This is a genomic window from Curtobacterium sp. MMLR14_002 (assembly GCF_001864975.1).
Classification (GTDB): Bacteria; Actinomycetota; Actinomycetes; order Actinomycetales; family Microbacteriaceae; genus Curtobacterium; species Curtobacterium flaccumfaciens.
The window spans coordinates 25,312-81,067 of sequence record NZ_MJGT01000105.1 but is presented as its reverse complement, the minus strand read 5'-3'; the positions used below and the strand labels follow the sequence as shown (position 1 = coordinate 81,067).

Annotated in this window: 57 protein-coding genes and 4 tRNA genes (1 of these 61 cut by a window edge); 17 read left to right on the top strand and 44 right to left on the bottom strand. The window is 70.9% G+C overall.

Annotation, left to right across the window (positions count from 1 at the left end; translation table 11 throughout):
- The 3 genes in view from BIU91_RS18640 to BIU91_RS16575 are tightly spaced (each overlapping or abutting the next) and all read left to right on the top strand, a layout consistent with a single transcriptional unit that may run on beyond the window.
- Positions 1-6, top strand: the 3' portion of a protein-coding gene (locus tag BIU91_RS18640) for an acyl-CoA dehydrogenase family protein (protein WP_071406335.1). It extends 1,029 nt beyond the left edge of the window; only the last 6 of its 1,035 coding nucleotides appear in the window; the start codon falls outside the window, past its left edge; the stop codon is at positions 4-6.
- On the top strand, positions 3-1,358 hold the full coding sequence (locus tag BIU91_RS16580) for a bifunctional PIG-L family deacetylase/class I SAM-dependent methyltransferase (protein WP_253183789.1): 1,356 nt from the start codon (positions 3-5) through the stop codon (positions 1,356-1,358). Before BIU91_RS18640 ends, BIU91_RS16580 begins: the two co-directional genes overlap by 4 nt.
- On the top strand, positions 1,355-2,065 hold the full coding sequence (locus tag BIU91_RS16575) for a glycosyltransferase (RefSeq protein WP_171907865.1): 711 nt from the start codon (positions 1,355-1,357) through the stop codon (positions 2,063-2,065). The genes BIU91_RS16580 and BIU91_RS16575 overlap by 4 nt, the downstream gene beginning before the upstream one ends.
- Before the next feature lie 5 nt (positions 2,066-2,070).
- On the opposite strand, the gene BIU91_RS16570 is transcribed toward BIU91_RS16575, so the two are convergent.
- Genes BIU91_RS16570 through BIU91_RS16545 form a run of 6 tightly spaced genes read right to left on the bottom strand, consistent with a single transcriptional unit; the run spans position 2,071 to position 7,407 of the window.
- Positions 2,071-2,949, bottom strand: a complete 879-nt coding sequence (locus BIU91_RS16570; RefSeq protein ID WP_071406333.1) for a glycosyltransferase — start codon at positions 2,947-2,949, stop codon at positions 2,071-2,073.
- Complete coding sequence (locus BIU91_RS16565) at positions 2,946-3,539, bottom strand: HAD-IIIA family hydrolase (protein ID WP_071406332.1); 594 nt, start codon at positions 3,537-3,539, stop codon at positions 2,946-2,948. The genes BIU91_RS16570 and BIU91_RS16565 overlap by 4 nt, the downstream gene beginning before the upstream one ends.
- Entirely contained in the window at positions 3,523-4,497 is a 975-nt protein-coding gene (locus tag BIU91_RS16560; RefSeq protein WP_071406331.1) for a hypothetical protein, read from the bottom strand. The genes BIU91_RS16565 and BIU91_RS16560 overlap by 17 nt, the downstream gene beginning before the upstream one ends.
- Positions 4,494-5,129 carry an SIS domain-containing protein gene (locus BIU91_RS16555; RefSeq protein ID WP_071406330.1) on the bottom strand — a complete coding sequence of 212 codons (636 nt, stop codon included), beginning with the start codon at positions 5,127-5,129 and terminating at the stop codon, positions 4,494-4,496. Before BIU91_RS16555 ends, BIU91_RS16560 begins: the two co-directional genes overlap by 4 nt.
- Before the next feature lie 54 nt (positions 5,130-5,183).
- On the bottom strand, positions 5,184-5,969 hold the full coding sequence (locus tag BIU91_RS19050; RefSeq protein ID WP_071406329.1) for a sugar phosphate nucleotidyltransferase: 786 nt from the start codon (positions 5,967-5,969) through the stop codon (positions 5,184-5,186).
- Positions 5,953-7,407: an oligosaccharide flippase family protein gene (locus BIU91_RS16545; protein WP_084741384.1), complete on the bottom strand. Its 1,455-nt coding sequence runs from the start codon at positions 7,405-7,407 to the stop codon at positions 5,953-5,955. Before BIU91_RS16545 ends, BIU91_RS19050 begins: the two co-directional genes overlap by 17 nt.
- 163 nt (positions 7,408-7,570) lie before the next feature.
- On the opposite strand from BIU91_RS16545, the gene BIU91_RS16540 reads away from it, so the two are divergent.
- Together BIU91_RS16540 and BIU91_RS16535 are read left to right on the top strand one after the other, a co-directional pair.
- Positions 7,571-9,118: an ABC transporter permease gene (locus tag BIU91_RS16540; RefSeq protein ID WP_071406327.1), complete on the top strand. Its 1,548-nt coding sequence runs from the start codon at positions 7,571-7,573 to the stop codon at positions 9,116-9,118.
- Between the two features lie 101 nt (positions 9,119-9,219).
- Positions 9,220-9,897 (top strand): ABC transporter ATP-binding protein, encoded by a 678-nt coding sequence (locus tag BIU91_RS16535; RefSeq protein WP_071406345.1) that lies wholly within the window; start codon positions 9,220-9,222, stop codon positions 9,895-9,897.
- 134 nt (positions 9,898-10,031) lie between these two features.
- Here BIU91_RS16535 and BIU91_RS16530 read toward each other — a convergent pair whose 3' ends face one another.
- From BIU91_RS16530 to BIU91_RS16505, 6 genes are all read right to left on the bottom strand, one after another.
- Positions 10,032-10,979 (bottom strand): hypothetical protein, encoded by a 948-nt coding sequence (locus BIU91_RS16530; RefSeq protein WP_071406326.1) that lies wholly within the window; start codon positions 10,977-10,979, stop codon positions 10,032-10,034.
- Positions 10,980-11,149: 170 nt separating this feature from the next.
- Positions 11,150-11,989, bottom strand: coding sequence for a carbohydrate ABC transporter permease (locus BIU91_RS16525; protein ID WP_071406325.1), 840 nt, complete (start codon positions 11,987-11,989; stop codon positions 11,150-11,152).
- Positions 11,982-12,977 (bottom strand): sugar ABC transporter permease, encoded by a 996-nt coding sequence (locus tag BIU91_RS16520; RefSeq protein WP_017888646.1) that lies wholly within the window; start codon positions 12,975-12,977, stop codon positions 11,982-11,984. Before BIU91_RS16520 ends, BIU91_RS16525 begins: the two co-directional genes overlap by 8 nt.
- Positions 12,978-13,193: 216 nt before the next feature.
- Entirely contained in the window at positions 13,194-14,495 is a 1,302-nt protein-coding gene (locus tag BIU91_RS16515) for a sugar ABC transporter substrate-binding protein (protein WP_071406324.1), read from the bottom strand.
- A gap of 114 nt (positions 14,496-14,609) precedes the next feature.
- On the bottom strand, positions 14,610-15,761 hold the full coding sequence (locus BIU91_RS16510) for a Gfo/Idh/MocA family oxidoreductase (protein ID WP_071406323.1): 1,152 nt from the start codon (positions 15,759-15,761) through the stop codon (positions 14,610-14,612).
- Positions 15,758-16,504, bottom strand: coding sequence for a sugar phosphate isomerase/epimerase (locus BIU91_RS16505; RefSeq protein ID WP_071406322.1), 747 nt, complete (start codon positions 16,502-16,504; stop codon positions 15,758-15,760). The genes BIU91_RS16510 and BIU91_RS16505 overlap by 4 nt, the downstream gene beginning before the upstream one ends.
- Positions 16,505-16,648: 144 nt before the next feature.
- Between BIU91_RS16505 and BIU91_RS16500 the strand changes: the two genes are divergently transcribed.
- Positions 16,649-17,860 carry an ROK family protein gene (locus tag BIU91_RS16500; protein WP_027466368.1) on the top strand — a complete coding sequence of 404 codons (1,212 nt, stop codon included), beginning with the start codon at positions 16,649-16,651 and terminating at the stop codon, positions 17,858-17,860.
- 172 nt (positions 17,861-18,032) lie between these two features.
- The gene (locus BIU91_RS16495; RefSeq protein ID WP_027466367.1) at positions 18,033-18,611 is read left to right on the top strand and encodes a YqaJ viral recombinase family protein; all 579 of its coding nucleotides are present in this window, start codon (positions 18,033-18,035) and stop codon (positions 18,609-18,611) included.
- Between the two features lie 23 nt (positions 18,612-18,634).
- On the opposite strand, the gene BIU91_RS16490 is transcribed toward BIU91_RS16495, so the two are convergent.
- From BIU91_RS16490 to BIU91_RS16465, 6 genes are all read right to left on the bottom strand, one after another.
- Positions 18,635-19,243: a Pr6Pr family membrane protein gene (locus BIU91_RS16490; RefSeq protein ID WP_071406320.1), complete on the bottom strand. Its 609-nt coding sequence runs from the start codon at positions 19,241-19,243 to the stop codon at positions 18,635-18,637.
- A gap of 101 nt (positions 19,244-19,344) precedes the next feature.
- Positions 19,345-20,034, bottom strand: coding sequence for a 50S ribosomal protein L1 (gene rplA, locus BIU91_RS16485; RefSeq protein ID WP_017888639.1), 690 nt, complete (start codon positions 20,032-20,034; stop codon positions 19,345-19,347).
- Between the two features lie 90 nt (positions 20,035-20,124).
- A complete protein-coding gene (gene rplK / locus BIU91_RS16480; RefSeq protein WP_017888638.1) occupies positions 20,125-20,556 on the bottom strand; it encodes a 50S ribosomal protein L11 in 432 nt (143 codons plus the stop codon).
- Positions 20,557-20,714: 158 nt separating this feature from the next.
- Positions 20,715-21,764, bottom strand: coding sequence for a transcription termination/antitermination protein NusG (gene nusG, locus BIU91_RS16475; protein ID WP_071406319.1), 1,050 nt, complete (start codon positions 21,762-21,764; stop codon positions 20,715-20,717).
- Positions 21,765-21,898: 134 nt separating this feature from the next.
- A complete protein-coding gene (gene secE, locus BIU91_RS16470; RefSeq protein WP_027466364.1) occupies positions 21,899-22,177 on the bottom strand; it encodes a preprotein translocase subunit SecE in 279 nt (92 codons plus the stop codon).
- 20 nt (positions 22,178-22,197) lie between these two features.
- A tRNA-Trp gene (locus BIU91_RS16465) sits at positions 22,198-22,270 on the bottom strand.
- A 151-nt stretch (positions 22,271-22,421) separates the two neighbouring features.
- Between BIU91_RS16465 and BIU91_RS16460 the strand changes: the two genes are divergently transcribed.
- Entirely contained in the window at positions 22,422-23,648 is a 1,227-nt protein-coding gene (locus tag BIU91_RS16460; protein WP_071406318.1) for a pyridoxal phosphate-dependent aminotransferase, read from the top strand.
- 100 nt (positions 23,649-23,748) lie between these two features.
- On the opposite strand, the gene BIU91_RS16455 is transcribed toward BIU91_RS16460, so the two are convergent.
- The 3 genes from BIU91_RS16455 to BIU91_RS16445 are packed head-to-tail and all read right to left on the bottom strand — an operon-like array spanning position 23,749 to position 25,651.
- Positions 23,749-24,777, bottom strand: a complete 1,029-nt coding sequence (locus tag BIU91_RS16455) for a UDP-N-acetylmuramate dehydrogenase (RefSeq protein ID WP_084741383.1) — start codon at positions 24,775-24,777, stop codon at positions 23,749-23,751.
- 2 nt (positions 24,778-24,779) lie between these two features.
- Positions 24,780-25,205, bottom strand: coding sequence for a MaoC/PaaZ C-terminal domain-containing protein (locus BIU91_RS16450; RefSeq protein WP_027466539.1), 426 nt, complete (start codon positions 25,203-25,205; stop codon positions 24,780-24,782).
- Complete coding sequence (locus tag BIU91_RS16445; protein WP_084741396.1) at positions 25,202-25,651, bottom strand: MaoC family dehydratase N-terminal domain-containing protein; 450 nt, start codon at positions 25,649-25,651, stop codon at positions 25,202-25,204. The genes BIU91_RS16450 and BIU91_RS16445 overlap by 4 nt, the downstream gene beginning before the upstream one ends.
- A 131-nt stretch (positions 25,652-25,782) precedes the next feature.
- Between BIU91_RS16445 and BIU91_RS16440 the strand changes: the two genes are divergently transcribed.
- Positions 25,783-26,181: a hypothetical protein gene (locus BIU91_RS16440; protein WP_071406316.1), complete on the top strand. Its 399-nt coding sequence runs from the start codon at positions 25,783-25,785 to the stop codon at positions 26,179-26,181.
- A 111-nt stretch (positions 26,182-26,292) separates the two neighbouring features.
- Positions 26,293-28,188 carry an ABC transporter ATP-binding protein gene (locus BIU91_RS16435; protein ID WP_071406315.1) on the top strand — a complete coding sequence of 632 codons (1,896 nt, stop codon included), beginning with the start codon at positions 26,293-26,295 and terminating at the stop codon, positions 28,186-28,188.
- 93 nt (positions 28,189-28,281) lie between these two features.
- Here the strand turns inward: BIU91_RS16435 and BIU91_RS16430 are convergent.
- The 5 genes from BIU91_RS16430 to BIU91_RS16410 all read right to left on the bottom strand — a co-directional run bounded on the left by BIU91_RS16430 (position 28,282) and on the right by BIU91_RS16410 (position 30,832).
- Positions 28,282-28,355: transfer RNA gene (locus tag BIU91_RS16430), tRNA-Met, on the bottom strand.
- A 32-nt stretch (positions 28,356-28,387) separates the two neighbouring features.
- Positions 28,388-28,459: transfer RNA gene (locus BIU91_RS16425), tRNA-Thr, on the bottom strand.
- A 93-nt stretch (positions 28,460-28,552) separates the two neighbouring features.
- The gene (locus tag BIU91_RS16420) at positions 28,553-29,710 is read right to left on the bottom strand and encodes a M23 family metallopeptidase (protein ID WP_084741382.1); all 1,158 of its coding nucleotides are present in this window, start codon (positions 29,708-29,710) and stop codon (positions 28,553-28,555) included.
- Between the two features lie 148 nt (positions 29,711-29,858).
- Positions 29,859-30,689, bottom strand: coding sequence for an inositol monophosphatase family protein (locus tag BIU91_RS16415; RefSeq protein WP_071406313.1), 831 nt, complete (start codon positions 30,687-30,689; stop codon positions 29,859-29,861).
- Between the two features lie 58 nt (positions 30,690-30,747).
- Positions 30,748-30,832 (bottom strand) — tRNA-Tyr (locus BIU91_RS16410).
- 137 nt (positions 30,833-30,969) lie between these two features.
- On the opposite strand from BIU91_RS16410, the gene BIU91_RS16405 reads away from it, so the two are divergent.
- Both BIU91_RS16405 and cls read left to right on the top strand, forming a co-directional pair.
- Positions 30,970-31,458: a YajQ family cyclic di-GMP-binding protein gene (locus tag BIU91_RS16405; protein ID WP_017888627.1), complete on the top strand. Its 489-nt coding sequence runs from the start codon at positions 30,970-30,972 to the stop codon at positions 31,456-31,458.
- Between the two features lie 33 nt (positions 31,459-31,491).
- Complete coding sequence (gene cls / locus BIU91_RS16400; RefSeq protein ID WP_071406312.1) at positions 31,492-32,952, top strand: cardiolipin synthase; 1,461 nt, start codon at positions 31,492-31,494, stop codon at positions 32,950-32,952.
- A 385-nt stretch (positions 32,953-33,337) separates the two neighbouring features.
- Here cls and BIU91_RS16395 read toward each other — a convergent pair whose 3' ends face one another.
- The 4 genes from BIU91_RS16395 to BIU91_RS16380 form a co-directional block, all read right to left on the bottom strand.
- Positions 33,338-34,453: a heparan-alpha-glucosaminide N-acetyltransferase domain-containing protein gene (locus BIU91_RS16395; protein WP_071406311.1), complete on the bottom strand. Its 1,116-nt coding sequence runs from the start codon at positions 34,451-34,453 to the stop codon at positions 33,338-33,340.
- A gap of 7 nt (positions 34,454-34,460) precedes the next feature.
- A complete protein-coding gene (locus BIU91_RS16390) occupies positions 34,461-35,834 on the bottom strand; it encodes an FAD-dependent oxidoreductase (protein ID WP_071406310.1) in 1,374 nt (457 codons plus the stop codon).
- Between the two features lie 83 nt (positions 35,835-35,917).
- A complete protein-coding gene (locus BIU91_RS16385) occupies positions 35,918-36,994 on the bottom strand; it encodes a polyprenyl synthetase family protein (RefSeq protein WP_027466355.1) in 1,077 nt (358 codons plus the stop codon).
- Between the two features lie 31 nt (positions 36,995-37,025).
- A complete protein-coding gene (locus tag BIU91_RS16380; RefSeq protein ID WP_071406309.1) occupies positions 37,026-37,817 on the bottom strand; it encodes a demethylmenaquinone methyltransferase in 792 nt (263 codons plus the stop codon).
- Between the two features lie 86 nt (positions 37,818-37,903).
- On the opposite strand from BIU91_RS16380, the gene BIU91_RS16375 reads away from it, so the two are divergent.
- Complete coding sequence (locus tag BIU91_RS16375) at positions 37,904-39,163, top strand: isochorismate synthase (protein WP_071406308.1); 1,260 nt, start codon at positions 37,904-37,906, stop codon at positions 39,161-39,163.
- 102 nt (positions 39,164-39,265) lie between these two features.
- On the opposite strand, the gene menD is transcribed toward BIU91_RS16375, so the two are convergent.
- The gene (menD, locus tag BIU91_RS16370; protein ID WP_071406343.1) at positions 39,266-40,957 is read right to left on the bottom strand and encodes a 2-succinyl-5-enolpyruvyl-6-hydroxy-3-cyclohexene-1-carboxylic-acid synthase; all 1,692 of its coding nucleotides are present in this window, start codon (positions 40,955-40,957) and stop codon (positions 39,266-39,268) included.
- Positions 40,958-41,006: 49 nt separating this feature from the next.
- On the bottom strand, positions 41,007-41,366 hold the full coding sequence (locus tag BIU91_RS19400; RefSeq protein WP_071406307.1) for a PLDc N-terminal domain-containing protein: 360 nt from the start codon (positions 41,364-41,366) through the stop codon (positions 41,007-41,009).
- Between the two features lie 64 nt (positions 41,367-41,430).
- Here BIU91_RS19400 and BIU91_RS16360 point away from each other — a divergent pair, with 64 nt between their 5' ends.
- Entirely contained in the window at positions 41,431-41,766 is a 336-nt protein-coding gene (locus BIU91_RS16360; protein WP_071406306.1) for a DUF4229 domain-containing protein, read from the top strand.
- A 45-nt stretch (positions 41,767-41,811) separates the two neighbouring features.
- Here the strand turns inward: BIU91_RS16360 and BIU91_RS16355 are convergent, their stop codons facing one another.
- From BIU91_RS16355 to BIU91_RS18635, 4 genes are read right to left on the bottom strand one after another with little or no spacing between them, the layout of a single operon-like run.
- The gene (locus tag BIU91_RS16355; RefSeq protein ID WP_071406305.1) at positions 41,812-42,813 is read right to left on the bottom strand and encodes a 1,4-dihydroxy-2-naphthoate polyprenyltransferase; all 1,002 of its coding nucleotides are present in this window, start codon (positions 42,811-42,813) and stop codon (positions 41,812-41,814) included.
- Between the two features lie 41 nt (positions 42,814-42,854).
- Entirely contained in the window at positions 42,855-43,994 is a 1,140-nt protein-coding gene (locus BIU91_RS16350) for an AMP-binding protein (protein ID WP_071406304.1), read from the bottom strand.
- A complete protein-coding gene (locus BIU91_RS16345) occupies positions 43,994-44,923 on the bottom strand; it encodes a 1,4-dihydroxy-2-naphthoyl-CoA synthase (RefSeq protein ID WP_071406303.1) in 930 nt (309 codons plus the stop codon). Before BIU91_RS16345 ends, BIU91_RS16350 begins: the two co-directional genes overlap by 1 nt.
- Positions 44,924-44,954: 31 nt before the next feature.
- Positions 44,955-45,500 carry a hypothetical protein gene (locus BIU91_RS18635; RefSeq protein ID WP_139196600.1) on the bottom strand — a complete coding sequence of 182 codons (546 nt, stop codon included), beginning with the start codon at positions 45,498-45,500 and terminating at the stop codon, positions 44,955-44,957.
- A gap of 118 nt (positions 45,501-45,618) precedes the next feature.
- On the opposite strand from BIU91_RS18635, the gene BIU91_RS16335 reads away from it, so the two are divergent.
- Entirely contained in the window at positions 45,619-46,611 is a 993-nt protein-coding gene (locus BIU91_RS16335; protein ID WP_071406301.1) for an o-succinylbenzoate synthase, read from the top strand.
- Positions 46,612-46,881: 270 nt separating this feature from the next.
- Here BIU91_RS16335 and ccsB read toward each other — a convergent pair whose 3' ends face one another.
- The 6 genes from ccsB to BIU91_RS16305 all read right to left on the bottom strand — a co-directional run bounded on the left by ccsB (position 46,882) and on the right by BIU91_RS16305 (position 53,211).
- The gene (gene ccsB / locus BIU91_RS16330) at positions 46,882-47,901 is read right to left on the bottom strand and encodes a c-type cytochrome biogenesis protein CcsB (RefSeq protein ID WP_071406342.1); all 1,020 of its coding nucleotides are present in this window, start codon (positions 47,899-47,901) and stop codon (positions 46,882-46,884) included.
- A 5-nt stretch (positions 47,902-47,906) separates the two neighbouring features.
- A complete protein-coding gene (locus BIU91_RS16325; protein ID WP_253183787.1) occupies positions 47,907-49,631 on the bottom strand; it encodes a cytochrome c biogenesis protein ResB in 1,725 nt (574 codons plus the stop codon).
- Complete coding sequence (locus BIU91_RS16320) at positions 49,615-50,313, bottom strand: cytochrome c biogenesis protein CcdA (RefSeq protein WP_071247888.1); 699 nt, start codon at positions 50,311-50,313, stop codon at positions 49,615-49,617. Before BIU91_RS16320 ends, BIU91_RS16325 begins: the two co-directional genes overlap by 17 nt.
- A 45-nt stretch (positions 50,314-50,358) precedes the next feature.
- Positions 50,359-50,997, bottom strand: coding sequence for a TlpA disulfide reductase family protein (locus BIU91_RS16315; protein WP_071406300.1), 639 nt, complete (start codon positions 50,995-50,997; stop codon positions 50,359-50,361).
- Positions 50,994-51,650: a histidine phosphatase family protein gene (locus BIU91_RS16310; RefSeq protein ID WP_071406299.1), complete on the bottom strand. Its 657-nt coding sequence runs from the start codon at positions 51,648-51,650 to the stop codon at positions 50,994-50,996. Before BIU91_RS16310 ends, BIU91_RS16315 begins: the two co-directional genes overlap by 4 nt.
- Before the next feature lie 67 nt (positions 51,651-51,717).
- A complete protein-coding gene (locus BIU91_RS16305) occupies positions 51,718-53,211 on the bottom strand; it encodes a SulP family inorganic anion transporter (protein ID WP_071406298.1) in 1,494 nt (497 codons plus the stop codon).
- A 69-nt stretch (positions 53,212-53,280) separates the two neighbouring features.
- Here BIU91_RS16305 and BIU91_RS16300 point away from each other — a divergent pair, with 69 nt between their 5' ends.
- A complete protein-coding gene (locus BIU91_RS16300; protein ID WP_071406340.1) occupies positions 53,281-53,655 on the top strand; it encodes a MerR family transcriptional regulator in 375 nt (124 codons plus the stop codon).
- On the opposite strand, the gene BIU91_RS16295 is transcribed toward BIU91_RS16300, so the two are convergent.
- Together BIU91_RS16295 and BIU91_RS16290 are read right to left on the bottom strand one after the other, a co-directional pair.
- A complete protein-coding gene (locus BIU91_RS16295) occupies positions 53,632-53,877 on the bottom strand; it encodes a hypothetical protein (RefSeq protein ID WP_111233288.1) in 246 nt (81 codons plus the stop codon). The two genes, BIU91_RS16300 and BIU91_RS16295, sit on opposite strands and share 24 nt — an antisense overlap.
- On the bottom strand, positions 53,877-54,215 hold the full coding sequence (locus tag BIU91_RS16290) for a hypothetical protein (RefSeq protein WP_071406296.1): 339 nt from the start codon (positions 54,213-54,215) through the stop codon (positions 53,877-53,879). Before BIU91_RS16290 ends, BIU91_RS16295 begins: the two co-directional genes overlap by 1 nt.
- Before the next feature lie 171 nt (positions 54,216-54,386).
- On the opposite strand from BIU91_RS16290, the gene aspS reads away from it, so the two are divergent.
- Positions 54,387-55,727 (top strand): aspartate--tRNA(Asn) ligase, encoded by a 1,341-nt coding sequence (gene aspS, locus BIU91_RS16285; protein ID WP_071406295.1) that lies wholly within the window; start codon positions 54,387-54,389, stop codon positions 55,725-55,727.
- The last annotated feature ends 29 nt before the right edge of the window (positions 55,728-55,756 follow it).

Here is a 55,756-nt window from a genome sequence, read left to right as displayed (position 1 = left end):
TGGTGAGCTTCGACCACCGCGAGCCGGGCACCGACCCGGCGGCGTGGACGGGGTTCTTCGACGGCCTCGACGCACCGGCGATCGAACTGTCCGGCACCGGGTCGGTGGTGGTCGTCGCGCCCCACCCCGACGACGAGACCCTCGGCGCCGGTGGGCTGATCGCGGCCGCTGCAGCGGTCGGCGTCCCCGTGCACGTGCTGCTCCTCACCCGCGGCGAGCGCTCCCACCCGGACTCCCCCACGACGACCCCGGAGGCACTCGCCGCCGCCCGGGACGACGAGTTCGTGGTGGCCCTGCGCACCCTGCACCCCGACGTGACGTCGACCTCGGTGGGGATCCCGGACGGCGCGACCCGTGAACACCGAGACCGTGTCGTCGAGAGCCTCGACACCGTGCTCGCCGGCGCCGCCCGCCCCGTGCTGCTCGTCGCGCCGTGGCGTGGGGACGGGCACCGCGACCACCGCATCGCCGGCGAGGTCGCCCAGGTCACTGCGGCGAGCTCCCCCGACGTCGACCTGCTCGCGTACCCGATCTGGGCCTGGCACTGGGACGACCCGGACCACTCCCTCGCCCCGTGGGACGACGTCCGAGCCCTCGCGCTGCCCGACGACCTCGTCGCCCGGAAGCGTGCCGCCCTCGATGCCTACCCGTCGCAGACGCGGCCCCTGTCGCCTGCACCGGGAGACGAGGCGATCGTCGACGACCGGCACGCCGCCCACCATCTGCGGACGACGGAGTGGTTCTTCGCGCCGGGGTCCGCCGCGTCGCGGTCGCGCGAGTCGTTCGACGCCCACTACGACCGGAAGCCCGAGGGGTGGGACTTCGACGGGTCCTGGTACGAGCAGCGCAAGCGTGCCGTGACGCTGGCGGCGCTCCCCCGCCCGCGCTACCGGTCGGCGCTCGAGCTCGGCTGCGCGACAGGGGTCCTGACCGCTGCCCTCGCCGACCGCGCGGACGACGTCCTCGGCACCGACATCTCGGCGGCGCCGCTGGAGCGCGCTGCCCGCCGCGCCCCGACGGCGCGGTTCGTGCAGGCTGCCTTGCCGGCGGAGTGGCCGGACGGGCGCTGGGACCTGGTGGTGATGTCCGAGGTCGGGTACTACCTGTCACCAGCCGACCTCGACGCGACGATCGACCGTGTGCTCGGGTCACTCGACGACGACGGCGTGCTCGTTGCCTGCCACTGGCTGCACCCCGACGACGAGGCCGTGTCGAGCGGCGACGCGGTGGACGCACGGCTGACCGAACGGTGGCCGCGTCCCGCCCTGCTCCGGCACGTGGAGGAGGACTTCGTCCTGAGCGTCCTGCCCGGCCCGGCGGTCACCTCGGTGGCCCGGGCCGAGGGGATCATCCGGTGACCCGACCGGAACCGCGTGCACGCATCGACGTCGTCGTCCCCGCGCACGACGAGGCGGACCGGATCGCCGCGTGCCTCGACGCGCTCCTGGTGGCCGTCGACCGGCTCGGAACGGAGCGACCCGGATTCGACGCCGCCGTCACGGTGGTGCTCGACGGCTGCACGGACGGCACCGCTTCGGTGGTCGATCGGTACCCGATCGACGTCCTGACCACGGACCGTGTCGGGGTCGGTCGGGCACGGACCATCGGGGCGACGCACGCGCTCCGTGTGCACGACGGCGATCCGGCGACCCGGTGGCTCGCCCACACCGACGCCGATTCGCGCGTGCACGAGCGGTGGCTCGTCCAGCAGTCCGACGCCCTCACCGCTGGTGCGCACGTACTCGTCGGCGCCGTCGTCCCCGACCCGGACGACCTTGCGCCCGCGGTGCTCGACCGCTGGACGCTGGCGCACCCGCCCGGTGCTGCCCTCGGCCACGTGCACGGCGCGAACCTCGGCGTGCTCGCCGCGGCGTACGTCAGCCTCGGCGGGTTCGACCCCGTGCCGGAGCACGAGGACGCGCGGCTGGTGGCCCGGGCGCGGGCGCTCGGCTTCCGGGTGGACGCCACCGTCGACCTGCCGGTGGTGACGAGCGGGCGCTTCGCCGGCCGGACCCCCGGCGGCTACGCGGAGCACCTGCGCCAGCGGTACGGCGACGTGGGCTGACCGCCCTAGGTGGAGGTCGGTCGCCGACCGGTCCAACGCTCCGCCCAGCCGGCGACCGTCCCGAGGCGGATCGCCGCAGCACGTCGTCGCCGCCGGCCGAACGGAGCCCGGACGAGCGCCCACCCGGTGGCGACGAGGTGACGGAGCACCTCGCGCGGGCGCCAGGCGGCACCGTGCGCTCGGTGCTTGTCGACGAGGACGCGGTCCCAGCGCGCGTAGTGCCGGTTGTTCCGGAACAGCTCCCGGGTGCCTCGGCGGAGCCGGTACTGCACCGACGCGGACGGCTCGAAGTGCGTCGGGAACCCGAGGTACGTCGCACGCCATGCCAGGTCGATGTCCTCGGCTGCACCGAGCGACGTGTCGAACCCACCGGTGGCCTCGAGGACGGTGCGCCGCATGCCGAGGTTGGCCGCGGACGTGTGCGGGAGGTGTCCGAACCGCACGATCGGCCACGCCTGCTCGGGCGCTTCCCACATCCACGGCTCGTTCAGTGCATCGTGCAGCAGCGGCCCCGTGCAGACACCGGCGTCAGCCAACCCCCGGACCATTCCCTCGACCCAGGAGTCAGCGACGACGTCGTCAGCGTCGCAGAACAGCACGAGGTCGGCACGGAGCGCCCGCCAGCCGGCGTTCCGTGCCGGGGCAGCGCCTCGGATCGCGGACGAGTCGATGGAACGGACCGTCCAGCCGCTCGGCCACGTCACGGCCGCGATGCGCGCGTCGACCAGGTGGCGGGGTTCACCGTTGCAGCTGACCACGATCTCGACGGGTCCGGTCCACGTCTGCCGGGCGAGTGCCGCGAACTGCGGGCCGAGCTCGATGGTGGTGCGCTGCCCGACCGGGATGACGACGCCGACCGTGGGCTGCGGTGCGACGCCGCTCATCGTGCGGGGTCCCGTTGACCGGCCGTCGCGCCGATCATCGTGGCCGCCGTGGTGATCCCGGCGGCGGGGGTCACGCCCGTGGCGTGGAGGTCACCGACGAGGACACCGCCGGCGAGCCCGGCGGTCCGACCACAGACGAGGTCGGACGGCCGGTCGCCGACGATCCACGACCCGGCGAGCCGGATGCCGAACGCTGCTGCCGCCGCCAGGACCATCCCGGGTCCGGGCTTCCGCCAGGGGTCCGGGTCGCCGGGCAGTCGAGCACTCCCGACGATCACGTCGACGTCCGCGCCGTGGGACTGCATGGCTCGGCGGATGTGCGCGTTCACGGTGTCGAAACCGGACCAGTCGTACCAGCCTCGGGCGATGCCGCTCTGGTTCGTCACGACGACCACCGGGACACCGTCGCGCCAGGCCGTCGCGGCCGCTTCGATCGCGTCGGGGACGAGCTCGGTGCGATCGAGCGACCCGACGTGCCCGTGGTCGACGACGAGCACGCCGTCCCGGTCGAGGAAGAGTGCGCCGACGCCGTCGAGCGGCCGTTCGGAGTGCCGTTCCAGCGACCGGTGGCGGTCACGCGAGACGGACACGGGTCCCGGTCTCCGAGAAGGCGAAGGGGACGACCCGTTCGGGACCGAGGGCACGGACGAACGCAGCATGCTCGGACGGGGGCACGACGAACAGCATGTGTCCGCCACCGCCGGCACCGAGCAGCTTCCCGCCGGTGGCCCCGAGCGTGCGACCGTGCTCGTACAGGTCGATGACGGGGCTCGCTGTCGTTCCGAGCACCTCGGCCTTGAGCATCCATGCCTCGTGCAGTGCGGGGCCGAAGGAGTCCGTGCGGCCGGTGGCGAGCTCGTCGCCCATCACCCGGGCGAGCTCCACCATCCGCGTCACGCGGTCCCGCGTTCCGCCCGGCTGCGACATCGTGCGGGACTGGCGGCCGAGTTGCTTCCCGGCATCCCGCCCGATGAGGGTGTCGACCAGCACGAGCGATGACTCGAGTTCGTGTCGGGCGCTGGCCGGCATGTCGATCGACGTCGCGATCGTCGAACCGTCGGTGCCGAAGTCGTACCGGCGGAGTCCCCCGTGGGCGGACGCGGTCTGGTCCTGCAGCCCCACCGGACGCGCGCAGCGGATCATCTCGATCTCACTGGCCGTGGCGGCGAGCGCGCTCGGCTCGAGGTCGACACCGCGGAGTGCCGCCAACCCCGCGACCAGGCTGGTGACGACCGCGCCCGATGTCCCGAGGCCGGTACCGGAGCTCCGGACGTCGGAGTGGATCGAGACGTCGACCGGGACCGCCGGGGTGTCGTGCAGCAGGGCTTCGCGCACGAAGTCGTGCTCGATGGCTGCCGGGGTGTCCACCGTCTGCACACCGTCGGTCGCGACGCGGATCCCGCCACGTGCACGGGGCCGGATGACGGTCTCGACGGCGAGGTCGATCGTGGTGCTGACCACACACCCGGGCTGCTCGGAGAAGTACGCGGGGAGGTCGCTGCCCCCACCGAAGAAGGAGACGCGGAGCGGTGAACAGGCGATGATCACGAGCGGGCGACCTGGACGCCGGCGACGAAGGCCCGGGTGAGGGCGTGGTGGTACGCGACGTGGAAGTCCTCGATGACGTCGATGTCGCAGGACGGCACCACGGCGGCGACGTCGACGACGTCGAGGATCGGTGGGAGTGCCTGCATCGCCCCGGTGAAGGCGAGCGTGACGGCGCCGCGGTCGCGAGCGAAGTCGAGCGCGCGCAGCACGTTGGCGGACCCCCCGGAGGCGCTGAGGCCGAACACGACATCCCCGGTGCGCATGAGGACCCGCAGCTGCTCGAGGAAGACGTCGTCGTAGTCGAAGTCGTTGCCGACGGCGGTCATCATGGCTGCGTTGTCGGTCAGTGCGAGGATCCGGAGCCGCTCGGCGACCGGAGCGAGCGGGTCGGCCTGCCGGGTCGGAGCCAGACTCTTCGCGAGGTCGGCCGCCATGTGGCTCGCCAACGCCGCGCAGGCCCCGTTGCCGAAGACGTAGACCGAGCGTCCGTCGCGGTGCGCGTCGACGAGCACGGCCGCGATGCGCGCGATCTCGTCGACGGGGAACCGACGGGCGAACCGGTCGACCTGGACGGAGTACGCCTCGACGATCTGCGCGGCGGCCCGCAGGTCAGGGGCTGTGGTGGTGAGCATGGCTGTCCTTCGTTCGATGACCACGACCAGCATACCTATTGCACATGCAAAATATCAACGCTTGACGGCAACCGCGGCGGTGAACGCGGCCGTGTAGCCGTCGATCGACCCGGTCTCGTGCCAGTCGCCGTGGATCTCCGCGGCTTGCACGCCCCCGTCCAGTGCGAGCGCGCCGAGCGCAGCACTGAGGTAGAGCTCCCCGTCGACCGCGGGGGCGACGTCGCGGAGCGCACCGAGCACCGCCGGGGTGACCACGTACCCGCCGACCGAAGCGAGCCCGTCGACGGGTGGGTCGACCGGCTTCTCGACGAGTTCCACGACCCTCCCGCCGGGGTCCACGCGAGCGACACCGCAGCGCCGGAGTGCCGCACGAGGCGCCCGCACGACTGCGATGACGGGGAGTCCGGTGCCGCGGTGACGGTCGAGGACGACGGCGCTGCGGTTCTCGCCGAAGACGACCTCGTCACCCCAGAGCACGAGGAAGGACTCGTCGTGCACCCGAGTCGCAGCTGACAGGATCGCTCCCCCGTTGCCCGGCCCGGCGGTCTGGAGACAGGTCTCCAGCTCGATGCCGCGAGCTCGGGCTTCCGGCCGGAGGACGTCCGTGACGTAGTCGTTCAGCCCCGTCTTGTCCGGCCGTGTGACGAGGACGATGCGGTCGATCCCGGCGCCGATCAGTTCGTCGACCACGATGTCCAGCGTCGGCCGGTCGCCGAGTGGCAGCAGCTCCTTCGGGATCGCACGCGTCAGGCGACCGAGTCGCGTGCCCCGCCCGGCAGCGGGGATGACGGCCGTCCGTACGGGTGGGACCGGGGTGACGGGATCAGGGAACTGGGCCACGAGCGAGCGCCTTCCTGGGACGGGAACGGGGAGGTCGACGGCGCCGACGGGGCAGGGCCGACCGGACGTCGGGGAACACGAGGGCGACGAACAGCGCTGCGAGCGCCCCGAGGAGGCCCGGCAGGAGCACGGAGCCGATGGGATCAGCACCGACGCTGCCCCGGACCGCGACCGACACGAGGACCGCGGCGCTCGTGGCCGCAGCCGCGGGGAGGACGGGGAGGCCGAGGTCGCGCACCCGCAGTCCGGAGCCCCGCGTCGCCACCAGGAAGGCGGGCACCACGAGACAGCTACAGGCGATCGCGTACCCCGCGGCCATGCCCGTCGGCCCCCAGACGGTGCCGAGCACGAGGGCGCCGACGACGGCCGGCTGGGTGACCAGTGCCCAGCGGACCTGTCGCCCTGAACGGCCGCTGGCGATGAAGTACCAGACGGCACCGAACCCGAGCGCCTGTGCTCCGCCCGCGACGACGAGGAACGGCAAGAGCGCGGCTGAGCCGAGCCACTCGACCCCGAACAGCAGGCGGACGATCGGGTCGGCGAGCACTCCGAGTACGGCGAGGACCGGCCAGGCCAGGAGCGTCACCGTGCCGACGAGTCGTCGGAACCGGTTGCGGAGCACGACGGCGTCGATGCCGACCATCGCCGGGATCGCGATGCGCTGGACCGCCGCCCCGATCTGGTCCAGCGGCAAGGTCATCAGCTGCATGGCCTGGACGTACAGGCCGGATGCCGCCGGACCGAAGAGCACGGCCACCAGCACGCGGTCACCCGCCCGCGCGACGACCGAGACCACCTGGACCAACGACACGTCCCGCGCGAGCGCGGCCATGGTCCGGATCGATCGCCACGATGCCGCAACGCCGCGGGGAACCCGACGCAGGACGACGACGCCGACGGTGATGACGACCCAGACGGCCACCACCTGCGACACCATCGCGACGGGCCCGGCGCCGGCGAGTGCGAGTGCGATCGACACGACGGAACCGAGCACGACGGCGATCGACTCGACGAGTGCGACCCGCCCCATCTCGTGGTCGCGCACCATCGCGGCGATCGGGACGGCGACGAAGCCGGCGAGCGGGAAGGCCACCGCGATCGCGAGGAGCAGCCCACCGGAGGGCGAGGACGGCAGCGCCTCGCGGACCAGGAGTCCAGCGACGGCGACGAGACCCCCCAGCACGAGCCCCGTCGCGGCACTGGCGCGGTGGAGCGCGACGTGGACGTCCGCCGGATGGACGCCGGAGCGGAGGACGACCGCGGCGAAGCCACTGTTCCGTACCAGCTCGAGGACGACACCCAGCGCGAGGACGGCTGCGGCGAGACCGTAGGCATCCGGCCCCAACACGCGGGCCACGACCACGTTCGAGACGATCTGCACGGAAGCCCGGAACGTGGTTCCGGCGATGCTGAACACCCCACTCCGAACGATCGCCACATATGCAGAATATCACGTGTCGGCAATCGACATGGATTCGCTTACTCGGTTCATCGGAAGCAGCAGTGCTCGCCACAACAACCCTGCCTAGCTTCTCCTCCGTCGGCCCCGCCGCGTGCTCTGCGCGGCCGGTGACCCCAGCCGGCCACCACCGAGGAGAACCATGTTCCTGACCTACCTCAGGCGCGAACTCACGAACCGCAAGAAGCAGACGGTCATCATCGCGATCGGGATGGCCCTGGCCATCGCCCTCGTGGTGATCGTGTCGTCGATCTCGGGTGGCGTGCAGGCAGCGCAGTCGAGCGTCCTGCAGTCCGTCTACGGCGTCGGCACCGACATCACCGTCACCAAGACCGCGACGGCGTCGACGAACGGCGGGCGTCCGAGCTTCGACTTCGGCAGCCAGGGCGACAGCGACGACGACAGCGGTTCGACCGACCTGTCGCAGTCGCGGCTCGCCGTCGCGCGCGGCACGAGCACCCTGAACGCCGCGAACCTGTCCACGATCACGAGCACCGACGGCGTCAAGGCCGCGACCGGTGTGCTGACCCTCGAGAACAGCACGTTCTCCGGCCAGGTCCAGCAGCAGTCGACCGACGACAGCAGCACGGACAGCAGCAGCGACTCCAGCAGCGACAGCACCACCCAGCAGGGCCCGCCGAGCGGGGACACCGGCGGTGGCGGCGGGTTCGGCGGTGGGTCGTTCAGCGTCGACTCGTTCACGGTGACCGGCATCCCGGTGTCCGGCGCGACGGTCGGTCCGCTCACGAGCACCGAGCTCACGAAGGGGCGCACCTTCGCCGCGAAGGACGCGGGCAAGGACGTCGTCGTGCTCGATGCGTCGTACGCGAAGAGCGAGTCGAAGGCGGTCGGTGACACCGTCGACATCGGCGGCACCGACTTCACCGTCATCGGCATCGTCAGCTCCACCGGCTCGGCCTCGACCACGGGCTCGAACACCTACATCCCGCTCGACACCGCGCAGGCGCTGGCCGACCTCGACGGCAAGGTCACCTCGATCTACGTCTCCGCCGAGTCCTCGTCCGACGTCAGCACCATCAAGTCCGCACTGCAGGCGAAGCTGACGAGTGCCACCGTCTCCACCGAGGCCGACCTGGCCTCGAGCGTGTCCGGGTCGCTCAGCACCGCGTCGAGCCTGGTCTCGAACCTCGGCAAGTGGCTGTCGATCGTGGTGCTCGCCGCGGCGTTCCTCATCGCGATCCTCTTCACGATCTCCGGCGTGACCCGCCGCACCCGCGAGTTCGGGACCCTCAAGGCGATCGGCTGGTCGAACGGCCGCATCACCCGACAGGTGGCCGGTGAGTCCCTGGTACAGGGCCTGATCGGCGGCGTGCTCGGCGCCGCGGCCGGCCTGATCGGCATCCTCGTCGTGAACGTCATCAGCCCGACGATCTCGGCGAGCGCCTCGAGCACGACCGGCGGGGGTGCCGGTGGCGGTGGTGGCATGCCCGGCGGCGCAGCGACCGCGGCCGCGGGCAGCGGCACGACGGGCGGTGCACCGGCAGGAGGCTTCGGCGGCGGCGCGAGCACCGCGTCGACGACCGACGTGGTCCTGCACGCCCCGGTGACCGTCGAGATCATCCTGCTGGCGATCGGCCTCGCGATCCTCGGCGGCCTCATCGCCGGCGCGCTCGGCGGCTGGCGTGCGAGCCGGCTCCGTCCGGCCGAGGCGCTCCGGAGCGTGGCCTGATGCCCGGCCGCACCGACACGACCGAACCGACGACAGGAGCAACCGTGACCAGCACCGACACCGCGACCGGCGAGGCGGAGGCGAGCCGTGCCTCCAGCCCGATGTACCGGCTGACGAACGTCAGCAAGACCTACCAGCAGAAGAACCGGACCGTCACCGCCCTGACGAACGTCCACCTGACGATCCCGCAGGGGCAGCTCGTGGCCGTGCAGGGGCCGACCGGCGGCGGCAAGTCGACGCTGCTGCAGATGCTCGGAGCGCTCGACCGGCCGAGTGCCGGGTCGATCCACCTCGGTGGCGACCGCGACGTGGCGAAGCTCGGCGACGGCGCGCTGACCGACCTGCGGGCGACCGAGATCGGCTTCGTGTTCCAGAGCTTCAACCTGATCCCGACGCTGACGGCGCTCGAGAACGTCGAGACGGCGTTCGCGGGGTCGCTCGCGAACCGGTCGCGGAGCGAGGTCCGCGAGCGTGCGGTCGCCGCGCTCCGCGAGGTCGGACTGGGTGAGCGGATGGAGCACCTGCCGGCCGAGCTGTCCGGCGGACAGCAGCAGCGCGTGGCGATCGCCCGGGCGCTGGTGAAGAACCCGAGCGTGCTGCTCGCCGACGAGCCGACGGGTGCGCTCGACGAGTCGACCCGCGACGAGATCATGGCGCTCATCGAGAAGCAGTGGCGGGAGCGCGGACTGACCGTCGTCATCGTCACGCACGACTCGTGGGTCGCGAAGCGTGCCGAGCGGCGCCTGCACATCAAGCAGGGGCAGGTGCGCGAGGTCTAGCGGGGCGGGCGGGCGCAGGCGCGCGGCGTCCGATCGCGTTTCGCGCTGAGCGACAGTCCACGCCTCCAGGAGCGCGTGGGCTGTCGCTCAGCGCGTGAAGACGCCGCCGGGCCCCGCGACCGGTGACGTTCCCGCTACCCCGCCACGGGGTAGTCGCAGTACGCGAACCACGTCGAGTCCGGGGCCCACGGCGGCACGTTGACCGTCCCCTGGCCGCCGTCGAGGGCCACCAGGGTCTCCGGCTGGACCGCGATCCGGGCGCCGCGGACGAGCGACCCCGGCAGCAGGCGCAGCTCGACGCGGTGGTCGGCCGGGTGACCCTGCACGCCGGGCTCGTACGACAGGTAGAGCAGGTGTGCAGCGTCCGGGGACAGGTGCGGGAACCAGTTCACCCGGTCGTCGTTCGTCAGGCGGACGGGGCTGTCGTGCCCGGGCCAGCGCACGGCAAGTTGCGCGGTACCGGGGGTGAACCGCTCCGTGTTCCAGAGCAGGATCCCGCCGGCCGGACTGATGGTGCAGCCGTCGTCGGGGTGCTCGTCCCGGGTGACGAACGTCGGCTCGCCGGTCTCCGGGTCGACCATCGCGACGTCGGTCGTCCAGACGCCGTCCTCGGACAGCTCCCCCACGATCGCCGCGAGGGCGCTCCCGTCGGGGGCGATGCCGTGCAGGTAGAACTTGCGCTTGGTGGGCAGGGCCGCTGCGACGTCGGTGATCCGGGTCGCGGGGCCGCCCTCGGGCAGCGGGACGCGGTAGAGCTCGCCGTCGCGGGCGCTCACCACGATGGAGCTGCCGGACGGGTCGAGCACGTGGTCGTTGTTGATCTCGTCGACGCCGTCCATCGGCACCGGCACGAGCGCGGTCTCGTCCAGCACGGTGCCGCTGTCGGCCGACGGCAGTCGCAGCAGCCACAGGTCGCCGTCGCCGTTGAGCACCAGGGTCTCGGCGTCCAGGACGTTCGGCGCCTCGACGAGCACCGTGGCCGACTCGAACACGAGCCGCGAGGTGCGGGACTCGACGTCGTACACGTGCACGCGGCTGGTCTGTCCGGGCAGCAGCTGCCGCCCGCGGGTCTCGTCGCTCATGGTTCCATCCTGTCGGTCGTCGGGTGGTCGGGGTCGGTGGGTCGTCGGGTGGGGAACGGCAAAACACCGGTGTTCGCGCTGCACACCCCGTGATGCGGGGGCGTCGAGCGCGAACACCGGTGTCTTGCGGAAGGGGCACGGCGGAAGGAGGCCGTGTGGAAAGGCTCCGCCTACTTCACGGCACCCGCGGTCAGGCCGGCGACGAACTGGCGCTGGACCACGAGGAACGCGGCCACGACCGGGATCGACACGACGAGCGACGCCGCCATGACCTGGTTCCAGTACACGTTCGTCTGCGTCGAGTACTGCTGCAGACCGACCGCCAGGGTCGAACCGAGGCCGTTCGTCATGACCGAGGCGAAGAGGACCTCACCCCAGGCCGTCATGAACGAGTAGATCCCGACCGCCACCAGACCGGGACGGGCCGACGGCAGGATGACCCGGAACAGCGCACCCATCGGGCCCGAACCGTCGACCATCGCGGCCTCGTCGAGTTCGCGCGGGATGGTCTCGAAGTACCCGGCCAGCATCCAGATCGAGAACGGGAGCGTGAACGTCAGGTACGTGATGATCAGGCCGAGCCACGACCCGACGAGCTGGATGCCGAGGGAGTTGCCGAGGTTCGTGAAGATCAGGAACAGCGGCAGCAGGAACAGCACGCCGGGGAACATCTGCGTGGAGAGCACCGCGGTGGTGAAGGTGCTCTTGCCCTTGAAGTTCCAGCGCGAGACACCGTAGGCGGCGAACGTCGCGATGATCAGCGAGAACACCGTCGCCACCGTGCAGACCACGAGCGAGTTGATGAAGTACCGACCGAGCGGCACCGTCGACCACATGTCGATGAACGGCTGGAAGGTGATCCGCGACGGGATCCACGTGAAGTTGTCCTGCACGTCGCCGAGGGGCTTGATGGCCGTGGTGATCATCACGTAGAGCGGCACGACCGTGAACAGCGTCAGGACGACCAGGGTGATGATCTTGAAGGACTTGGCGCCAGTTGTCTCACGCACGGACGGACCTCCGGTTGGTCACGGCGAGGTAGATGCCGGTGACGACGAGCAGGAAGAGCAGGAGCAGGACGCTCATCGCGGCACCGGAACCGAAGTTCCAGGTGATGAACGACGCGTTGTAGATGTGGAAGCTCAGCAGGTCCGCGGCGGGTGGCTGCGCGGTCGAGCCGAACAGCACGAACGGCGTGTTGAAGTCGTTGAACGTCCACAGGAACATCACCAGCACGAGCGTCACGTTGACGGGGCGGACCATCGGCAGCGTGATCGAGCGCCACTGGCGGAACGGCTTGGCACCGTCGACCGAGGCGGCCTCGTACACGTCGTTCGGCACCGACTGCAGGCCGGCCATGAGCATCAGGAACGCGAACGGCCAGGTCTTCCAGATCGCCACGACGACGACGGCCACGAACGCGTTGTTGCCGATGAGCCAGAACGGGGCGTTGCCGCCGAACAGCCCGAGTTGGTCGACGAGCAGGTGGTTCAGGGCCCCCGAGTCACGCTGGAACATGAACTTCCAGGTGATGACGCCGGCGTACATCGGCAGCGCGTAGGGCACGAGGAACAGGGTGCGGAAGAGTCCGCGTCCGGCGAACGGCTTCTGCAGCGCGACGGCTGCGGCCATGCCGAAGGTCCAGGACAGCCCGACCACGAGGACCGTGAAGGCGCACGTGATGAGGAACGAGTTGAGGACCCCGCGGCCGATCGCCTGGTCGAAGTCGACGACGACCTGGTAGTTCCGGAACCCGGCGAAGGGCGCGGCACCCCAGTTCGCGATGAAGTACTTGGTGAGCTGGATGAACGAGATCCAGATGCCGGTGAGCATCGGGACGATGTGGATGAGCAGCTCGAACAGGATGGCCGGCGCGACGAGCGCGTAGGGCAGCCAGTGGGTCTTGCGCTTGCGACCTGGCGGACGGCCCGACATCGTCGGGGCCTTCGTGTGCGTCAGGTCGATGCGCTCCGAGTCGGGCAGGACCGTCGTGGACATCTGGTGGGGCCTTTCGGCAGGAGGGGCGTGCAGGTGCGGTCCGCGCGGCCGTGGCAGCGGCCGGGAGGCGCGGGGTGCGTGGGGCGTCAGCCGCACGGCCGACGCGTGGTCGGCTCCGGGGCGTGTGCCTCACGGCCGACGGGTGGTCGGCCCTGGAACGTCAGGGTCGGAGGCCCGGGCGCGTCCGTCGGACGCGACCCGGGCCTCCAGGGTGGATCAACCGGCGGCCTGGGACACCTGGTCCTGGGCGGTCTGCAGCGCCGACTTGATGTCGGCCTCGGAGACCTTGGAACCGGTCGCGATCTTGGCGAACATGTCGTTCATCGCCTTGCCGACCGTGGACTCGAACTGGTCCTCGGCGGGCACCAGCGGGAGCGGCTTCGCCTTGTTGTTGTAGATGTCGAGGAACGTCTTCGTCTGCTCGTCCGTGACGGAGTCAGCAGCCTCGGCGAGCACCGGCAGAGCCGAGTACGGCTTGTCCAGCGTCGTCTGCGTGTCCATGCTCGTCATGTACTTGACGAACTTGAGCGCGCCGTCCTTGTTCTTCGTGTTCTTGAAGACCGACAGGTTGATGCCAGCCGGGAACGAGGCGATCTGCTCGCCACCGCTCGGGGCGGGCAGCGCCACGACGCCGTACTCGGACGACTTCATGCCGAGGGACTCGATGGTCGCGTTCGCGTTGTTCTGGTTGAGGATGAACGCGGCCTTCTTCTTCGCGAAGTCCGTGGTCGACTGCGTCGCGTTGTCGTACTGCGCGTTCGACAGGTTGGCGACCTTCGAGTCCTGCATGAGGTCGAGGTAGCGCTTGATGCCGTCGACGTTGGCCTTCGAGGTGAAGGTCGGCTTGCCGTCCTTGTCGAACCACTCGCCACCGTTCTGCGCCGAGTTGATGAACGCGAAGTGCGAGTTCTCGGTGTAGGAACCACCTGCGAGGCTGAAGCCGTAGGTGTCACCCTTGGTCAGCTTCTCGGCGTCGGAGACCATCTCCTCCCACGTGGTGGGCGGGGTGATGCCGGCGTCCGACAGCATCTTCTTGTTGTAGTACAGGCCGTAGGCGAGGCCGTAGAGCGGGACGCTCGTGACCGTCTTGTCGGGCGCGCCACCGGTGGACAGGGCGACCTTGCCGAACTTGTCCTCACCGCCGATCGCCTTCATCTCGGCGTCACCGAACTCCTGGAAGGCGCCGGTGGCCTGGAGCGAGGTCGCCCAGGTGTTGCCGATGTTGACGACGTCCGGGCCCTGGCCCGAGGTGACGGCGGTCTGGATCTTGTTCTGCAGGTCGTTCCAGCCGATGACCTGGAGGTCGACCTTGATCCCGGTCTCCTTGGTGAACTTCTTGAGGACGGGGGTCAGCACCTCCTTGTCGTTCTGCAGGGACGTGCCCTGGTTGGACGCCCAGTAGGTGAGCGTCTTGGAGTCGCCGGAGTCGCCGGACGATCCGGAGGAGCAGGCTGCGAGGCCGGACACGGTGAGTGCGGCGGCCGCGGTGATGGCCAGTGCGCGGATGGCAGTGCGCATGACTCTCTACTTTCTCGTCGTTGAGATGGTGCAGGGGATGGTGCAGAGGTGGAGCTGGTGCTGCGGATGGTGCTGGTCGGGTGCTGCTGTGGGTTGCGGGCAGCGCCCTGGCGGTCAGGCCAGGGTGCGTTCCGCGGGGTCCCAGCCCTCGGGGAGGGTCGGGGAGGGCGACACGGTGCTCTCGACGAGCACCGCCTCGCCACGTTCTGCCGCCTCGGCGATGGAGACCATCACGTCGAGGACGTGGAAGGCGAGCGCACCGGGGACGCGGTTCTCGTCGCCGGCCCGCAGCGAGCGGGCCAGGTCGACCACGCCGGTGCCGCGCGAGTAGGTGGAGCCGACCGCGGGGATCGTCTCGGGCTCCTCGGAACCGAGGGCGTACAGCTCGGTGTCGCCGTCGAAGTTGTTCGGGTCCGGGAACACGACGGTGCCGGTCTCCCCCGCGATCTCCACGAAGCCCGTGCGGCCGCGGTCGGACTCGAACGAGAAGACGCTCTGCGCGCTCCCGCCGTTCTCGAACTCGATCAGCGCGGAGTGGTTCGTCGGGACGTCCACCGGGAACTCGGTGCCGGCTTTCGGCCCGGAGCCGATGGTGCGGGTGGCGCGGGACTTCGACGCGGTGGCCGTGACCTTCTTCACCGGTCCGAACGTCTGGACGAGGGTGGTGATGTAGTACGGGCCGATGTCGAACAGCGGACCGGCACCGTACGCGAAGAGGAACTCGGGGCTCGGGTGCCACGACTCGGGCCCGGGGCTCTGGAAGAGCGTCAGGCCGTTCAGGGGCGTCCCGATGCGGCCGTCGCGGATGGTGCGGAGCGCGGTCTGCAGGCCGGCGCCGAGGAACGTGTCCGGGGCGACGCTGACGGTCTTGCCCGCGGCGGCCGCGGCGTCGCGGAGCTCCGCGGCGCTGGCACGGTCGAGGGCGTAGGGCTTCTCGCCCCAGACGTGCTTGCCGGCGGCCAGGGCCTGCAGCGCGACCTCGACGTGGGCGGCCGGGATCGTCAGGTTCACGACGATCTCGATGTCGTCGTCGGCCAGGAGCTCCTCGACGGTGCCCGATCCGGGGACGCCCCACTTCTCGGCCTGGGCGGCGGCGCGCGGCAGGTCGATGTCGGCGATGAAGCGGACGGTCACGTCGGGGAAGACGGTGAGGTTCGACAGGTACTGGTCCGAGATGACCCCGGCGCCGATGACACCGACGCCGACCGGGCCGGTGCGGGTGGTGCTGTCGGTCGCCGTCGCAGCGGCGGTCGTGGTGTCGGTCATGCGCGGGCCCCCTCGAGGAACGTGTAGGAGTCGGCGACGGCCTGGAAGACGTCACCCTCGTGGTCGTCGAGCTCGACGACGTGCAGTGCGTCGGGCGCCGCGGCGATGATGTCGCGGATCGGCATGATGCCGTTGCCGACGGCAACCTGCTGCTTGTCGTCGTGCGAGCCGTCGCCGTCCTTGACGTGCAGGAACTGGACCTTGTCGCCGTACTTGCCGATGACCGCGACCGGGTCGTCCCCGCCGACCTGCACCCAGTAGGTGTCGAGCTCGAGCACGACGTCGTCGGACAGGGCGTCGGCGAAGACCTCGTAGGCGCTGACGCCGTCGATGCGGTTCGAGAACTCGAACGCGTGGTTGTGGTAGCCGAGCACCAGACCGTGGTCGGCGGCGCGCGGGGCGAGGGCGCTGAGTTCGCGGGCGATCGCCTCGACGTCCTCGCGGGTGGTCCAGCGGGACTCGTCGATGTGCGGGTCGATGAGGGTCCCGAAGCCGAGGGTGGTGGAGGCGTGGAAGATGCGCTCGAGGTCCTGCTCGCCGGCGTCCAGCAGACGGGCGTGGCCGCTCGGGGCGGCGAGGCCGGCGTCGCGGAGGGCGGCGGCGAGTTCGTCGGCGTTGTCGACGAAGCCGAAGGCCTCGACGTTCGTGTAGCCGATGTCGGCGATGCGCTGCAGGGTGCCGGGCAGATCGGCACTGAGGGCATCGCGGACCGTGTAGAGCTGGACCGAGAGCGGTTGGGTCACCAGGGGTTCTCCTCGTCGAGATGGTGCGGTCGTCACTGACCGATCGTCACACTACGAGCACTTTTGTCGGCGGTCAAGCAGAAGTCCGAGGAATGTCGACGGACTTCATTGCGTGGCGCGAACGATGTGTGCTTCACTCCCCACATGGTCGACTTGAACCGGACGGCAGCGTCGCCTCCGGTCGGGACGAGCGAGCTCTTCCAGATCCTCCGCGACGGCGTGCCGCGCACCAGGGCCGAGCTCGCCGCACTGACAGGACTCGCACGCTCCACCATCGGCGTGCGCCTCGACTCCCTGATCGACATCGGGCTGGTCGGCGCGGTGGACACCGCCGTCTCCACCGGCGGCCGTCCGCCCGCCCAGGTGGCGCTGAAGCCCCGCGCCCGGCTCGTGATCGCCGCCGACCTCGGTGCCTCGCACGGTCGCGTCGCCGTCACCGACCTGGTCGCGGCACCACTCGCCACCCGCGAGGCCCGGATCGACATCGCCGCCGGTCCGGTGCCGACGCTGTCCTGGCTCGTCGAGACGATCGACGACCTGCTCGCCGAGGTCGGGCGCAGCCGACAGGACGTCATCGCGATCGGCATCGGCGTCCCCGGACCGGTCGAGTTCTCCACCGGCCGCCCGGCCAACCCGCCGATCATGCCCGGTTGGGACGGCTTCGACGTGCCCTCGTGGCTCCGTCAGCACATCGCCGCCCACGTGCTGCTCGACAACGACGTCAACATCGCGGCCCTCGGTGAGCGCGAGCACGGCTGGCCGGACGTCGACCACCTGCTGTTCGTGAAGGTCGCCACCGGCATCGGGTCCGGCATCGTCTCCGAGGGCCGGCTGCAGCGCGGCGCCCAGGGCACCGCGGGTGACATCGGCCACGTGCGGGTCTCCCGCGCCGGCGACGTCCCCTGCCACTGCGGCAACACCGGCTGCCTGGAGGCCGTGGCCTCCGGTCCGGCGATCGCCCGCGCCCTCCGCGCGAAGGGGCACGACGCGCACACGGGTGCGGACGTGATCGACCTGGTGAACCGGTCCGACCTCGACGCGATCTACGCCGTGCGACAGGCCGGTCGGGACATCGGCGAGGTCCTGGCGACCTGCATCTCGCTCATCAACCCGTCCGTCATCGCACTCGGCGGATCGATCACGCAGGCCGGTGAGCACCTGCTCGCCGGCGTCCGCGAGGTCGTCTACTCCCGCTCGATGCCCCTGGCCAGTGAGCACCTCGTCATCGTGCAGTCCCGCGCCGGGTCCCTCGCCGCGCTGCAGGGCGCCGCGGCCCTCGCCATCGGCTACGCCCTCTCCCCCGCCGGGGTCGACGAGCTGGTCGCCTTCGCCGAGGGCCGCGAGCTCGTCTCCTGACGCACACCCGCGGTCGCGTGAGCGCGTCGGTTTCGGTCTTGCCGGTGGTCGGGGGGACAATCGTCGGGTGACGATCGTGCAGCCCACCCTGTGGGGCGACCTGGACCCCGGTCTGGAGGCGCATCCCGCCCCCGGTACGCCGGTCCCGGCTGCGCGTGACGCGTTCACCGCCCTGCGTGGCCACACCGAGCGCATCGTCGCGCACTCCTCGGACCGCGTCGCCTGGCTCCGCGCCCGCGCCATGGGCATCACCGCCACCGACGTCGCTCGGCTGGCCTCACTGCGCGCCGTCGAGGCCGTCGTCACCGAGAAGCGCTACGGCTCCCGGTTCTCCGGCAACGCGTTCACCGAGCACGGCAAGGACCGCGAACCGGTCATCGCCGCCTGGGTGGCCGCCACCCACGGCATCCAGCCCTCGGCACACCTCTTCCACGCCGCTGCGAACCGCGCCCACCTCGCCACCCCGGACGGCGTCGGGGTCGACGAGTCGTCCCGCGTGGTGCTCGCCGAGATCAAGACCACCGGCAAGGCCTGGCGGAGCATCCCCCGGCACTACCTCCGGCAGATCTGGTGGCAGCAGTACGTGCTCGGTGCCGACCGCACCCTGTTCGTCTGGGAACGCCACGACGGGTTCGTGCCGGTCGCCGACGAACCCGAGTGCCGCTGGGTCGACCGCGACGACGACCAGATCCGCGGGCTCGTTCAGCTCGCCGACCTGGTGCTCGACAAGCTCCGCGGCTTCCGCTCCTAGAGCGTCTGCTGGACCGTCGCCGGCTAGACCTTCACCAGCCGCAGCCGGCTCATCCCCACGACGAGGATGCCGAGCAGGGTGATCGAGACCGCGATCCCGACCACGTAGATCGCGACGACGCCGTAGCCCTGCGCCGGATCGAGGAACGGGTACGGTACCCACCCGTCGGTCGCGCCGCGGACGAGCACCACGGTGGTCCAGACCGCCGGGTAGAGCAGGAACCACCACACGTGGCGGAGCAGCAGCCGTGCGCGGTCCGAGAACAGCAGCCAGTCGAGCACCGCGTACACCGGGATGATCTTGTGCACGATGTCGTTCGACCACGGCACCGAGGCCGACACGTTCGCGCCCGTGAGCAGCGTGTTGTAGACGATGCCGGTCGTTGCGATGTACACCGTCGCGGCGCCACGGAGCACCGAGACGGCGAGGTCCGCCCGCTTGCGACGGGCCGCGGCGACGAGCGTCACCGCGAGGGCCACGGCGATGATCAGATTCGACTGGATGGTGAAGTAGCCGAAGAAGTTCCAGAACGAGTAGGTCGGGGTCTGCGAGCTCTCGAGCCACTGCGCCACGACCGCGACGACGATGGCGATGACGGCGATCAGTCGGAGCGAGTTCACGAGGGTGCGCACGGCACCACGTTATCGGGACACGGCGACGACGTGCAGGAAGGACCCGCACCGTTGCCGGTGCGGGCCCTTCCATGGGTCGGAAGACCCGTGAGTCAGTGGACTCAGATGCTGTTGACGTCCAGCGGGATGCCGGGGCCGAAGGTCGTCGAGACGGCGCCCTTCATGACGTAACGGCCCTTCGAGGACGACGGCTTGAGGCGGTTGATCTCCTCGAGCGCGGTCGAGATGTTCTCGTCGAGCTGCTCCGGCGTGAACGAGGCCTTGCCGACGACGAAGTGCACGTTGGCGTGCTTGTCGACGCGGAACTCGATCTTGCCGCCCTTGATGTCGTTGACGGCCTGCGCCACGTTCGGGGTCACGGTGCCGGTCTTCGGGTTCGGCATGAGGCCACGCGGGCCGAGCACCTTACCGAGACGACCGACCTTGCCCATGAGCTCCGGGGTCGAGACGGCGGAGTCGAACGAGGTGTACCCCTCGGCGACCTTCGCGATGAGCTCGTCGCCACCGACCTCGTCGGCGCCGGCGGCGATGGCGGCCTCAGCAGCCGCACCCGTCGCGAAGACGATGACGCGGGCGGTCTTGCCCGTGCCGTGCGGCAGGATGACCGTGCCGCGGACCATCTGGTCGGCCTTGCGGGGGTCCACGCCGAGCTTCAGCGCGACCTCGACCGTGGAGTCGGTCTTCGAGGAACCGGTCTCCTTGGCCAGGGCGACGGCCTCGGTCGGGGTGTAGAACTTGTCGGCCTCGATCTTCGCGGCCGCGGCCTGGTAGGCCTTGGACTTCTTCGCCATGGTGGTCTCCTTGCGAGATACGTGGTTGGCGAGCCGGCGAGGCTCTCCCACGGAAAGGTGTCTGGTGGTGGGCCGGAGCCCGATCGGTGCTTAGGCCTCGACCGTGATGCCCATCGAGCGTGCGGTGCCGGCGATGATCTTCGCGGCCTGCTCGATGTCGTTGGCGTTCAGGTCGGCCTGCTTGGTCTCGGCGATCTGACGGACCTGGTCCATCGAGATCTTCGCGACCTTGACCGTGTGCGGGGTCGAGGACCCCTTCTGCACACCAGCAGCCTTCTTGATGAGCTCAGCGGCCGGCGGGGTCTTCAGGACGAACGTGAACGAACGGTCCTCGTAGACGGTGATCTCGACCGGCACGACGTTGCCACGCTGCGACTCGGTCGCCGCGTTGTACGCCTTGCAGAACTCCATGATGTTGACGCCGTGCTGACCGAGCGCCGGACCGATCGGGGGGGCCGGGTTGGCGGCTCCCGCGTTGATCTGCAGCTTGATCAGGCCCGTGACCTTCTTCTTCGGTGCCATGACTTGTCTTCCTCCTGGAATCGAACACACGGGGATCCGTGCACTCTCCCGCTGGTCCGGCCGTTCCGGACAGCGGTGAAGGCCCGCTCGCACGAGGCGCGCGGGCCCAAACCCGTTCAGTGTAGTCGATCTCGGTGATCGCTACAGCTGGGTGGTCGCTAGAGCTTGGTGACCTGGTCGAAGCTGAGCTCGACCGGGGTCTCGCGCTCGAACAGCGAGACGAGGACGGTGAGCTTGCCGCTCTCCGGCTTGATCTCCGAGATCGAACCCGGCAGGCCCGCGAACGAGCCTTCCTTGATGGTGATCGTCTCGCCGATCTCGAAGTCGACCTCGGCCGCGGGCTGTGCCTGCAGGCCGCTGCCCTTCGCGCCACCCTTGGTCGGGGCAGCCTCGGCGACCTGCACGAGGGACTTGAGCATGCCGAACGCCTCGTCGAAACGGAGCGGCGTCGGGTTGTGTGCGTTGCCGACGAAGCCGGTGACGCCCGGGGTGTGCCGGACGACGGACCACGAGTCCTCGTTGAGGTCCATGCGGACGAGCACGTACGAGGGGATCCGGACGCGGGTGACCAGCTTGCGCTGCCCGTTCTTGATCTCGACGACGTCCTCCATCGGGACCTCGACCTGGTAGATGTAGTCCTCCATCGACATCGAGACCATGCGGTTCTCGATGTTCGACTTCACGCGGCGCTCGAAGCCCGCGTAGGAGTGGATGACGTACCACTTGCCCGGCTTCATCCGCAGCTCGGCCTTGAAGGCCTCGTACGGGTCGACCTCGGCGGGCTCGTCGTCCTCGTCCTCGGCGTCGAGTGCCTCGTCGGCGGCGAGCGTCTCGTTCGCCTCGGCGGCGGTCTCGGACTCGAGTTCGACTTCTTCCTCGTCCTCGACGGCCTCGACGGCGGCCTCGGCCTCGTCGGTGGAGTCGATCTCGAGGGCGTCGTCCACGACGGCGTCGGCCTCGGGGTCGCGGGCTTCCTGCAGGGCCGTCAGTGCTTCGTCGAGGCCGGCGTCGACGGTGCCGTCGTCGGGCTCGGAGCTGAGGCCGAGGGACTCGTCGTCGTCGCCCTCGATCGAGATCGCACGCTCTTCAGCGGACTCGACGGAGCGTCCTTCGCCGGTCTCGACGTCGCCTTCCTGGTTCTCCTCGACCTCGGAGGACTGCTCGGCAGCCGTCGCGAGGTCGATGTCATCGCGGGAGTTGTCAGACACAGTCGATTCTTTCCGTTCGGTGGTTCGGGTCGGGGTGGCGTTCGTTCATGGTCACGAGCGACGCCGTCACGATCGACGCCGTCTCGGGCGACCGTACTCCTCGGAACGACCGCACACGGCAGTCGACGTCGGGGTCAGGCCGTGGGCCCGTTGCCGAAGACGTACCCGACGCCGAGACCGAACACGAAGTCGAGGATCGACACCAGGATCATCATGACGACGACGAACACGAGCACGACGCCCGTGTAGCTGAAGAGTTCCTTGCGGGTCGGCGTCACGACCTTGCGCAGTTCGCCGATCACCTGGCGGATGAAGAGCACGATGGCAGCGATGGGCCCGCGGCGCTCGGCCCGGTCCTGCTTCGCCTTGGCGACGACGTCGTCCGCCGTCGTCTCCATGTCTTTGCTCGCCAACTTCTACCCTTTCAGAGTTGCAGGGCGGACAGGACTCGAACCTGCAACCTGCGGTTTTGGAGACCGCTGCTCTACCAATTGAGCCACCGCCCTTCGGACACGGTTCGTCACCGATCCGCGTTCCGGTGGACGAGTCTACGGGAGTCCGTCACACGGTGTCCACTTGGCCCCTTCCACGGCGTGCCGCGCCGGTAGGCTGGGCCCCGTGAGCACCGCAGCCCCAGGCCCCGAGTCCACCGCCCACGTGTCCGTCGACACCCTCGCCACCGCCCCGGCCGATCGTCCGCGCATCGCGTCCCGCATCGCGGCCATCGCCGAGTCCGCGACGCTCAAGGTCGACGCGAAGGCCAAGGCACTCAAGGCCGCCGGCCGTCCGGTGATCTCGTTCGCCGCCGGCGAGCCCGACTTCGCGACCCCGCAGCACGTGGTCGACGCGGCCGTCGCTGCCGCGCAGGACCCGAAGAACCACCGCTACACGCCCGCGACCGGCCTGCCCGAACTCAAGCAGGCCATCGCCGACAAGACCGCCCGGGTGTCCGGCGTCACCGTCGAGCCGTCGCAGGTCATCGTCACGAACGGTGGCAAGCAGGCGGTCTACCAGGCGTTCCAGACCATCGTCGACGCCGGTGACGAGGTCCTGCTGCCCGCGCCGTACTGGACCACCTACCCCGAGGCCATCCGGCTGGCCGGCGGCGAGCCCGTCGAGGTCTTCGCCGGCAGCGACCAGGACTACCTGGTGACGGTCGAGCAGCTCGAGGCCGCCCGCACCCCGGCGACCAAGGCGCTGCTGTTCTGCTCGCCGTCGAACCCCACGGGCGCCGTGTACTCCGCCGAGCAGACCCGGGCGATCGGCGAGTGGGCGCTCGAGCACGGCATCTGGGTGATCAGCGACGAGATCTACCAGGACCTGGTCTACGACGGGGTCCGGTTCGCCGGCATCCTGGCGGAGGTCCCCGCCCTCGCCGACACCACGATCCTGGTGAACGGCGTCGCGAAGACCTACGCGATGACCGGCTGGCGCGTCGGGTGGTTCATCGGCCCGGCCGACGCCGTCAAGGCCGCGTCGAACCTGCAGTCGCACCTGTCGTCGAACGTCTCGAACGTGTCGCAGCGCGCCGCGATCGCCGCCCTCACCGGTCCGCAGGAGCCCGTCGCCGCCATGCGCGAGGCTTTCGACCGCCGACGGAAGGCCATCGTCGACGGCCTCAACGCGATCCCGGGATTCCGCACGCCGACCCCGCAGGGCGCCTTCTACGTCTACCCGGACGTCACCGCACTGCTCGGTCGCGAGTGGGCCGGCACCACCCCGACGACCACGCTCGAGCTGGCAGACCTGATCCTCGAGCACGCCGAGGTCGCGGTCGTGCCGGGTGAGGCCTTCGGCCCCTCCGGCTACCTGCGCCTGTCGTACGCCCTGGGCGACGACGACATCGCCGAGGGCGTCGCCCGGCTGGCGAAGTTCTTCGCGTAGACCTCGGGAGTACAGAACGGGCCACCTCGTCGAGGTGGCCCGTTCTGTACACCGGGAGGCCCGTGGTGCGTCGTGCTCGTCCGTCCCGTCGCGCGGACGATCAGCCGAGCAGGTCCCCCACCACGACGGGTTCCGGGACGAGCGAGACACCGAAGCGGTTCAGGACGGTCACCTGCACGAACCGTGCGAGCTCGGCCACCTGCGCCGCCGTGGCACCGCCGCGGTTCGTGAGCGCGAGGGTGTGCTTGGACGAGATCGCCGCGCGGGAGCCCGGCACCGCGTACCCGCGGTGCACGCCGGCGTGCTCGATGAGCCACGCCGCACTGAGCTTGACGTCGTCGCCCGCGGACCAGCGGGGCGCGTCCGCCGGCAGAGTCTCGGCGAACGCCGGCGAGACGATGGGGTTCGTGAAGAACGACCCGGCGCTCCAGGTGTCGTGGTCGTCCCCGTCGAGCACCATGCCCTTCGAGCCACGCAACCGCAGGACCTCGTCGCGGACGGTCGTGGGCGGCACGAGCGCACCGAGCTCGACCCCCAGGGAACCGGCGAGCTGCGCGTACTGCACGGGCACACCGCGCTCCCCCGCGAGCCCGAGTCGGAACTCGACCGTCAGCACGACACCGCGCCGACCGTGCTTGAGGGTCGACGTGCGGTAGCCGAGCGCCAGCTCGGCTGCCGGGAGCCACGCGCGCTCCCCCGTGGCTGCATCGAGGAACTCGACGCGGGTGAGCACGTCGGCGAGTTCGACCCCGTAGGCGCCGATGTTCTGCACCGGGGACGCACCGACGGTGCCCGGGATGCCGCTGAGGGCCTCCAGGCCGGTCCAGCCGTTCGCGACGGTCGTGGCGACGAACGGGTCCCACGGTTCCCCCGCGGCGACGCGGACGGTGACGCCGTCGGCGTCGCGGTCGGCGTCGACGCCCGTCGTCCGGACCAGCACGACGGTGCCGTCGAAGCCCTGGTCGGCGACCAGCAGGTTGCTGCCGCCGCCGAGGACGAGCCACTCGTGGTCGTCGAAGGCGTCGAGTGCGTGGGCGACGAGTTCGTCGGTCGTCTCGGCCGTGAGCAGCCGGGTGGCGGCCCCGCCGACGCGGAGCGTCGTCAGGTCGGCCAGCACCGGCTCGGACACGGTCAGCGGAACACCACCGTGACCTGCGCCTTGCCGAGCACGGTCTGCCCGGCGGCGGTCACGGTGAGGTCGATGCGCTTCGGCCGGCCGTCCTCGTCGACGGTGCCGACCTTCGCGACGATGCCGACGGTGGCACCCTGCTCCGGGTCGACGACGACGGGGCGCGTGAAGCGGACGCCGTAGCCCGCGACCCAGCCGCTGTCACCGAGCCACTCGGCGACCGGCTGCACGGCGATGCCCATCGTGAGCATGCCGTGGGCGAGCACACCGGGCAGGCCGACCGAGGCGGCGACGTCGTCGCGGTAGTGGATCGGGTTGAAGTCGCCCGAGGCGCCGGCGTACCGGACGAGCGAGTCGCGCGTGATGTGCACGTCGCGCTCGGCGACGACGGTGCCGACCTCGAGCGCGGTGGCGGGTGCGGCGGTCATGCGTCGTCTCCTCGTACCACGAGGGTGGAGGTCGCCGTGACGACGTGCTCCCCCTCGGCGTCGTTCATGGTGCTCTGGGCGGTGACCATCGCGTTGCCGCCGAGGGTCTTCACGCTGGTGACGGTCAGGGTCGCGGTGAGCTCGTCACCGGCGACGATCGGCCGGTCGTAGGTGAAGGACTGCTCGCCGTGGACGACGCGTGAGAAGTCGATGCCGGCGTCGGGCTCGTTCAGGAGCTGCGCGAGCGTGGCCTCCTGCACGACGACGGCGAACGTCGGGGGTGCGACCACGTCGTCGTACCCGGCGGCACGTGCGGCGTCCGGGTCGTGGTGGACGGGGTTGGTCGCGAAGACCGCACGCGAGAACTCGCGCACCTTCTCGCGGCCGACCAGGTAGGGCTGGGCCGGCGGGAACGTCCTGCCGACGAGCTCGGGGTTCACTGACACCACGGCAGTCTACCGAGGCCCGTCCGGAGGCCGGTGATCGATGAGAACGCTTCAGCTAGACTGTCTGAGACCGATTCGGGGGAATCGGGGCGTGCCGTGCGGCACGGGTTCGTTCGGGACGGGGAGGGCCGATGGACACCACGACGGAGTTCGCCGTGCACACGGGAGACCGGTGCACCGCCATGGAGGTCGCGGCCGCCGCGCTGCGCCGCACGGGCCACCACGTCGAGTCGACGGGTGGCACGATGACCGCGACGGCGGGCAGCCGGACGCTCACGATCCTGCTCGGCGCGCTCGTGCAGCCGGCCCGGGAGTACCGCCGGTACGAGCTGTCGACCGTCGTGGACGGTGCCACCACCACGATCACCCTGCGCCGGGCCGGGCACGGCACGGCCGTGTCGGGCGGCAGCATCGGAGCGAACCGGCGACGGGCCGCCTGGCAGCAGGTCACCGCCGCGGTCGAGGACGCGTTCCGTGCGGCCGGGGTGCTCGCGACGCGGACGGACACCGGCTCTCACCGCACGCAGTAGGCGGCCGGACGGCCTCCGGCGGGTGGCCGCGCGGCGCACCGCCACGGGAGCGGTCACCGGGGACCCGGCCAGCCATCTAGGTTGGGCCCGGGGCCCCGGAAAGGAACCGCCATGAGCATGGAGAGCGCAGCCTGGAGCTCGCTGTACAAGATCTCGTCCGCGCAGGGCGGCAAGCACGGGTTCTCCCGCGCGTCGGTCCGGCGGATCCTGACGTTCGCGGTGCCGTACCGGGCGAAGCTGCTGGTCTTCATCGGCCTGTCCGTCGTCGGCGCCTTCCTTGCGGTCGCGACACCGGTCCTCGCCGGGCAGGTGGTCGACGTCATCGTCGCCCGCGGTGAGGTCGCGACGATCGTCCGGCTGGCCGTGGTCATCGCCCTGGTGGCCGTGGCCGACGCCGCCGTGTCGCTGACGACGCGGTGGTACTCGGCGCGGATCGGCGAGGGCGTGATCCTGGACCTCCGGACGGCCGTCTTCGACCACGTGCAGAAGATGCCCATCGCGTTCTTCACCCGCACCCGGACCGGTGCGCTCGTGAGCCGCCTCAACAACGACGTGATCGGCGCCCAGCAGGCCTTCAGCGGCACGCTGTCCGGCGTGGTCACGAACCTGGTGGCGCTGGTCCTCACCCTGATCGTCATGCTCAGCACCTCGTGGCTCGTGACGGTGCTCGCCGTCGTCATGCTCCCGGTGTTCCTGGTCCCCGCGCGCCGGATGGGGAGCCGCCTCGCCGCCCTGCGTCGTGAGGCCGCCGACCACAACTCCGCGATGAGCACCCAGATGACCGAGCGCTTCTCGGCACCCGGCGCCACCCTCGTCAAGCTGTTCGGCCGACCCGACGAAGAGGCCGAGGAGTTCCGTGTCCGCGCTGCCCGGGTCCGCGACATCGGGGTCCGGACCGCGATGCTGCAGTTCGTCTTCTTCACCGCGCTGATGCTCGTCTCCGCGCTCGCCCTGGCGCTCGTCTACGGGCTCGGCGGCTTCCTCGCGCTCGCCGGCCGGCTGGACACCGGCGAGGTCGTCACCCTGGCGCTCCTGCTCACCCGGCTCTACGCCCCGCTGACGAGCCTGGCGAACGCCCGGGTCGAGATCATGAGCGCCGTGGTCAGCTTCGAGCGCGTCTTCGAGGTGCTCGACCTCGAACCGCTTATCCAGGAGCAGCCCGACGCGGTCACCATCGCTGACGGCCCCGTCTCTGTCGAGTTCGACGACGTCCGGTTCGCGTACCCGTCCGCCGACAAGGTGTCGCTCGCCTCGCTCGAGGAGGTCGCGACGCTCGACACCCGCGGCGGCGAGGAGGTGCTGCACGGTCTGTCGTTCCGGATCGAACCGGGGCAGACCGTCGCCCTGGTCGGCTCGTCCGGAGCCGGCAAGTCCACGGTCGCGCAGCTGCTCTCGCGCCTGTACGACGTCGACAGCGGCGCCGTGCGTCTGGCCGGGACGGACGTCCGCGACGTCACCTTCGCCTCGATGCGGCACACCCTCGGCATGGTGACGCAGGACGGCCACCTGTTCCACGAGACCATCCGCTCCAACCTGCGGTTCGCCCGGCCCGAAGCGTCCGACGACGAGGTGTGGGACGCGGTCCGCCGCGCACGGCTCGAGCCGCTCATCCGGTCCCTCCCCGACCAGCTGGACACCATGGTGGGCGAACGCGGCTACCGGCTCTCCGGGGGCGAGCGCCAGCGGATGACGATCGCCCGGCTCCTGCTCGCCCAGCCGCGCGTCGTCATCCTCGACGAGGCGACGGCGGCACTCGACTCGACGTCCGAGGCAGCGGTGCAGGCAGCGCTCGGCGAGGCGCTCGAGGGGCGGACGGCGATGGTGATCGCGCACCGGCTCTCCACGATCCGCAGCGCGGACGTGATCCTCGTGGTCGAGGACGGCTCGATCGTGGAGCGCGGCACGCACGACGAACTGCTGGCCGCAGGTGGCCGGTACGAGGAGCTGCACCGCACCCAGTTCGCCGCGCAGGAGAACGTCGCGTCCGACGTGCAGGCGGCGGACTGAACGCGCGGCGGGTCGGCCCCGGCAATCGAAGTGGGGCCGGCAACAGAGAAGGCCCCCTGACCCAGGGGATCCTGGACGAGAGGGCCTTGCGTGTAGCGAGGGCGGGACTTGAACCCGCGACCCCACGATTATGAGTCGTGTGCTCTAACCAACTGAGCTACCCCGCCAGAGATCCGGAGCGGCACGCGCACCGGGTCGGAGCCCCGAGTCAGGATTGAACTGACGACCCCCTCCTTACCATGGAGGTGCTCTACCACTGAGCTATCGGGGCGATGTACCGCGAGCGGCACCACACGAGGATAGCAGACCTCCGACGCTGCTCCGGAACCGGACGAGACGCCCGGGCGTGCCGCGTCGGGGGCCGCTAGTTCGCGTTGGTCTTGAGCCACGCCAGCGGGTCCACCGGGACCCCGTCGACGTGCACCTCGAGGTGCAGGTGCGGGCCCGTGGAGTTGCCCGTGCTGCCGACGAGACCGAGGATGTCGCCGACCTCGACGTGCTGGCCGGTGACCACCTTGAAGGAGTTGTCCTCCATGTGGCCGTAGACGCTGACGAACTGCTTGCCGTCGACGTCGTGCTCGACCCAGACGTCGTTGCCGAATCCGCCGTCGTTCGCCTGCACCTTGATGACGGTGCCGGCGGCGATGACGCCGATCGGGGTGCCCTCGCCCGGGGCGAAGTCGACGCCCATGTGGTTCGTCGAGCAGAACGAGCACCCGGCGACCTGGCGTCCGCCGAAGCCCGAGGTGATCGGGACACCGGTCAGGAACGGCCACTGGATCGTGCCGGTCGGGTCGTTCGTGAAGCTGGAGGAGTCGACGTTCGCGTACTGCGTGGCGTCCGAGACCGTGAACTGGTCGCGAGCGGTCGACCCGTCAGCAGCGGCACCGACCTGCATCGACTGGGTGGCACCCGAGCTGGCACGGGCCGCGGTCGAGCCGGACTCGGGCACCCAGAGCGCCTGGGCCGGCAGCGAGGTCGAGACGACCAGGCCGGCCGCGAAGAGCAGGGCACCGACCGCGGTCACACGGGAGGCCGACCGGCGGAACGACGCACCACGCTTCGGGGCCGGTGCGCTGACGGGGGTGCTGGAACGGATGTGACGGGTCGCGCGGTCGACCGGGGTCTTCGTGGCCGGACGGCTGGTGCGACGACGCGACGCGGGGACCTGCCCAGCGACCCGACGCGGCTGCGACACCGAAGGAGCGGGAGCAGCAGGCTGCGCGGGCACGACGGGCGAAGTGGGGGCCGGCGGCGTCACGATCCGGGAGGCCGGACGCACGGGTGACGCCGGTGCGAGGTCGATCGGCGACACGGGGGCCGCGGGGGTTCCCGGCGTGACCGCACCGATTACGTCGTCGAAGCTCGGCCCCGCCGAGCCCTGCGCCTCCTGCACCACGCTCGAGCCCTTCGCCGCTGCTCGTTCCGCCTCGATCCGAGCGCGTCGGGTTTGGTGGACGACCGGGGTGGCGGCGTCGACGGAACCGTCGGTGGGAGCGGACGACAGAGGAGTACGGGGCATGCGTGCGGTGGCGATCCTGATCGGAGAAGGGCTCACTCGTTGGTAACGAGCAGGTAACGGGACCTGAGCACGCTAGCAGGAGACGTCGCAGGTCGCCAGTCGTGGTCATGTCCTCCCGGCGCCCCCAGACCTGGGGATCGGCGCGTCCTCAGGCCCGCACGGCTCCGAGCGCACCGGCCTCGAGCCCACGCACCAGGGCCTCGAGTTCGTCGGCGACGGCGGGGCTCGCGAACAGGAAGGAGCGGGTCCCCCCGGCCTCCCAGATGCGGATGGCCGCGCCGGCCTCCTGGGCGACGAGGGCGCCACCGGCCATGTCCCACGGGTTGATCCCGCGCTCGTAGTACGCGTCGACCACGCCCGCCCCGACGGCGCAGCAGTCGAGCGACGCCGCTCCCCCACGGCGGATGTCCCGCACCTCGCCGATGAGTCCGGCGAGCACCGCGACCTGCTCCCGGCGACGGTCGGCCGTGTACCCGAACCCGGTGGCCACGAGCGTCTCGGCGAGCGAACCGGGCGTGGCGACGGACAACGGTTCTCCGTCACGGGTCGCACCTTGTCCGACCGCCGCGCGGAAGACGGTGCCCGTCGCCGGCGCCACGACGACGCCCGCGATCGGCTCCCAGATCATCGGGTCGGGTGCTCCGCGCACGACGCCGATGCTCACGCCGTACTCGGCGCTGCCGTACAGGTAGTTGACCGTGCCGTCGATCGGGTCCACCACCCACGTGATGCCCGAGGCGCCGGAGGCCGACCCGGACTCCTCGCCGTGGAAGGCGTCGTCCGGTCGGGCCTCGGCGATGCGGGCGCGGATGAGTGCCTCGACCTCACGGTCGGCGGCCGTGACCACGTCGACGATGCTCGACTTCCGGTCCGCGACCTCGACCCCCTCGGCGCGGCGCCGTGCGGCCAGCGCCGCTGCGTCACGGGCGATCGACTCGGCGAGGTCGGCGAACTGGGACGGGGTGAGGTCGGATGCCATGCACCCATCCTCCCGGAAACACCATCGGCCCCGTCCGCAGTGGACGGGGCCGATCAGATGGTGGCAAGTGAGGGATTCGAACCCCCGAAGGCTACGCCGGCTGATTTACAGTCAGATCCCTTTGGCCGCTTGGGTAACTTGCCATGCGCACCCAGCCGGTGTGATCACCAACCGAAGGCGCGCACAAAAGCATAGCGGATGGCTGACGGTGGTCGTGACCATCGCGAGCCGATCCGCGCGACCGGAACCGGGCCTCCCGTCCGCCGTTAGGCTGTTCCGCATGGCAGACAGTTCCTTCGACGTGGTCAGCAAGGTCGACAAGATGGAGGCGGAGAACGCCCTCAACCAGGCGGCCAAGGAGATCGAGCAGCGGTACGACTTCAAGGGCGCCGACGCCTCGGTCGCGTTCAGCGGCGAGGACGTCCTCATCAAGGCGAACTCGGAAGAGCGCGCCAAGGCCGTCCTCGACGTGCTGCAGAGCAAGGCGATCAAGCGGAACATCAGCCTGAAGAGCCTCGACGCCGGCGACCCGTACCCCTCGGGCAAGGAGTACCGCATCGAGGTGAAGTTCAAGAACGGCATCGAGCAGGACGTGGCGAAGAAGATCGGCGCGTTCCTGCGGGCCAACGCCCCGAAGACGGTGAAGAGCCAGATCCAGGGCGACGAGCTCCGGGTCTCGTCGAAGAGCCGTGACGACCTGCAGAACACGATCCAGCTCCTCAAGGGTGAAGAGTTCGACGTCCCGTTGCAGTTCATCAACTTCCGCTGACCCGCGGCCCCTGCGAACGACACCCGACACCCCGTGGAGCACTGGCTCAGCGTCGTCATCACCGTCCTGCTCGTCCTGCTGGACCTGGCGATCCGCGTCTTCTCGATCATCTACGTCCCGATCAACCGGAAGCCGCAGACCGCGACGGCGTGGCTGCTCGCGATCTTCCTCATCCCCTACATCGGCTTCATCGTCTTCCTGGTCATCGGGTCGACGAAGCTCCCCCGCGCCCGTCGCGAGAAGCAGACCGAGATCAACGCGTACATCCTCGAGCAGACCGAGGGCATCGAGCGGGTCCGCCGTGACCACCCGTGGCCCGCGTGGCTCGAGAGCGTCACGCGGCTGAACCGCGAACTCGGTGCGATGCCGTTGGTCGGTGGCAACTCCGCGGAGCTCTACCCCGACTCCGAGGAGTCCATCGCCGAGATGACCCGGGCGATCGACCAGTCCCGCCGGTTCGTGCACGTCGAGTTCTACATCGCGACGCTCGACGACACCACACGCCCGTTCTTCGAGGCGCTCGCGCGGGCGCAGGCACGTGGCGTCACCGTGCGGTTCCTGCTCGACCACTGGGCGAGCCGCGGCTACCCGGGCTACAAGGACACCCTGGCGTTCATGGACCAGGCGGGCATCGAGTGGCACCTGATGTTGCCCCTCCTGCCGTTGCAGGGCAAGTTCCAGCGCCCCGACCTCCGCAACCACCGGAAGATCATGGTGATCGACGGCTCGGTCGCGTTCACCGGCTCGCAGAACCTGATCGACGCGTCGTACGACATCAAGTCCCACATCGAGAAGGGCATGGTCTACAAGGACCTTTTCGCCCGGTTCGAGGGACCGGTCGTCGCCGGGCTCAACGCCCTGTTCGTCACCGACTGGTACAGCGAGACCGACGAGCTGCTGCTGCGTGAGAGCGACCCCGTCCAGCGGGCCGACCGCGGCGATGCGCTCGACTGCCAGGTGGTGCCGTCCGGCCCGGGCTTCGACGGCGAGAACAACCTGCGCCTGTTCAACGCGCTGCTCTACTCGGCGCAGCAGAAGGTCTCGATCACGTCGCCGTACTTCGTGCCGGACGACTCGATGCTCTACGCCATCACCACGACGGCGCAGCGCGGGGTCGACGTCGAGCTGTTCGTCGGCGAGATGGGCGACCACGCGATGACCTGGCACGCGCAGCGCTCCTACTACGAGGAACTCCTACGGGCCGGCGTGCGGATCTGGCTGTACCGCGCGCCGACGATCCTGCACGCCAAGCACTTCACCATCGACGACGAGGTGTCGGTGATCGGGTCGAGCAACATGGACATGCGCTCGTTCAGCCTGAACCTCGAGGTCTCCGTGATGGTGCGCGGTCACCGCTTCGTCGACGCCCTGCGCGAGGTGCAGGACTCCTACAAGGAGCACAGCTTCGAGCTCACGCTCGACGCGTGGGTCGACCGTCCGCGCCGGTCCAAGGTGCTCGACAACGTCGCGCGGCTCACGGCGGCGCTGCAGTAGCCGTCGCTGTCGCACCGTCGCACCGTCGCACCGTCGCACCGTGCGTCGTCCTCCACCCGGTGCGACCTTGGCCGCACCGTGCGTCGCGACAGCGGGGCACCCGGCGAGCAAGCCCGCGGCGAACGGACAACCCTGCACCGTGCGGGGCGTTCCGAGCCGGTTCAGGATGCCGTGCGCCACGCGTCGCACAACCAACCACGCACGGTGCGGACGGGAGGCGCGGGTCGCCTCCGCCGCGCACGGTGCGTCGGCCCCCACCCGGTGCGACCTTGGCCGAACCGTGCGTCGCGACAGCGGGGCACCCGGCGAGCAAGCCCGCGGCGAACGGAGAACCCTGCACCGTGCGGTGAGCGTTCCGTGGCCGGTGCGGGTCCGCCAGGTGCGCTCAGCGCATCGGGACGAGGGACGCCAGGGCCCCGACCACCCGCTCGAGCGGGCCGCGGCCGAGGAACCGCCGCCACAGCATCGCGAAGACCACCGAGCCGAGGGCGAACCACCCCCAGGCCTCGGCCGATTCGGGGTAGGTCGGCAGCATCGCGATGACCACGAGGTGCCCCGAGTACACCGTCAGCGGCATCGACCCCACGGCCGCCAGGGGGAACGCGATCCGCTCGGCGACGCGCCCGCGGCCGTCGAACACGAGCAGGCAGAGGGCGATCACCGCGACCGCCACCCCGGCCGTGCCCACCACGTCGACGACCGACGATGAGTGGTCGCGCGGGGACAGGAACAGCTGCGCGAGGGCCTGGCCGGGGGTCGAGGCCTCGCCCGCGTACGGGACCCCGGGGAACGCCAGGGCCGCGTCGTCGGGCAGCGGGGCGAGGACCGACCCGGCGACGTAGGCGGTGGCGGCGACCAGTGCGCCGGACGCCAGGAGCAGGACCTGCCGGCCACGGTCCTCCAGGCCGACCCGGGCGACCGCGAGCCCCACCAGGACGTACGCCAGGAAGGTGACCACGGGGTAGACCAGGCCGAGCTGGACGCCGATCATGCCGGCGTCCGCGTAGGCCGGCGCGATCGTCAACGCGGCGAGCGGCGACAGCACCGCGCAGAGCGCGGCGATGCCGAGCAGCGCCGCCGGTCGGACGCGGAGCACCGGGACCACGAGCAGGAACAGCACGCCGTAGGTCGGCAGGATCACGTACACGGGAGTGTCGAGCGCCATCAGGGCGAACCCGATGACGACGACCACCACGGCGCGGATCGCGAGCCGGGTACGGATGCGGCCGATGATGGGCGGGCCGGGCGGGTCGGTGCGGCCGCTCGTCAGACCGATCGAGACGCCGGCGAGGACCGCGAACAGCGTGGACGGGCGCCCGTGGGCGACGGCGGTCCAGGTGGCCGGGTCGGTCCAGTCGAGCTGCTCCGCGATGCCGCCGATGTGTGCGGCCATCATGCCGAGCAGCGCGACCGCACGGGCCACGTCGACGCCCTGCAGCCGCATCCCCGACGCGGACGCGCCCCGCACCGCTGTGAACGGGACGGGGCGCGTGTCGGTCATGGTGTCGTCAGCTCGTCGGGGTGTCGACGCGTCCGAGCGAGACCTCGATCATCTCGTCGCGCGGCACCACCTTGATGCGCTCGCGCCCGTCGACCGCACCGAGCGCCTGCTCGTGGGTGTCGAGGTGGTGCCAGCCCTCGAGGTCGGTGTACTCGACGCCGCGCTCGCGGAGCAGGGCCGGAATCGCCTCGTCGGAGGGGTCCTCCGGGGTCCACCAGCTCGCCTGGTCGTTGACGATGTGCTGCACGGTCTCCATCGCGTCGGACTTCGTGTGCCCGATGAGCCCGACCGGACCGCGCTTGATCCAGCCGGTGGCGTACACCCCGGGGATCTGCTGGTTGTCGTCGTCGAGGACCTGGCCCTCGTGGTTCGGGATGACACCGTGGCGCTCGTCGAACGGCACACCGGGCAGCGGGGAACCGAAGTACCCGACCGCGCGGTAGGCGGCCTGTATCGGGATCTCGCGGATCTCGCCGGTGCCCTCGACGCCGCCCTCGCCGGTCGGACGGGTGCGCTCGTAGCGGATGGCGGTCAGCTTGCCCTGCTCGTCGCCGACGAACTCGATCGGCTTCGCGTAGAAGTGCAGGTGGAGCCGGCGGCTGGCCTGGCCGACCTCGCGCGTGCGCCACTGCTCGAGGACACGGTTGATCACCATGACCTGCTTGTTCGTCGCGATCGCGGTCTTCGACGCCTCGTCGTGGTCGAAGTCCTCGTCGTAGACCACCATGTCGACGTCACGGACCTCGCCGAGCTCGCGGAGCTCGAGCGGCGTGAACTTCACCTGTGCCGGGCCGCGGCGGCCGAAGACGTGCACGTCCGTGACGGGCGATGCCTTGAGGCCCTCGTAGACGTTCGCGGGGATCTCGGTCGGCAGCAGGTCGTCGGCGTGCTTCGCCAGGATGCGGGAGACGTCGAGGGCGACGTTGCCGACGCCGATGACCGCGACGCTCTCCGCGTTCAGCGGCCAGGTGCGCGGGACGTCCGGGTGGCCGTCGAACCAGCTCACGAACTCGGCGGCGCCGTACGAGCCGTCGAGGTCGACACCGGGGATGTCGAGGTCGGCGTCCTTGATCGCACCGGTCGAGAACACCACCGCGTTGTAGTGCTTCTTGAGGTCCTCGAGGGTGATGTCCTCGCCGTAGCGGACGTTGCCGAACAGCCGGACGACCCCGCGGTCGAGGACGTCACGCAGGGCGTTGATGATGCCCTTGATGCGCGGGTGGTCGGGGGCGACGCCGTAGCGGACCAGACCGTAGGGCGCGGGGAGCTGCTCGAACAGGTCGATCGACACGTCGTAGCCGTGGGCCTCGCGCAGCAGGATGTCCGCGGCGTAGATGCCGGCCGGGCCGGCGCCGACGATGGCGAGTCGGAGGGTGGGCACTGATCGTCTCCAGTTCGTTCGGGTGGGGGTTCCCGGGGGACCTCCCGACCGGGCCGCAGTGCGTGCGCCGTCGGGAGGGGTGTTCAACGGCTTCGGTCGACGACGGAGTCCGCGAAGCGGGTGAGTGCCCGTTTCACGGTGCCGTCGGGGAGCGGGGCGAGGGCGGCGACGGCTTCGCGGGCCCAGGCGACGGCGACGGCTCGGGTCGCCGCGGTGGCCTCGTGCTCGCGGAGCGCGGCGACGGCGGACTGGTACGGCGCCGAGTCGACCACGTCGTCCGGCGCACCGTTGACGTCGCGCTCGATGCGCTCGACCAGGTGCTGCGCGGACGGATCCGTCGCGGCCATCCGGCGCAGCTGCAGGACCGGCAGGGTGTCGACGCCGGCACGCAGGTCGTTGCCGGCGATCTTGCCGGTCTTGTCCGTCGCGGGGGCGAGGTCGATGACGTCGTCGACGAGCTGGAAGGCGACGCCGACCTTCTCGCCGAAGGTACCGACGGCGTCGAGGTAGGCGCGGTCGGCACCGGAGAACATCACGCCGGCGCGGGCGGCGGTGGCGATGAGCGAGCCGGTCTTGTCGCTGAGCACCTGGATGTAGTGCTCGAGCGGGTCGTCGTCCGGCTGCGGCCCCGTGGTCTCGTGCAACTGCCCCATGCAGAGGCGCTGGAAGGTCTCGGCCTGCATCCGGATGCCCTCGGTGCCGAGGTCGGCCGTGATCAGGCTGGCGCGGGCGAAGAGCAGGTCGCCGGTGAGGATCGCCACGTTGTTGCCGTAGGTGATCTGCGCGGCGGGGACCCCGCGGCGCACGGGCGCTTCGTCCATGACGTCGTCGTGGTACAGCGACGCCAGGTGCGTGGTCTCGATGCTCACCGCGGCCTTGACCACGGCGTCCGTCACGCCGTCACCGAGCTGCGCGATGAGGAGCGTCAGGGTCGGACGGATGCGCTTGCCGCCGGCGGACAGCAGGTACCGACTGGTCGTGTCGGCGAGGGTGTCGGTCGAGCGCATGGCGTCCTCGAGCCCCTGCTCGACGAGTTCGAGCCCGTCGTCGACCGCGGAGATGAAGCGTCGGTCGGCGGGCGTGGCGAACAACCGCTCGCCGATGCCCAGCGATGCGCGCAGGCTCGGCGCGCGACGTGCGACCGGGACGCTCGGATTCAAGTGCTGCTCCGTCTTCGGGGGTGGTGACCGGTCAGTCGGCGGCCGGGTCGACGCGCGGCTGCTCGCCGGTGTTCTGGTGGTCACGGCGGGCCTTCGCACGCCGTGCCGCGGACTCGCGCACCGTGTCGGCGACGGGCTTGCGGCCACGGTGCAGTGCGACGATACCGGCCGTCAGGTTGCGGTAGGCGACCACCGAGAAGCCGACACCGCGGAGCCACTGGGTGAGCACCTGCTGGTCGGGCCACGCGTCGATCGACTCGGCGAGGTAGCGGTAGGCGGCCGGGTTGCTGCTCGAGAGCCGCGCGATGCCCGGGAGCACGCGCTTCAGGTAGGTGCCGTAGCCGAGGCGCAGCAGGGCGCGGGGTGGCGTCGAGAACTCACAGATGACGACGCGGCCACCGGGCTTCAGGACGCGCAGCATCTCGGCGAGCGCCTGCTTCGGGTCGTTCACGTTGCGCAGCCCGAACGAGATCGTGACGGCGTCGAACGTGTCGTCGTCGAAGGGCAGCTGCTCGGCATTGCCCTCGACGAAGGTGATCTCGGGGTGGCGTTCGCGGCCGACGGCGATCATGCCGGCGGACAGGTCGAGCGCGGTGACCTCGGCGCCCTTCTTGGCGAAGGCCGCTGCGCTGGTCCCGGTGCCCGCGGCGATGTCGAGGACCTTCTCGCCGGGCTGCGGGTCGACCGCGCGGACCGTCGCGACACGCCACAGCGGGGCGTTGCCCGCAGACAGGATGTCGTTCGTGAGGTCGTACTTGGCCGCGACGTCGTCGAACATCGCCGCCACCTCGTCCGGGCGCTTGTTCAGGTCCGCTCTGCTCACACGATCAATCCTAGAGGTCCCGACCGAGCGTTCACCGGACTCGCAGCCACCCGGGCGGTGCGGGATCGGCGCGTAGCATCGGAGCCGTGACCCGAACCACCACGGCGGCGCCCCCGCTGACGGTCTCGACCCGGATCCTCGACGACCCGGGCGCCGTCCTCCGCCACACGCTCCGCGACCGTCCCCTCGCCTTCGTCCGGAACGGCGACGGCATCGTCGGCATCGGTGAGGCGCTCCGGTTCACCTTCACCGGCCCGGACCGGATGCGGGACGCCGCGGCTCTCTGGCGCAGCATCGTCGAGACCGCCGTCGTCGACGACCCGGTGCAGCTGCGCGGTTCGGGGCTCGTCGCGTTCGGGTCGTTCGCCTTCGCCGACGACTCCGCCGACGAGAGCGTGCTCATCGTGCCCCGGGTGGTCCTCGGTCGGCGTCGCGGCAAGGCCTGGCTGACCGCGATCGACACCACGCGCGGCGCGGAGCCCCTGGCCTTCACCCGGACCTCGGTCCCGGTCCCCCACGTCGGGCCGCACGTCTCCGTGGCCCTGCGTCCCGGGCACATCGACGAGGACACCTACGCCGCCAACGTGACCGAGGCGGTCCGCCGCATCGTGGCCGGGGATGCCCGCAAGGTGGTGCTCGCCCGCGACCTCGTCGGCACGCTGCCGCCGGGAGCCGATCGACGGGCGGTCCTGCTCGACCTCGCGGCCGCTTACCCGCAGTGCGTGACCTTCGCGGTGGACGGACTGGTCGGCGCCACCCCCGAGACCCTCGCCCGCACCGACGGCACGCGGTTGACCGCACGGGTGCTCGCCGGCAGTGCCGCCCGAGGCACCGACGAGGTGTCCGACCGGGCCGCCGCCGAGGCCCTGGCCAGCAGCGCCAAGGACGTCGAGGAGCACACCTTCGCGATCGACAGTCTGCTCGCGGCCCTCGCCCCGCTCGCGAGGGACCTGCGCGCCGACGCCGAACCGTTCCGGCTGCAGCTGCCGAACCTGTGGCACCTGGCGACCGACGTGCAGGCCACGCTGCCGCCCGACACCACGTCGCTGGACGTCGCCGACGCCCTGCACCCGACGGCCGCGGTCGCCGGGACCCCGACGGATGTGGCCGTGCGGCTCGTCGCCGAGCTCGAGGGCGTCGACCGCGGCCGCTACGCCGGGCCGGTCGGGTGGATGAGCGCGACGGGCGACGGCGAGTGGATGCTCGCGCTCCGCAGCGCCCGGATCGACGACGACGGCACCGTCCGGGCATGGGCGGGGGCCGGGATAGTGGCCGGTTCGGAGCCGGCGCGCGAGGTCGCCGAGACGGCCCTGAAGTTCCGGCCGATCGCCGACGCGCTGGCCTGAGGCAGGCGCGCGATCCAAGCGGTCGCGCGATCCGCGCGGTCGCGGGACCCACGCGGTCGCGCGACCCTCGCGGTCGCGCGGTCGCCGACAGCCGCTGGGTGGTCAGTCGGCCAGCGGGACCTCGATCACGACCCGCTCGGCCGGGTCGGTGAGCACCCGCTCCAGGTCACCCCACGTCGCCGCCCGGCGGTACTCCCACCCGAGGCCCGTGACGACCCGTTCGACGTCGACGTGCTGCGGGGTCGACATCATCCGCCGCATGTCGGCTTCGGGCGTGGTCTTCGCCACCTCGAGCCCGCGGAAGATCGCGCCGCCGTGGTCGTTGCCGACGACGACCTGCACCCGGTGGGTGCGTTCCTCGGTGCCGGTGACGAACGCTCCGAGGTCGTGCAGCAGGGTCAGGTCGCCGAGGAGCACGCGTGTGGTGCCCACTGAGGCCGAGGACTGCTCGAGCGCCGCGGCGATGCCGAGTGCGGTCGAGACGGTGCCGTCGATACCCGCGAGCCCGCGGTTCGCGTGCACCCGGATCTTCTTGCCGAGCACCCGGGCGTCGGCTTCACGGATGAGCTGCGACGCCCCGAGGACCAGCCGGTCGTGCGGCCAGGTCACCCCCCAGACGGCCTCGGCGAGCATGGCCCGGTCGACGGGTCGGCGACGGAGCGCGACCTCGTCACGCAGGAACTTGTTCCGCTCGGCGCGGTCGGCGGAGCGCTTGGCGTCGAGGTCGGGGCCGGCGTCGCCGTCCCCCAGTATCCGGCGGCTGGCGCCGACCCAGCGGCCGACCCACGCACGGTGCTCCGGCCGGGTGCGGCCCGTCACGCGGACGTCGGAGACGAAGGTGGTCACGGCGTCCGGTCGGGAGGCGCGGGCCGGGTCGAAGGGGTCGGCCGCGGGTCCGCGGACGACGATCGTCTCGACCCCGTCGCGCTGCAGGAGCGCGGGGACCTCTCTGCTGAGGGTCGGGTGGCCGAGCACGACGGCGCGGCGGACGGCGCCACCGTGGTCGGCGTCGCGCAGGAGTTCGCGGTAGGCCACGACCAGGTTGCGGCCGAAGCGCGCGCCGCTCGAGACCTCGGCGAGGAGCGGCGCCCCGAGTTCCCAGGCGATCCGCTCGGCGTCCTCGCCGGCATCGTGCCCGGCGATGACGACGGTGCCCGGTTCGTCGTCCGGGGTGAGTTCGGCGACCGGCAGACCCGCGTGCGCCCGGCGGGTCGCGAACGCCAGGTCGACCTCGTCCTCGGGCACGGGGCTGACGCGCTCCGGGGCGAGTCCGGCGGACAGCGGCTCGCGGAACGCGACGTTGAGCTGCGCGGGACCGGGCTGCCCCGTGTGCCCGGCTGCGGCGGCGACGGCCTGTCGGGCGAGGGTGCGCAGGGTGTCGCGGACCGAGGCGTCGACGCCGTGCGCCGACGGGGCCTCGACGTCGCGGACGAAGGCGACGGCCTGGCCGAAGATCCCCGGCTGGACGGTGGTCTGGTTGCTGCCGATGCCGCGCAGTTCGTCGGGGCGGTCGGCACTCAGCACGATCATCGGCATGCCGGAGTGGTGTGCCTCGAGCACGGCGGGGTGCAGGTTCGCCACCGCGGTGCCCGACGTCGTCACCACCGCTGCGGGTCGGTGCGTCTCGACCGCGAGCCCGAGTGCGAAGAACCCGGCGGTCCGTTCGTCCAACCGCACGTGCACGGTCAGCCCGCCGGCGCGCTCGAGGGCGACCGCCGCGAGGGCGAGCGCCTGGGAACGCGAACCGGGGCTCACCACGACGTCGGTGACGCCGGCACGCACGAGCTCCTGCAGGAGGGCGAGCGCGGTGTCCGTCGCCGGGCTGCCCGAACCCGCGGGGCCGTCAGCGGTCGGTGCGGCCGTCGTCGTCGCGCTCGTGGAACTGGTCTTCGAGGTCTCGGAGGGTCGCGTCGTCCTGGTCCTTGTCCGTGAGGGTGGTGCCCGGCTCCGGCGTGGTGCCGAGGAAGTCCGGGTCGTCTTCGGGTCCACGGTACCGGGCCGAAGCACCGGGGTCGGCCGCCGGGGTGCGACCCAGCAGGAACCAGAGGACGCCGCCCAGGACGGGCAGGATGATGACGAGCAGGAGCCACACGCCACGACGCAGGGAACGGACGCGCTGACGCGGCATCGTGCCACAGTCGATGGCCGCGTACACCGTGAAGGCGACGGCGGCCACGGCGACGATCAACCACAAGCGGACCATGCGGTGAAGTCTAGGTCGCGACCCTGTGATGCCCCTGCCGGTCGGCGCTCCGTAGACTCACCGTGTGAAAGCGTGGCTCCTGTACACCCTGGCTCGGCTCGGCATCTTCGTGGTGGCGCTCGTGCTCCTCCTGCTCCTGACGCCGATGCCGTGGTACTGGGCGACGATCGTGGCCGCCCTGGTGGGCCTGCTCATCTCGTACATCGCCCTGTCCGGACTGCGCACGCAGGTGGCCCTGAGCCTGGCGAACCGCCGCGGTACCCCGGAGCGGGACGCCGACTCGGACTTCGAGGACGACTTCGTCGACGCCGCCGACTCCGACGCCACGGCCACCCCGACCGTCCGTCCGGTGTCCGACGCCGACCGGCACGAGGCGCGCCGGGACACCGACGCCGACTGACTCCGAGCGCGAGGGCGGGGCCGTCCGGTGGAGCAGCCGGAACGGCTACGGCTGGACGGCCAGGGTGATCCCGAGCACCACGCCGAAGGCGAGCGAGGCGAACGACGACAGCTGCAGGGCCGTGATGAGCTCGCGGGGCTTCCGTGACGACACCCCGATCGCCAGTGCCGGCAGCGCCAGCAGCAGCGAGAAGTACGTGAAGCCCGTGCGGAAGTACAGCAGCACGAACCAGAGCAGCACGACGTACGGCAGCATCAGGAACAGGCCGTACAGGACGCGGGCCACCGGACGACCGACGACCACGGCGAGCGTGCGCTTGCCCGCCAGCTGGTCCTCGTCGATGTCGCGGATGTTGTTCACCATCAGGACCGCACAGGCGAAGAACCCGGCGGCCACCGCGGCTGCCCAGCCGCTGACCGTGACCTCGCGGATCTGCACGAACTGGGTGCCGAGCACGGCGACCAGCCCGAAGAAGACGAAGACGAAGACCTCGCCCAGGGCGTTGTACCCGTACGGCTTCTTGCCGCCCGTGTAGAACCAGGCGGCGACGATGGCGGCGGCCCCCACGAGCAGCAGCCACCACAGCTGGGTGAGCAGCACGATGACCAGGCCGGCGACCGCGGCCAGGCCGAAGAACGTCAGGGCGACGGTGAGCACGGTCCGGGGCTTGGCCAGGCCGGCACCGGTGAGTCGTGCCGGGCCGACGCGGTACTCGTCGGTGCCGCGGACCCCGTCGGAGTAGTCGTTGCTGTAGTTCACGCCGATCTGCAGGAACAGCGCCACGGCCAGGGCGAGCAGCGCGACGGCGAGGTGGCCGTCCTTCGCCAGGTAGTCGCCGAAGTCGCCGGGCTCCCCGCTGTCGACGAACGCGACGGCGGTGCCGAGCACGACCGGGACGACACCGAGGGTCAGGGTGCGCAGGCGTGCGCCGCCGATCCAGTCGCGTGCGGTCGCCTTCCGCTTGGTGCGGGCGGGGGCAGCGGCCTTCGCCGGGTTGCCGGACCGGCCCTGCTTCTGCGTCGAGTTCTTCGTTCGTGCCACGAGCACCGATCATATTGCCGATGCGACCGCCCGGCGGCTCGCGGTCCCTACGAGCGGCCCGGGTCGGCGAGCGCCTGCACGGCCCGCCGGTCGGGCTTGCCCGATGACAGCATCGGGATCCGATCCAGCACGACGACGTCCGCCGGCCGGGCGGCACGGCCCAGGGTGGCCCCGACGTGCGAACGCACGGCATCGAGGTCGAGCGGCTGCTCGGTGACGACGACCGGGACCTCGCCCCACTCCCCCGCCGAGCGCCGGGCGACGACAGCGGTCTCCTGCCCGGGCAGCCCGCGGACGAGCCGCTCGACCGCACCGAGCTGGACCTTCTCGCCGCCGGAGATCACCACGTCGTCGAGGCGTCCGAGCACGCGGACCACGCCGTCGGACAGGGTCGCGGTGTCTCCGGTCCGGTACCAGCGCAGCCCGTCCCGCTCGACGAAGGCCGACGCCGTGCGGGCATCGTCGTCCAGGTACCCCTCGGCGAGCATCGGCCCCGCCAGGTGCAGCTCGCCGTCGACCAGCGCGGTGCGCACGGTGCCGAACGGGACGCCGTCGTAGACGCATCCGCCGCTCGTCTCGCTCGCACCGTAGGTCGTCACGACCCGGACCCCGGCGTCGAGCGCACGCTGCCGGAGCGGCGCCGGGGTGGCCTGCCCGCCGACCAGGACCGCGTCGAACCGGGCGAGCGCCCGGGTGGCGTCCGGTTCGTCGAGGACCCGGGCGAGCTGCACCGGCACCAGCGAGGTGTAGCGACGCGGCGCGGCCGGACCGGTGACGAGCCGTTCTGCGGCCTCGGTGAACGCGGCGGCCGCGAAGTGCCCGGGTGGCACGACGACGGGTTCGGTGCCCGCGGTGATCGAGCGGGTCAGGACGTTGATGCCCGCGATGTAGTGCGTCGGCAGCGCGAGGACCCAGCGCCCGGGCCCACCCAGTGCCGCGTCCGCCGCGGCGGCACCGGCGAGGAGCGCCTCGGACGAGAGCGCCACGCGCTTGCCGGTGCCGGTGGACCCGCTCGTCTCGACCACCAGGGCGACCGCCTGCCGGACCTCGGCCGGAGGTGGCGTCGGCAGTGCCGGTGCCCCCTCGGCGACGGGGAGCAGTGCGGGGCCGCCGGCGAGTGCTGCCTCCAGGCCGCGCAGCACGGCCGTCGGGTCCGACGTACCGGTCGCGACCAGCGGACGGGGCATCAGTAGTGCCAGGGGAACGCGGTCCACTCGGGAGCGCGCTTCTCGAGGAACGAGTCGCGACCCTCGACCGCCTCGTCGGTGCCGTAGGCCAGCCGCGTCGCCTCGCCCGCGAACACCTGCTGGCCGACCATGCCGTCGTCCACCGCGTTGAACGCGTACTTGAGCATCCGGATCGCCGTCGGGGACTTGCCGAGCACGATCTCGCCCCAGCGGATCGCCTCGCGCTCCAGGTCGGCGTGCGGCACCACGGCGTTCACCGCACCCATCTCGTACGCGCGCTGGGCGGAGTACTCCTGCGCGAGGAAGAAGACCTCGCGGGCGAACTTCTGCCCGATCTGCTTGGCGTAGTAGGCGCTGCCGTAGCCGCCGTCGAACGAGCCGACGTCGGCATCGGTCTGCTTGAACTTCCCGTGCTCGGCACTGGCGATGGTGAGGTCGCAGATCGCGTGCAGGGAGTGCCCGCCGCCCGCGGCCCAGCCGGGGACGACCGCGATGACGACCTTGGGCATCATCCGGATCAGGCGCTGGACCTCGAGGATGTGCAGCCGCCCCATCGACGCCTGCGCGGCCGCGGGGTCGACGCCCTCCGGCGGGGCACCCTCGTCACCGACGTACTGGTAGCCGCTCCGCCCCCGGATGCGCTGGTCGCCGCCGGAGCAGAACGCCCATCCGCCGTCCTTCGGGCTCGGGCCGTTGCCGGTGAGCAGCACGACGCCGACACGGGGGTCCTGCCGGGCGTCGTCGAGGGCGCGGTAGAGCTCGTCGACCGTGCGCGGGCGGAAGGCGTTGCGGACCTCGGGACGGTCGAAGGCGACCCGGACGATGCCCTTGGAGACGTGCTTGTGGTACGTGATGTCGGTGAACTGCTCCGCGATCGGAGCGGTGGTCCAGACGTCGGGGTCGAACAGGTCGGAGACGGGAGCAGCCATGCTCCCAACGTACCGCCGGGCGTCTGGCGGGTCAGGCGCCCATGTCGGTCAGGATCTCCGGCGCGACGAACACCATGATCACGATGAGGATCACGGGGTTCGCGAAGAACGCCAGGACGACACCGACGGCGCCGTACCAGCGTCCGAACGAGCCGACGGCGGCGACGAACCCGAGCACCGCGGCGACGAGCGTCAGGAACACCACGACGAAGCAGATCCCGAAGGCGAAGTTCGTGTCGCCGCCCATGAACACGGCGAAGGCACTGGCGTCCACCGCGGCGGACACCACGGCCAGGCCGAGGGCGATCTTGCCGACGACCGGGTTGCGGCGCTTCGTGCCACCGGTCTGCCGGACGTCGACGGTGTTGCGCTGCATGAGGCGGGCGAAGTCGTCGGAGTCGCGCCCGGGAGCCGCCGCGGATCGAGCTCCCGCTGCCGGGCGGGTCGCCGCCGCGGGTCGGGCTGCAGCTGCCGGACGAGCCGATGCTGCCGGGCGTGCCGCTCCGGCGCTCGACGGGTCGGACGGGCGCTGCGATGCGCGCTGCTGTGCTGCGCGCTGCCGCGGATCCACCGCCACCGAGCCTCCCTCGTTCCGGGTCGTTCCCCTGCCGACCGAGGCCGACCGATGCATGCTAGTGCCCTGCCCTGGCGGTCCCCTCCGAGGAACCGGCGGGCCCCCTGGGTGCGGTGGGAGGATGGCGGACGTGCTCCCCGACCTCGCCGACCTCCTCGCCGACGCCCACGTGGTGGCCCTGCCGATGCGCGTGCGGTTCCGCGGCATCACCACGCGCGAGGCGGTCGTGCTGCGCGGTCCCGCAGGCTGGACCGAGTTCTCGCCGTTCGTCGAGTACGACGACGCTGAAGCCGCCGCCTGGCTACGCGCCACCGTCGACTTCGGATGGACGGACCACGAACCGGCCGCCGACTCCGTGCCGGTCAACGCCACCGTCCCGGCGATCGCCGCCGACGACGTCGCCGACCTGCTCGCGCGGTACCCCGGGTGCACCACCGCCAAGGTCAAGGTCGCCGAACCCGGCACGACCGTCGACGACGACGTCGCCCGTGTCGCCGCGGTCCGCCGGGTGATGGGGCCCGAGGCCGCGGTCCGGGTCGACGCCAACGGGCTGTGGAGCGTCGAGCAGGCCGCCGTGGCACTCGAACGGCTCGCACCGTTCGACCTGCAGTACGCCGAGCAGCCCTGCGCGACGGTGCCCGAACTCGCGGAGCTCCGGTCGCGGATCGCCGGTCTCGGTGTCCGGGTCGCCGCGGACGAGAGCGTCCGGAAGGCGAGCGACCCCCTCGCCGTCGCCCGGGCCGGTGCCGCCGACGTCCTGGTCGTGAAGGCCCAGCCGCTCGGGGGGATCACCGCGGCCCGTGCCGTCATCGCCGACGCCGGGTTGCCGTGCGTCGTCTCCAGCGCGCTCGACACCTCGGTCGGGCTCGGGATGGGAGCGTTCCTGGCCGCCGCGGCGATGACGCCGGGGTACGCCGCCGGGCTCGGGACGGCGGCCATGTTCGCCGGGGACGTCACGGCCGATCCGCTGCTGCCGGTCGGCGGTCGGGTGCCGGTGCGCCGCGTCGACGTCGCTGCGGCGCAGGTGGAGCGGTACGCCGCGTCGCCGGAGCGCACGGCGTGGTGGCGCGAACGGGTGGCCCGCGTGCACGCACTGCTCGCAGCCGCCGGGTAGCGCCCGCCGCGTCCTCACGAGACGCCGCCGTCTCCGGAAGACGCCGGCGTCTCAGTTCGACGCCGGCGTCTCCTTTCGGCGCCGCCGAGTCATCGAGACGCCGCCGTAATCAGCGGCGTCTCACCGACGACGCGGCGTCACACCGACACGACGGCGTCTTCCTGGCCGTGCACGCAACCGGACGACGGACGGGAGGCACGGCGCCAGCTAGCACCGTGCCTCCCGTCCGGTCGTGGTCGCGACCAGGGCCGCGTCAGCGACCCGCGTGACTCACAGACCCGAGTAGCTGTGCAGGCCCTTGAAGAAGACGTTCACGACCGAGAAGTTGAACATCACCGCGGCGAAGCCGATGAGTGCCAGCCAGGACGACCGCGCACCGCGCCAGCCACGGGTCGCACGAGCGTGGATGTAGCCCGCGTAGACGACCCAGATGATGAAGGTCCAGACCTCTTTCGTGTCCCAGCCCCAGTAGCGGCCCCAGGCGCGCTCGGCCCAGATCGCACCGGCGATGAGCGTGAACGTCCAGAGGACGAAGCCGACGAGCAGGACGCGGTAGGTCAGGACCTCGAGCCGGTCGGCGTCGGGCAGCGTCGCCATGAAGCGGAGCTTGCCGGAGGCCGTGCGGCCCTGGCGGTACGTCTGCACGAGCTGCGCCACCGCGAGCCCCGCGCCGAGCGCGAAGAACCCGGTGCCAGCGATCGCCACGAACACGTGGATGACCAGCCAGTACGACTGCAGAGCCGGCTGCAGCGGGACGACGGGGACCCAGTAGTTCACGGTCGCGATGCCGAGCAGGATGATCGTCAGGCCCGTGATGAAGACACCGAGGAACTTCAGGTTCTGCCAGAACTGCACGAGCAGGAAGATCAGGGTGATCAGCGCCGTGCCGGTCAGCGAGAACTCGAACATGTTGCCCCACGGCACACGGTCGGCCGCGATGCCGCGGAGGACGACCGACGCGATGTGCAGGACGAGCGCGAGGATCGTCATCGCCATGCCGACGCGCTCGAACTTCGTGCCGCGGCCGGCCGAACCGCTCGACGGCGGTGCGGCGACCTGCTCGAGCACGACGGTGCCGCCGCGGACGGTCGCGACCGTCTTCGCGCCGGGTGCTGCCGCAGCGCTTGCCGCGTCGGCCGAGCTGTCGTCGGCGCCCGCGTTCTTCGCGGCGGCCGTGACGTCGCCGGAGCGTTTGGCCATGTCGAGGGCGAACGAGATGAACGCGACCACGTACACCGCCATCGCGGAGTACGTGAGCACGACCGAGTAGGTCGCGAGGTTCGTGGTCATGTCGTTCACTGGGGCATCCTAACTCCGAGGTCCGACGTGTGGCGCTGTGCGATGTCCGCGACGGCCCGTTCGAGGTTCGGGTCCTCGCCGCGTGCGAGTCCGGCGTACTCGAGGTCGTACTCGCCGCCCGCCGTGTCCGTGCGCGGGACGACCTTCACCCAGACGCGGCGGCGCGGGACGAACAGCGAGGTGAGCAGGCCGAGGGTGGAGAGCAGGGCGAACCCGCCCACCCAGAGCTGCGAGGGGTCGTGGTGGACGTCGAGGGAGACGTACCGCTTGACGCCGTCGAACGTGATCGACCCGGCGCCTTCGGGGAGCTTCTTCGTCTGGCCGGGCTTCAGCGCGATGCTCGCGGTGTCCGACTGCCGACCGGCGATCTGGTCGAGCCCCTTGGTGCTGAGCGTGTACACGCTCTGCGGCACTCCGCTGTCGAGCCCGAGGTCGCCCGTGTAGACCTGCAGCGTCAGCAGCGGGTTCTGGGTGTCCGGGTAGGCACTCGAGTAGGCGCCGCTCGCGAGCTTCGATGCCGTGGGGTAGAAGAACCCGACCATGCCGAGCTGGTCCGGCTTCGCGTCCGGCACCTTGATGACGCCGGTGGAGGTGTAGTTCGCATCCTCCGGCAGGAACGGCACGACGTCCTTGAAGGCCACGTTGCCGTCGCCGTCGCGCACCGTGACCTGCATCGCGTAGCCGTTGCCGAGCAGGTAGACGTTCGTGCCGCCGACGTGCAGCGGGTCGTTCACGCCGAGGCGGCTCGTCTTCGGCTCGCCGCCCTTCTCGGTGCTCGTGACGGTGGCCGAGTAGTCGAGCGCCTGGCCGAGGGCGTCGAGGTTGCGCTCCTCGTACTTCGTCACGAACTTGTCGAGCCGGAGGTTGTAGCCCTTGAGGTCGGTCTGCTGGAACCAGCGACCGGGGTTGAACGAGTCGTACGAGCCGAGCACGTTCGAGAACGTCTGGCCCTCGACCAGCAGGCGCTGTCCGGTGAAGCCGAAGCCGCCACCGACGCCGACCGCCAGGAGCACCCCGACGAGGGCGGCGTGGAACACCAGGTTGCCGGTCTCGCGCAGGTAGCCGCGCTCCGCGCTGACCGAGTCGCCGAACCGCTCGACGCGGTACCCGGACCGCTTCAGGATCGCCATCGCGCGCGTCACCGCGTGCTCGGCGGACGGGAGGCCCGTGGTCGCGTCGATCCCGGTCGTCCCGTCGATCATCGCGTCCGGCTGCACCGCCACGGTGCGGAAGCCCGCCAGTCGCGTCAGGCGCGCGGGGGTCTTCGGCGGACGGGTCCGCAGTGCCTGCCAGTGGTGCTTCGTGCGGGGCACGATGCAGCCGATGAGCGAGATGAAGAGCAGCAGGTAGATCGCGGAGAACCACACCGAGGTGTAGGTGTCGAAGACCTGCAGCTTGTCGAGCACCGGGTAGAGCTGCGGGTGGTCCGCCTTGTACTGCACGACGCCGTTCGGGTCGGCGGTGCGCTGCGGGACGAGGGAGCCCGGGATGGCCGCGAGGGCGAGCAGCATGAGCAGGAACAGCGCCGTGCGCATGCTCGTCAACTGCCGCCAGAAGAAGCGGAGGTACCCGACGAAGCCGAGCTTCGGCTGGTTGATGCCACCGTCGGTGGGGCCGGAGCCGTCGACGTGGTCGGACGGTCGCTGCGGGTCGGAGGCGCTGTCGGCCCCGTCGCCTGCGCCCGTCGGGATGTGCTCGTTCGGGTCAGACCGCGGGGACAAAGCTCTGGATCACCGCCCCGACGCTCGACATGACGGCCGACCAGATACCGGTGACCATGAGCAGACCGATGACGATCAGGATCGCTCCTCCGATGATGTTGACGGTGCGCATGTGACGCTTCACCGCCGCGATGGCTCCCGTGGCCCAGCCGGCGCCGAGGGCGACGAGGACGAACGGGATGCCGAGCCCGAGGCAGTACGCCACCCCGAGCCACATGCCCTGCCAGGCACTGCCCGACTGGACGCTGAGCAGGTTGATGGCCGCCAGGGTCGGGCCGAGGCACGGGGTCCAGCCGAGGCCGAACACGATGCCGAGCAGGGGGGCGCCGAGGAGCCCGGTGGCCGGGGTCCAGCTGGGCTTGATGGTGCGCTGCAGGAACGTGAACCGACCGACGAACACCAGGCCCATCGCGATCACGACGACCCCGAGGATCTGCGTGATGAGGTCGCGCCACCGCACGAGCCAGAAGCCGAGCGCGCCGAACACCGTCGTGTACGCCACGAACACCGCGGTGAACCCGGCGATGAACAGCAGCACGCCGAGCACCACACGACCCCGACGCTGCCCGCCCTCGGCGACACCGCCGACGTACCCGAGGTACCCCGGCACCAGCGGCAGCACGCACGGGGACAGGAACGACACGAGCCCGGCGAGCGCCGCCACGGGCAGCGCCACGGCCATCTGGCCGCTCAGGATCGCGTCGGCGAAGGGGTTGGAGGTCACGGGTCAGGAGGCCTTGCCGGCGTCGAGCTCGTCGCTGACCAGGGTCTGCAGGATGCTCGTGCCGTCGATCGCGCCGAGGACCCGGGCGGCCACGCGGCCCTTCGTGTCGAGGACGATCGTGGCCGGCACCGCGTTCGGTGCGATCTGCCCGGACATCGCGAGCTGCATCGTGCCCGTGCGCTGGTCGAGGACCGTCGGGTACTGCACGTCGAAGGTGCGCTCGAAGGCGGCCGCGGTCGCTGCTTCGTCGCGGACGTTGACACCGATGAACGCGACGTCGTCGGCGTCGGCGTACTCGTCGTGCACCTTGTTGAGGTACTTCGCCTCGGCACGGCACGGGGGGCAGCTGGCGTACCAGAAGTTCAGGACGACGACCTTGCCGCGGAGGTCCTTCGACGAGACCGTGTCACCGTTCGAGTCCTCGGCCCGGAAGCTGACCGGGTCGGTGCGGTCCTTCGCGGAGACCTCGGTCACGGCACCGTCACCGGAGATGTAGTTCTGGGTCGTGCCGTTGCCGTACTGCTTCGCGATGCCGCCGCTGTCCGACGAGCAGCCGGACAGGACGAGCGCGGCGGCGACGGCCGTCGCTGCGAGGACCGCGAACCGCTTGCTGATGACGCGCGCACGCTTCGTGCTGTTCACACTGCTCCTTCGTCGACGGCGGTCGCGCGCAGTTCCTGCGCGGGGTCCGCGTACCCGACCTCGGTGAACCGACCGGTCGACGTGGCGGGCACACGTTCGACGGTGGTGATGCTCGACAGGTCACAGCGGCGCTTGCGCGGGTCGTGCCACAGGGGCTCCCCTGCGAGCTTCCGGTGGACCATCCAGATCGGCAGCTGGTGGCTGACCAGGACGACGTCGCCCTCGTCCACGCTCTCCCACGCCGTGGTCATCGCCGCGAGCATGCGGTTGGCGATCGACTCGTACGCCTCGCCCCAGCTGGGACGCAGCGGGTTCGCGATCCACGGCCACTCCGCCGGGCGGCCGAGCGAGCGCTTCGTGAACCCGGGGGGCTGCCCCTCGTAGCGGTTCGTCGGTTCGATCAGGCGCTCGTCGAGCGTCACGTCGAGCCCGTAGGCGGCCGACCAGGGCGCAGCGGACTCCTGCGTGCGCTGCAGCGGGGACGCCACGATCCGACGCACGTCAATGCCGGCGTCCTTCCAGGCGGTCGCGGAGGCCTGCGCCATCCGCGTGCCGAGGTCGCTCAGCCCGAAGCCCGGGAGCCGGCCGTAGAGGACGCGGCCCGGGTTGTGCACCTCTCCGTGCCGGACGAGGTGGAGACGGGTCGCGGGCATGGGTTCCAGTGTAGGTCGCCCGCGGTTCCCACCGCCCCCTCAGGTGATTCACCGGATGCGGAAGCACTCAGCCGCCGAGCTCACCGGAGAGCCGCCCGTGCAGCGCGATCGACCCCGTGTCGAGGTTCACCACCTCGACGGTCGACCCGTGCTTCGCGAACCGCTGTTCGACCCCGTCGAGCGCCGCGACCGTGGACGCGTCGAACACGTGGGCGTCGGCCAGGTCGATGATCACGTGCTCCGGGTCCTCGGCGTAGGAGAACCGTGTGACGAGGTCGTTCGACGAGGCGAAGAACAGCGCCCCGCGGACCCGGTACCGCACGGTGCGGTCGTCGACCGGCTCGCGCACCACGGTCACCACGTGCGCCACCCGTCGGGCGAAGACCAGGGCCGCCACGACCACGCCCACGAGCACCCCGGTCGCGAGGTTCTCGGTCACGACGACCACCACGACGGTGACGAGCATGACCGCGGTCTCGCCGAGCGGCATCCGCCGCAGGGTCCGCGGTCGGATGCTGTGCCAGTCGAAGGTCGCGACGCAGACCATGAGCATGACCGCCGTCAGCGCCGCCATCGGGATCTGGGCCACGAGGTCGTGGAGCACGATCGTCAGGACCAGCACCGAGACACCGGCCGCGAAGGTCGAGACGCGGGTCCGGGCACCCGCGGTCTTCACGTTGATCACCGTCTGGCCGATCATCGCGCAGCCGCCGGTCCCACCGAAGAAGGCGGACGCGATGTTCGCGACGCCCTGACCCCACGACTCGCGCCACTTGCTCGAGCCCGTCTCGGTGATGGAGTCGACGAGCTGCGCGGTGAGCAGGGTCTCGATCAGCCCGACGATCGCGACACCGAACGCGTACGGAGCGATGATCTGCAGCGTCTCGAAGGTGAACGGCGTCGTGATGCCGCCGAAGCCCGGGAGCGCCGTCGGCAGTTCGCCCTCGTCGCCCACCGTCGGCACGGCGACGCTGAACACCATGGTGATGCCGGTGACGACGACGACCGCGATGAGCGGTGCGGGGATCGCCTTCGTCAGGAACGGGAAGCCGACGATGATCGCGATGCCGAGCACGGTCAGCGGCCAGACGATGAACGGCACGTCGTCGCCGAGCAGGTTCGGCAGCTGGGCGGTGAAGATGAGGATGGCCAGGGCGTTCACGAACGCGACGTTGACGCTGCGCGGGATGAAGCGCATCAGCCGTGCCACCCCGAGGAACCCGAGCACGAGCTGGAACACGCCGCCCAGGACGATCGCGGGCACCAGGTACTCGATCCCGTGCTCCCGGACGAGCGGGGCGATGACGAGCGCCACCGAGCCGGCTGCGGCGGAGATCATCGCGGGGCGACCACCGACGATCGAGATCACGATCGCGATGACGACGCTCGAGAACAGGCCGACCGCAGGATCGACCCCGGCGACGACGGAGAACGAGATCGCCTCGGGGATGAGGGCCAGTGCGGTGACGATGCCGGCCAGGACCTCTCGGGTGAGCATGCGGGGCGAGCGGAGGGCGGCGAGGACGCTCGGGGCCGTCGGCGCGTGTGTGATCACGGACATCGATCGGAACTCTACCCTCACGTGAGGGTAGAGTCGTACGCCGTGAGCACCAGCGACGCCCCCGACACGATGCACATCGGCGAGCTCGCCGACCGCGCCGGCATGTCCCTGCGCACGATCCGGCACTACGACGAGGTCGGGCTGCTCGTGCCGAGCGGCCGCACCACCGGCGGCTTCCGGGTCTACACGGCGCAGGACCTCGAACGGTTGCTCGTGATCCGCCGGATGAAGCCGCTCGGGTTCACGCTCGACGAGATGGCCGAGCTGCTCCGCGTGGTCGACGCCCTCGCGACGAAGGACCCCGATGACGAACCAGCGCTGGCAGCCCGCCTCGACGCGTACCTCGAGGACGCCCGTGCCCGCCACGCCAAGCTCGTCGAGCGGGCCGGCATGGCCGAGGAGTTCATCGGCACGCTCGGGTCACTCCGCGCGTCGCTCCCCTGATGTCGCGGTGTCCTCGGCGAGCACCCTGGCGCGCATGCGCTGCCGCTCGAGTTCGAGCTTGAGCTCCCCCTCTTCCACGTGGAGCTGCCAGTCGATCGCCCCACGTTGCGCCCAGTCCCACATGCTCTCGCCGGGCGCAGGACCGATGTACGGCCGCTCCGCGGGAACCGTGTCTTCCTTCCGCACCAGCTCTCGCCAGGCACGGCGCAGACGAGTCGTCATCACTGTCTCCTCTTCTCGATGAACAGTTCCGCCAACACCCTTGCAGCGGGTTCTTCTCCGGCAGGCACTTTCTGCATGTCGTACATCGCCTGTGCCAGGTTCCGGCCGATCTCGCGACGCCCGACCTCCGCCGCGGTGATCAGGTCGAACACCACGGTCAACCGCGCCCAGTAGCGGTCCCGTTGCTCCCGCGCGACGTCCCGCCGCCACCGGATGACCGCCCACAGCCCACCGACGACCGCCACGAGCAGCGTGAACGCCGCCGTGCAGAGCGAAGCCACCACCACCGCGACCGCCGCAGGCGGCCAGGTCGCGAGCTCCCCCGTCCCCGTCCCCACCCGGTCCCCCTCTCGTCCCGCGACCCGGCCACGTCGAGAACGCTACGGAGTCCACGCACGCCGCCACGGGCCTCCCGGCCATCGGTGGAGAACGCCGGACGCAGGCGGCCGTGTGGAGGAAGGAACCCTGCCGCCCACGCCCCCGGACGCAGGCGGTTAGACTCGACCACCGTGATCGAACGCACCCGCATCGCCGACCTGGCAGCCCTCCCCGACGGTCCCGTCTCCGTGGCCGGATGGGTCGAGACCGTCCGAGACCAGAAGAAGGTGCAGTTCGTCGTGCTGCGCGACGAGACCGGCGCCGTCCAGCTCGTGAACCCGGCGACGCGCGAGGCCGAGGACGGCGACGAGGCCGCACAGTCCGCCCTCGCGACCACCAACGAGATCTCCGGCCTGGCGCACGGCACCTTCGTGCACGTCACCGGCACGCTGAAGCACGACGAGCGCGTGAAGCTCGGCGGGCTCGAGGTCAAGATCGGTGCGCTGCAGGTGGTGAGCGCCGCGATCCCGGAGACCCCGATCGCCGACGACTCGTCGCTCGACAAGCGCCTCGACTGGCGCTTCCTCGACCTGCGCAACCGCAAGCAGAACCTGATCTTCCGCATCCAGACGACGCTGGAGCACGCGTTCCGCACGTACTGGGTCGACCGCGACTACATCGAGATCCACACCCCGAAGCTCATGGCGTCGGCGTCCGAGTCGCGGGCCGAGCTGTTCCAGCTCGAGTACTTCGAGACGACCGCCTACCTGGCCCAGTCGCCGCAGAACTTCAAGCAGATGGCGCAGCCGGCCGGCTTCGGTGCCGTGTTCGAGATCGCGGACGCCTTCCGCGCCGACCCGTCCTTCACGAGCCGCCACGCCACCGAGTTCACCAGCGTCGACGCCGAGTTCTCGTGGATCGAGTCCCACGAGGACGTCATGGCGATGCACGAAGAGGTCCTGGTCGCCGGCATCACCGCCGTCAAGGAGAAGTACGGCAAGGACATCGCGGAGGTCTTCGGCTTCGAGCTGCAGGTCCCCGCAACGCCGTTCCCCCGCGTGACCCTGGCCGACGCGCGCAAGATCGTCGCCGACAGCGGTTACGACGTCGTCCGCGCCGACGGTGACCTGGACCCCGAGGGCGAGCGCCGCGTCGCCGCCTGGGCGAAGGAGCACCACGGCTCCGAGTTCGTGTTCGTCACGGAGTACGACGCCTCGATCCGGCCGTACTACCACATGCGGAAGCCCGGCGACCCGTCGGTCACCAACAGCTACGACCTCATCTTCAACGGTGCCGAGATCTCCACGGGTGCCCAGCGTGAGCACCGCGTCGACGTGCTCGAGGCGCAGGCCGTCGAGAAGGGCCTCGACCCGGAGGAGCTCGGCTGGTACCTCGACTTCTTCCGCTACGGCGTCCCGCCGCACGGAGGCTTCGGCATGGGCCTGGCGCGCGTGCTGATGCTGATGCTCGGTGAGCCGTCGATCCGCGAGGTCACGTACCTGTTCCGTGGCCCGACGCGCCTGACCCCGTAGTCACCAGCGAGTGAGCAGAAAAGGTCGCC

What these genes read in the sequence shown, in the direction of transcription:
- rplA (WP_017888639.1), bottom strand. Translation starts at nt 20,034, where the DNA reads ATGGCGAAGAAGTCCAAGGCCTACCAGGCCGCGGCCGCGAAGATCGAG.
- rplK (WP_017888638.1), bottom strand. Translation starts at nt 20,556, where the DNA reads ATGGCACCGAAGAAGAAGGTCACGGGCCTGATCAAGCTGCAGATCAAC.
- BIU91_RS16420 (WP_084741382.1), bottom strand. Translation starts at nt 29,710, where the DNA reads ATGCCCCGTACTCCTCTGTCGTCCGCTCCCACCGACGGTTCCGTCGAC.
- ccsB (WP_071406342.1), bottom strand. Translation starts at nt 47,901, where the DNA reads ATGACCACGAACCTCGCGACCTACTCGGTCGTGCTCACGTACTCCGCG.
- BIU91_RS16405 (WP_017888627.1), top strand. Translation starts at nt 30,970, where the DNA reads ATGGCAGACAGTTCCTTCGACGTGGTCAGCAAGGTCGACAAGATGGAG.
- BIU91_RS16305 (WP_071406298.1), bottom strand. Translation starts at nt 53,211, where the DNA reads ATGTCCGTGATCACACACGCGCCGACGGCCCCGAGCGTCCTCGCCGCC.
- BIU91_RS16415 (WP_071406313.1), bottom strand. Translation starts at nt 30,689, where the DNA reads ATGGCATCCGACCTCACCCCGTCCCAGTTCGCCGACCTCGCCGAGTCG.
- BIU91_RS16310 (WP_071406299.1), bottom strand. Translation starts at nt 51,650, where the DNA reads ATGCCCGCGACCCGTCTCCACCTCGTCCGGCACGGAGAGGTGCACAAC.
- BIU91_RS19400 (WP_071406307.1), bottom strand. Translation starts at nt 41,366, where the DNA reads ATGGTCCGCTTGTGGTTGATCGTCGCCGTGGCCGCCGTCGCCTTCACG.
- BIU91_RS16345 (WP_071406303.1), bottom strand. Translation starts at nt 44,923, where the DNA reads ATGGCTGCTCCCGTCTCCGACCTGTTCGACCCCGACGTCTGGACCACC.
- BIU91_RS16520 (WP_017888646.1), bottom strand. Translation starts at nt 12,977, where the DNA reads ATGTCCACGACGGTCCTGCCCGACTCGGAGCGCATCGACCTGACGCAC.
- BIU91_RS16440 (WP_071406316.1), top strand. Translation starts at nt 25,783, where the DNA reads ATGGACACCACGACGGAGTTCGCCGTGCACACGGGAGACCGGTGCACC.
- BIU91_RS16555 (WP_071406330.1), bottom strand. Translation starts at nt 5,129, where the DNA reads ATGCTCACCACCACAGCCCCTGACCTGCGGGCCGCCGCGCAGATCGTC.
- BIU91_RS16500 (WP_027466368.1), top strand. Translation starts at nt 16,649, where the DNA reads ATGGTCGACTTGAACCGGACGGCAGCGTCGCCTCCGGTCGGGACGAGC.
- BIU91_RS16510 (WP_071406323.1), bottom strand. Translation starts at nt 15,761, where the DNA reads ATGACCGACACCACGACCGCCGCTGCGACGGCGACCGACAGCACCACC.
- BIU91_RS16535 (WP_071406345.1), top strand. Translation starts at nt 9,220, where the DNA reads ATGTACCGGCTGACGAACGTCAGCAAGACCTACCAGCAGAAGAACCGG.
- BIU91_RS16335 (WP_071406301.1), top strand. Translation starts at nt 45,619, where the DNA reads ATGGCGGACGTGCTCCCCGACCTCGCCGACCTCCTCGCCGACGCCCAC.
- BIU91_RS16435 (WP_071406315.1), top strand. Translation starts at nt 26,293, where the DNA reads ATGAGCATGGAGAGCGCAGCCTGGAGCTCGCTGTACAAGATCTCGTCC.
- BIU91_RS16350 (WP_071406304.1), bottom strand. Translation starts at nt 43,994, where the DNA reads ATGCCCCGTCCGCTGGTCGCGACCGGTACGTCGGACCCGACGGCCGTG.
- BIU91_RS16295 (WP_111233288.1), bottom strand. Translation starts at nt 53,877, where the DNA reads ATGACGACTCGTCTGCGCCGTGCCTGGCGAGAGCTGGTGCGGAAGGAA.
- BIU91_RS16530 (WP_071406326.1), bottom strand. Translation starts at nt 10,979, where the DNA reads ATGAGCGACGAGACCCGCGGGCGGCAGCTGCTGCCCGGACAGACCAGC.
- BIU91_RS16300 (WP_071406340.1), top strand. Translation starts at nt 53,281, where the DNA reads ATGCACATCGGCGAGCTCGCCGACCGCGCCGGCATGTCCCTGCGCACG.
- BIU91_RS16570 (WP_071406333.1), bottom strand. Translation starts at nt 2,949, where the DNA reads ATGAGCGGCGTCGCACCGCAGCCCACGGTCGGCGTCGTCATCCCGGTC.
- BIU91_RS16395 (WP_071406311.1), bottom strand. Translation starts at nt 34,453, where the DNA reads ATGACCGACACGCGCCCCGTCCCGTTCACAGCGGTGCGGGGCGCGTCC.
- BIU91_RS16320 (WP_071247888.1), bottom strand. Translation starts at nt 50,313, where the DNA reads ATGGCCGTGGCGCTGCCCGTGGCGGCGCTCGCCGGGCTCGTGTCGTTC.
- BIU91_RS16450 (WP_027466539.1), bottom strand. Translation starts at nt 25,205, where the DNA reads ATGACCGCCGCACCCGCCACCGCGCTCGAGGTCGGCACCGTCGTCGCC.
- BIU91_RS16540 (WP_071406327.1), top strand. Translation starts at nt 7,571, where the DNA reads ATGTTCCTGACCTACCTCAGGCGCGAACTCACGAACCGCAAGAAGCAG.
- BIU91_RS16515 (WP_071406324.1), bottom strand. Translation starts at nt 14,495, where the DNA reads ATGCGCACTGCCATCCGCGCACTGGCCATCACCGCGGCCGCCGCACTC.